Raw genomic sequence first — 57,671 nt, forward strand, 5'->3', positions numbered from 1 at the left:
CTTACATAGTTTAATGGGTTTGTATGTGCACCATTTATTCTTACTTCAAAGTGTAAGTGTGGTCCTGTTGAGTTTCCTGTTGAACCTATAAGTGCAATTGTCTGTCCTTTTGATACTGAACTTCCTACTGGTGCAACGAATCCTGAAAGGTGTGCGTAGTATGTTACGATACCATTTGCATGTTGTACCTTCATTAAGTTTCCGTAGCTTCCGCTATAGCCTGCAAAGATTACAGTTCCTGCTTCTGCTGCCACAGCTGGTGTTCCCATTGGACTTGGAATATCTATTCCTGTATGGAATCCTGAGTGGATTGAAATTGATCTATATCCATATCCACTGGAAATTCTTCTTGATCCTGGAACTGGCCATCCTAACATACCTGATCCTAAGTTTCCTGTGTAGGAGTTTTGGTATGTTGTTGCAGATTTTTGATATGCTGTTGAAGAAACTGAACTTCTGCTAGAGTATTGTGTTTTTTTAGCTCTTGCTTCGTTTGCTTTTCTTATAGCTTCTTCTCTTGCTCTTCTCTCTCTTTCAGCAATAGCTTGTTTTTCTTTTGAAATACTATTTTCTAATTCTTGTATTTCTCCTTCAAGTTTTGCTATCTCTTCAAGATTTTCTTCTTGTTGTCCTGACTTTTCAGTTATAAGAGCTAGCTTTTGTGCCTTTGATTCATAAAGCTCAGCATTTTTATCATTAAGTGATGCCTTTGTAACTTCAAGGGCAGTCTTTTTCCCATTTAGTTCATCTTTTTTAGCATCGATAAGTAATTTGTTGTCTTTAAGATCGTTGATTACGTCTTTGTCATATTGCGTTATGAACTTCATTGTTGAAGCCTTTGATAATAAGTCGTCCACATCTTTTGATGAGAAGATTATATCAAGGTAGCCAACTTGGCTGTTCATATACATAACTGAAACTCTTTCTTCGAACTCCTTTTGATTTTTTGAAATCTTATTTGCAAGTTCTTCTATTTCCTTTTCAGTTTTTTCTATATCATTTTCAAGTTCTGAAATTTGCGCTTCTAATTCTGCGATTTGTTTTTCCAGTTCTGCGATTTTCGCATCTAAATCAACAACTTCTTCTGTTAACTGATTCTTTTCAGATTCCAGTGAATTGATGTTGTTTCTTAAATCGTCAACTGATTGGATAGCTCTATTCTTTTTTGATTCCATCTCGTTGATTGACTGTGCAAATGACTTGCTTGAAAGTGCAAAACAAGATGATACTGTCATTGACACTGCAAGCGTTAAGGTCAATAACTTTTTACAATGTTTACTCTCCAATTTTTATCCTCCCTAAACCTTTAAATATCGTCTAATAGATATTAATGAACCTATTGTACCAATTCCTCCGCCTAAAGTCAAAAATATAACTAAAATATCTAGTTTCAAAAACTCCATCGGAATTAAATATCCTGCTAAAGTTCTCTGGACGGAATCGGAAAACCTACTAAATATATATCCATATCCAAAGTAGATTGCCACAAATGCAAGAATCGACCCTATTAGCCCAAAGACTAATCCTTCAACTATAAATGGTCCTGTAATTACTCTATTTGTAGCTCCAATATATTTTTTTATCTCTATTTCATTCTTTCTAGCATATACCGTTAACTTTATGGTGTTTGATATTATAAATATTGATATTATTACTAATGCTCCTACACCTACTGCTCCACCTATGTGAACGTACTTAGAAATCCTCATAACTCTGTCCACAGTGTCCTTGTAGTATTCCACCTTTACAATATCTTCCATGCCATTGGCTTCCTTTGCGAATGCATCTGCATCGTCAAGCTCTTTCAGTGAAACTACGAATGAAGGAGGCAGCGCCTTTTCAAGTCCTTCCAGTATGTAGCTGTCAGATTCGCCAATCGTCTTTTTATATTCTTCAAGTGCATCTTTACTTGATTTAAACTTCACATTTGTTATAAGTTTATTTTCTTCCAGGCTTTTTTGTATCTCTTCAATTTGAGCTTCTTCGGCTTCTGGTTTTAAATAAAGTATTACTTGATCTACTTTTCCCTTTAAATCTACTACGTATTGATTAAGTGTAAGTGCTGAGATAAGTATTGTTCCAAGTATGGAAAGCGCAAGCATAATAGAAACTATTGATGCAAAGCCCATGGCTCTGTGACTCCATAAACTCTTTATTCCTTCTTTTAGTGTGGCAAAAAATACTCTAATCTTCTTCATATTTACCACCTATCTCATCTCTTACTATTTTCCCATTTTTCAAATGTATAACTCTCTTTTTAAGTTTATCCACCATATCCTTTTCGTGGGTAATCATAATAACTGTAGTTCCCTTTTCGTTTATGGCTTCTAGTGCATTAACTATTTCCCAAGATGTTATGGGGTCAAGGTTTCCAGTCGGCTCATCTGCGATAAGAAGTTTTGGATCAACTATGAGCGCCCTTGCAATAGAAACTCTTTGTTGTTCTCCACCAGATAGTTCATGGGGATATGCTTTTTCTCTTCCACTTAGGTTTACAACTTCCAGTAGTTCTGGAATTTTTGTTTTAATATGCTTTCTAGAGTAACCAAGTATCTCCATGGCGTATTGTAAGTTGCCATATACCGTTTTGTTTTCTAGAAGTCTAAAGTCTTGAAAAACAACTCCTATTTGTTTTCTAAGCATTGGAATCCGTCTTGCTCTAATCTTTGTAACATCTTCACCGAACATAAATATATGTCCCTTGGTCGGATTCTCTTCTTTTAACATAAGCTTTAAAAGAGTAGACTTACCTGCACCACTTTCTCCGATTACAAAAACGAACTCTCCTTGATCTATTTGAAGATTTATATCGTCTAACGCGACAATATTTTTCTTATACACTTTACTAATATCTTTTAGCTTTATCAAAGCATCACCTCTTATCTCTTATCTATTATACCACAGGAAATCATATTAGTTACAAAATGGTTACAAAAAATTAGATTTTTTTAAAAAATTCTTACATTTTTTTAATAATTTGTTTATTTTACTATGTGTTAAGGGTATAATTATCATGAGGTGGTAGTATGGATAAAAAGGCCATAAGAAAAAAAATAATCGCCGAAAGAGATGATTTGGATTTCGGTGTTAAACAGTCAAAGGACGAAATAATCATAAATAGATTTTTGGATCAGGGCTTTATTGAAAAGTACGACAATATTTTTTGCTATGTAAGCTTTGGTTCTGAGATTGATAATGGTAAAATTCTTTCTACGATTTTAGACAGTGGCAAAAATTTATATGTTCCCTATGTGGATATAGATTCAAGGCAAATGTGCCTTTGTCAGATTCACGATATTGCCGAAGACCTTGAGAGAGGTCACTATGGTATATTGGAACCAAAAAAAATTTTACGAAAACCAGTAAATAGTGGTATTATAGATTGTGTCATTTCACCGGGGGTGGCTTTCACAAGAAAAATGGAGAGAATTGGATATGGTGGAGGGTACTATGACCGCTTTTATTCCAGTTTGAAAAAAATGCCATTTATTGTTGCGCTTGCCTATGATTTCCAAATTGTAGACAGCTTGCCAACAGAAAGTTTTGATATCCCAGTTGATATGATCATCACAGAAACGCAAATTATAAAATAAGCAGGAGGCAAAATGAGAAATTTAGGTGTTGTAGCAAGAGGTTTAAGAACTCCAATAATAAAAAGCGGAGACAATCTACATGATATTTTAGTAGAAACTCTAGACAAGGTTCACAAAGAAGATAATATTGAGTTCAGAGATATGGATGTTTTAGCAGTAACTGAATCCATCCTAGCAAGATCTCAAGGAAATTATGCTACTATTGAGCAGTTGAAAAAAGACCTTGATAGAAAATTTGAAAAAGAAATAGGAGTAGTATTCCCTATTACTAGTAGAAACAGATTCTCTACTATAATGAATGCTATTGCTCAAACTGATAAGAAGATTAAAGTGTTTTTCAATTTTCCTTCTGATGAAGTTGGTAATGCATTATTTGATAAATCTCTTTTAATCGGCAAGGACATAAACATCTACAATGATATCCTTAACGAAAAAGAGTATAGAGAATTAGTTGGAGAAGATAATCGTCACATCTTTACTGGAATAGACTATGTAAAACTATATAAGAGCTATAGAGAAAACGAAGATATTGAAGTTTACTTCACTAACAATCCTGAAGAGATTGCAAAACTTTCAGATGAATTGTTGATTTGTAATATTCATGACAGAGTGTACTATAAAGAAACTTTCAAGAAACTTGGAGTTAAAAATGTTTTAAGCTTAGATAATATTTTAGATAAACCAGTTGATGGAAGTGGTTACAACGAACTTTATGGAGTTTACGGTTCAAACCTTTCAACTGAAAGTTCAATTAAACTATTCCCAAGAGACTCTCAAGAGTTTGTTGAAAAGTTACAAAAGGACATTAACGAAAAATATGGAGTTAATATGCAAGTTATGATTTACGGTGACGGTGCATTTAAAGATCCTATTGGAAAGATTTGGGAACTTGCAGACCCAGTAGTATCTCCAGGATACACAAAGGGACTTGAAGGAACTCCTAACGAATTAAAAATAAAGTATATTGCAGATACAGATTTAAAAGATATGAAGGGACAAGAAGCACTTGATGCTATAAAGGATAAAATTTCCCATAAGGAATCTAACTTAGTTGGTTCTAACGCATCACTTGGTACTACACCAAGACAGTTGACTGACCTTTTAGGTTCCCTATCAGACCTTGTTTCAGGTTCTGGAGATAAAGGTACTCCTGTAGTTTTAATTCAAGGCTACTTCGACAACCTAGCTTCAAATTAAAAGCAAAAAAATTACTGCCAAAGAAATCTTTGGCAGTTTTTTATTTGCATAAAGAATACCCCATAAAGCATTCTTAATTTTTATCTTTTTTTATTGTCAATATTAAAAGTAGTGCAATAACACCTATTATGGCAATACTTCCTCCGGGCTTTAAGCTCAAATAAAATGAAGTTAAAAGTCCAAGTATCACATATAATACTCCAAGCACTACTGAAAGTAATACTGTGTTCTTAAATGAATTTGAAAGCTTTATGGCTCCTGCAACGGGAAGTATCATAAGGGATGAAAGTGTTAAAACCCCTACTATTCTTGAACCCATACCAATTGAAAGTGCCGTTAATATTGTTATCATAAAGTCAAGCCTTCTCACTGGAAGATCAGTAAGCTCTGCAATTTTTTCATCAAATATTATATACACGATTCCAGTGTAGTATTTAAAATAGAAAAATATTACACAAAATGTTATGACTCCAATTATTCCAAGTTCTATATTGCTAATGGCTGCAATTGAACCAAATAGAAATGAGTTTAAGTTTTTCGACCCTGGAGTGAAATCTGAAAGCACCGCCGCAAGGCCAACACCAAGACTTGTTACAATTGCAATTGCCATGTCGGCATTTTTCGGAAATTTCTTTCTTAAAAAATCTATGAAAAGCGACGCTATTAAGCATGATATTATGGACCCCACAACTGGATTTATACTAATAATCAGTCCAAGGGCAACTCCCGCCAATGCGCTATGTGACAGTGCGTCTCCAAGGTTTGAAGATTTTCTGCAAACCATAATCGTTCCTATAAGGGGAATTGAAAGGGCAATTAAAATTCCTGCTGCGAAGGACTTCATAATAAAATCGTATTTAAATATACTCACTATTCCTCCACCACCTTTTTATCTTTAACTCTTAATACCCTTGAAAAGTATGGCCTACAAAAATCCATTTCGTGTGTAACCACGATTATGGTTATTTTGTGCATCTTGTTTAAATGCTGCAATATGGAAAAAAGTATTTTTTTACTTTCCACATCAATACCCGCTGTTGGTTCGTCAAAAATTAAAATTTTTGGATTTGAAACAAGTTCTTTTGCTATTAAAATCCTCTGCTTTTCACCACCGGACATATTGTTAAAGTCATATTCCTTTTTATCTAGCATCTGCACCATTGAAAGTGCATTTTCAACTTTATTTTTAACCTTTTTGTTTGAAATTTTAAAAAATCCCATTTCATCATATAGATTTAAAGAGATTATCTCCATTGGCGTAATTGAAAATGAAAGATTTTTTTCAGCAAGTCTTTGCTCCAAGTATCCGACAGTGATTTTTTTGCCGTCTTTATCTTTTGCAAGCACAATCTCACCCCGTTTTGGTTTAAGTTGTCCCAGGATTAATTTTAGAAGAGTGGTCTTCCCCTCTCCATTGTCGCCGGTTATTCCAACGAATTCACCTTCGTTTATATGAAGGTTTATATTTGATAAAAGATCCCTCTTATATCCAAAAGAGAGATCTTTTAGTTCAATAATCTTATTCATTATTTAAAGGACTCCAAAATGTTTTTAAAGTTTTCTTCCATCATAGTTAAATAATTTTCGCCATTTTTTACTTGCTCATCTGTAATAAACTCAAGTGTATGAATTGGCATTGCCTTTCCACCAATTTCTTTTGCTATGGTTTGAGGCACTTTGCCAGAGTCTTCCCCTTCATAGAAAACTGTTTTTATCCCTTCGCTCTTGGCAGTGTCAACAATATTTGCAATTGTCTTTAAATCTGGTTCAGAGTCTGAAGTCAAGTTTTCAATTGGAATTTGAACAAGTCCATAGTCCCTTGCCATGTATCCAAAGGCTTCGTGAGGAACAATTATATGTTTTCCCTTATAGTTTTCAAAATCTCCAGCATATTTCTTATCTAGTTCATCTAATTTATTTTTTAATTCTTCAAAGTTTGCTTCATAGAATTCCTTGTTTTCTGGATCTATTTTAGAAACAGCTTCGCAGATGTTTTTTGAAACGATTTGGAAATTTCTAAGTGAAAGCCATACATGGGGATCAAATTCTCCATGATGATGGTGATGATGTCCGTGTCCTTCTTCGTGGTCATGGTCGTGATCATCTTCATGATCATGATCGTGGTCATCTTCGTGATCGTGATCATGGTCGTGATCTTCTTCGTCTGCTTTTATTAAATCAATTCCACCACTAAGGTCTACAATTTTATCATTGTCAACAACCTTTTTTGCATCTTCTATCCATGATTCAAGTTCAAGTCCATTAATAAGTACAAGGCTAGAATCTTTTAATTCCTGAATATCCTTTAGAGATGGTTCCCAGTCGTGAACTTCAACCCCTGCCGGTATAACAGATTTAACATCCATCTTGTCCTTTACAATTTCCTTTGTTGCAAATTCTATTGGATAAAAAGATGTATAAACAACTTTTTTCCCTTCTGCATTTGATGAACCTTCCTTAGTATTTTCAGTATTTCCTGGCTTAGCAGCACAGGAAGCAAGCATTAATACGCTTAAAAATATTGCTAATATCTTCTTCATATTTTCCTCCTAAAAATTAAATTTATGTACTTTTATATTTGATTCATCGAGGTAGTTAGAGGCAAATTCCTTAAATGTTTTCACATCTCCTGTCGTGAAAAATTCAAGACTTCCAGAAGTTCTATCTAGCTCTTCAGGAAAAATTTCAATTACTTCTCTAGCTTGTTCAAAGGAAGGATTAACAATTTTTTTATCCACACCAAAAACTTCAATTATCTCCTTCTTAACATATGGATAATGTGTGCATCCTAAAACTATTGTGTCATAGGAAAAATTTTCCACTTCCAGCTTATATGACCTTAATGCATCAAGAATTTTTTCTCTCTTTTCATCATAATCTTCTCGTGACTCTATAATTGGAACAAGCTTTGAGCAGCCAATTCCCATTACTTCTACTTCAGTATCTAAATCACTTACACATTTGTTGTATAGACCAGCTTCAACCGTACTCTTAGTTGCAAGGACCAAAACTTTTTTATTTTTCGTTTCTCTTATAACGCCCTTGGCTCCCATATATCCAATGCCTATAAGCGGAATGTCTGTAATTTTTTCAAGTTCATTTAGGGCCTGAGCGCATATGGTATTACAAGCTATAACTATAGCCTTTACACTTTTTTCCTCGAAGAACTTTACAACTTCCTTCGAAATTTCAATAAGCTCTTCTTTAGTCTTGTCGCCATAGGGAACTCGTTTATTGTCACCAAAGTAAATATAATTTCCATTTGGAGCAATCTTTAGCACTTCCTTTAGCACAGTAAGTCCTCCATAACCCGAGTCATATATTCCAATAGCTCTATCCTTCATAATCTCTCCTAATCGCCCTTGTATTAAAAACATATCTATATTTAACCCTTAACAGATTGTATGCGTTATTACATTCTTCATAAGAATCAAATATTCCAAAAACTGTCGACCCAGATCCAGACATCAACGAAACTTTTGCATCTAATTCGTACATGTCTTCTATGATGTCTTCGATTTCTGGACAAACTCCAACGGAAACTTTAGTCATGTCATTAAAGAAAAATTCTTTTTTTATTTCTCTCCTATTTAAAGCCTCAACAAGTCTATCCATCTTATTTTCCTTTGTCATTTCAACCTTGGAGTAGACATAAGGCGTTGAAACTTTACATCCATTGTTGATAATGAGTATTGGTATATCCTCTATTACTATCATATCATAGAAGTCAAATCCTCTACCTGTGGCTCTTAAAGTCCGATTTTCAAAAAAATATGGGACATCTGATCCGATATCCTTTGAAATTTCTTGAAGTTTTTCTTTGCTAAAATTAAGTTTCCAAATTTCATTTAAAGCTTCCATAACACAGGCACAGTTGGAGCTTCCTCCTCCCATTCCTGCAGCAATTGGCATATTCTTTAAAACTTTTACTCTTATACCTGGGGTTCCATCGTAAAAAACCCTTAATGCATCCCATCCCTTGTATATAAGGTTTGTTTCATCCTTTGGAAAGTCTTCTTCGTCGCAAACTATTTCGATTGCATTTGAATTTGTAGTCTCTATTTCTATTTCATCATACACGTCTACAAATTGCATTATTGTATCTATATTATGAAAACCGTCTTCTCTCTTATTCAAAACTTCCAAGGAGAGATTAATTTTTCCATATGATTTTCTCTTCATTGTTAACTCCGTATTACCATACTCGGCAAAAAAAAACGACCTTAAGTCGTTTTTGTATTAGCATAGTTGTAATTCCACTGTTGAAGTGAGCAAATCTGAATAAGTAAATGAAATTGTTCTTTCTTGCTCAAACTCATTGGTTATTTTAATAGTGAATAAACTGGGAAACACATTTTCAATAACTCCGGTTTTTGTAATAATCTTATTACGTCCCTTATCGGCTTTGATTACTACCTTCTTACCGATATTTTCCTCCACTTGATTCTTCAAGACTTCCAAGCTCATATACTTAGACAATAATATCCCTCCTAGGCATATCAAATAATAGCATTAAGTTTCCATAAAATTAAGTCAACTATACTACATAAGTATACTACACTTTTTCAGGAAAGTCAAATTTGCTAATTTTCTTCTTAACTTAATTCTACTTTAAGCCCCATTGAGAAGCCTTCAGCTACATAATCTACTTTTGCATTTTCGTAAACATTTTTTATTTCATCACGAATTAAAAAGTTAAAGCCTTGGCTTTCGATTACAAAATCCTTATCGGTCTTTTCACTTGGTGAAAGTGTGAACACATAGTCACAGCATGTGCTTGTGCCAATGTCGAATCTTAAATATTCCTTACCTGTGTTTTCAAGAATTTTATTTAAATATGTCACAGCGGAATCTGTTACATTTACATTCATCTTATCCCCTCCTATGTATGTTTGAATTTATAATATAATTGTATTATCATATGGTTAGGAGGTTATATCATGATAACTAAGGATATTCTCATTACCGATTTGATTAAGTCCTATCCTGATGCGGTTAACATCCTTATTGAAAATGGTATGCCATGTATAGGCTGCCATTCAAGTCTTAAGGAAACCCTGGAAGAGGCCGCGCTTGTTCACGGCTTGGATATTGACAAATTAATTAGGGAATTAAACGCTTAAATTCCCTATACATATAAAGAGAGGGGAGAATTATCTCCTCATCTCTATTCTAATTCTAATAATTGCTTTAATTTTGGTTCGTCAAATCCGACTACTTCTTCTTCTCCAACTACGATTACTGGAACGCCCATATGCCCCATTTTCATAAGTTCCATTCTAGCATCTGTATCTGTTGAAATATTTTTTTCATCAAATTCTATATTATTGCTCTTTAAAAAATCTTTTGCCGCAACACAGTAAGGACAAGTGTTGCTTGAATATACTACTACATTTTTCATTTCAATACACTCCTTTCAAATTAATTATACCCATGACATTTTTATTTAATCATTTCAGTGTATTTTTTTGTAATATTAATATAGTCTTCCAATGAAAGATTTTCCGCTCGAAGATTTCCAGACAGCTCTAAACTGGAAAGTATTTCTTTTAACTGAGCCTTCGATACATCTACAAAGCCTGTACTCAATGAGTTCATAATATTTTTTCTTCTTTTGGTGAATCCAGATCGAATAAATTTAAATAGATAGTCTTCGTCCACATCAAAGTCCCTGTCCACAAGTTCTAAATAAAGTATGGCAGAGTCAACGTTTGGACTAGGCATAAACACAGTTTTTGGAACCTTTATAAGTATTTCCGAGTTGCAATTGTATTTTAAATACAACGTCAATGAACCGTAGTCCTTGTTGTTAGGTGAAGCCACAACCCTTCTTGCCACCTCTTCTTGTACCATTACTGAAATGGTCGAGAAGTATTTTTTATTTTCAATAATCCTCTCAAGGATGGGAGTTGTAATATAGTATGGTAGGTTTGCCACTACTTTTAGTTTTTGTCCCTTTGCTTCTTCCAAAAAGATTTTTTCTAATTCGGTCTTTAAAAAGTCCCCGTTGATTATTTTTACATTGTCATAGTTTCGAAGTGTGTAGTCTAACACTTCCATAAGTCTATGGTCCTTTTCGATGGAGATAACTTTTTTTACATTTAGGGCAAGCTCCTCTGTTAACGTTCCAAATCCTGGACCGATTTCAAGGACTATGTCATCCTTTGTTATTCCAGACTTCTCTACAATATTTTTTACAATATTTCCATCAATCAAAAAGTTTTGACCAAGACTCTTAGAGAAGCTAAAGTTGAATTTTTTTAAAATTTCAGCTAAGTATGAACTTTGATACAATCTATTTTCCATGATATTTTAAAATCTTCTCCTCCAATTGTTCTCTCTCAATATTGTAATTATTAAGTCTTTTCAAAAACTGCTTTCCATTTGCATACCCTATGGAAAGTTCCTTACCTAAAAATACTCTAAGCTCTTTTGAGCCCGGCCCCACAATTCCATATTCAACTAAATCTTGAAATGAAAACTCAACTCGCGGGCTTTCGTAAACCGCCTTTGCGTTTTGTAGTGCCTCGATTATATCTTCCGGTTTTGCATTTTCTATTCCAATGTCGTCGTTCTTTATTGAAAGGTCCCTTGAAAGGTATGCGTTTTTAACTCCAGGAACCGCCTTGTTAATGGTCTTTCGTATTTTTTCTCCAGCATAGTCTGGGTCTGTCAACACTATAACTCCCTTTTCTTCTTGGGCCTTTCTTATTCTCTTAAAAAGATCTTTGGGAAAGTGATGGCCGTCAGTTGTTATAATTTCACAGTCAACTGCTTTTTTAACAGCAGCTACGTCATCCTTTCCCTCAACCACGATTACTTCTTTAATCATCAAATTCTACACCTTTAAGTGAAAATAGTTTCACCGTATTCTCTCTAGAATGTTCTATTATTTTATCGATTTGTATTTCTTTTAAATTTGCTAACATATCTGCCACATATCTTACATTAGTAGGGTCATTTCTCTTGCCCCTATTTGGAACAGGCGCAAGGTATGGCGAGTCGGTTTCGATTAAAAGCCTTTCAAGGGGAATCTGTTTTGCCATTTCCCTTACGTTAACAGCGTTTTTAAAAGTCACAGGCCCTGCAATTGAAATATAGAATCCAAGTTTCATAAACTTTTCAGCCATTTCAACGGATCCAGTGTAGCAGTGCATAACTCCTCTGACACGCCCTTCAAACTCTTTCAATATGTCATAGGTGTCACCCATGGCATCTCTTGTGTGAATAATTACAGGAAGGTCTAACTCGTAAGCTAGCTCCAATTGCTTTTTAAAAACCTCTTTTTGAATTTCTCTAGGGCTATTGTCATAGTAGTAGTCCAGGCCGATTTCTCCTATGGCAACTACCCTTTCATCCTTTGAAAGTTCCCTAAGCTCATCTAAGTCCTCTTCCTTGAACCCTTCTGCATCATGGGGATGAATGCCCACTGCCGCAAATATATTGTCATATCTGTTTGAAAGTTTCACAACTCTTCTACTTGTCTCCATGTCAGAACTTGGATTAATAATATAGCTAATTGCATTTTCCTTTAGAGATTTTATAAGCTCGTCTCTGTCTTCGTCAAATCTCTCTTCGTCCAAGTGGGCATGGCTGTCAATCATCTGCTTCATTATGATATCACAGCTCCATCATCTATATCTTTAAGTGTTGAAACTATTGTAAATTCTTCATCATTTGCCGCAGCAAGTATCATGCCTTTTGACTCAACACCTCTTAGTTTTACCGGCTTTAAGTTAGTGCAAACTACGACTTTTTTGCCGATTAAGTCACTTGGTTCGTACCATTTTTTGATTCCAGAAACGATTTGTCTTTCCTCATTACCAATTTTTACTTTTAATACAAGTAATTTATCTGCATCAGGATGGTTCTTTGCATCAATTATCTTTGCAACCTTTAATTCCACCTTGTCAAAATCATCAATGGTTATTTCAGGTTTGCCTTTTATAACTTCTTTTGCCATCTTTTCTTGTTTTCTCTTTTCAATAAGCTTTTGATTTTCTTCACTAAGTCTTAGAACTTCCTTTTGTACATCAAGTCTTGGGAATAGATTTTCAGTCTTTTTAACCTTTGTTCCCGCCTTTGTTAAGCCAAACTCTCTTGCATCTTCCCAATTAATTTCATCTTGACCAATTTGTTCTTTAATCTTTAGGGCAGTGTCTGTAATAAATGGATTGATTAGAATGTTTACTATTCTTAGTGACTCCATTAAGTTATATAGTACAGTTGAAAGTCTTTCATTGTCTTCATTTTTTCCAAGTACCCATGGCTCTGTTTCATCAATGTACTTGTTCGTTCTTCTAATAAGCTTCCAAATTGATTCTAAAGCAGAGCTAAATGCCATGTCGTCAATATGTTTTTCAACTTCGACAATTGTATGCTTTGCCACATCAATAAGCTCTTCGTCAATTGCTTCTGTTTTATTAGGAGCAGGTATTTCTCCACCAAAATACTTTTCAACCATGGTTACAGTTCTTGAAACAAGGTTTCCTAGGTCGTTGGTTAAGTCTGAATTTATTCTTTGTAAGAACTTTTCATTTGTGTAATTACCGTCGTTTCCAAACACAAACTCTCTTAATATAAAGTACTTAAGGGCGTCTTTGCCATAAAGGTCGATTATTGGTTCTGGATAAACTATATTTCCCTTTGACTTAGACATCTTGTCATCATCAAATAATATCCATCCATGGGCCATTATTGTCTTTGGTAATTCTAAGTCAAGTGCCATTAGTAGCGCTGGCCAAATGATGGCGTGAAATCTTACTATCTCCTTACCTACAAGGTGAACATCTGCAGGCCAATACTTATTAAATTTTTCTTCGTCCTGTCCATAGCCAATTCCTGTTAGGTAACATGATAGCGCGTCAATCCACACATAGATAACATGCTTGTCGTCAAATGGAACTGGAACTCCCCAATCAAAAGAAGTTCTTGTTACGGATAAATCTTCCAAGCCATCCTTCAAGAAATTATTTATCATTTCTTTTCTTCTTGAGTCCGGTTCTAAGAACTCAGGATGATCTTCGTATAATTTTATAATTCTATCTGTGTACTTTGAAAGTCTAAAGAAATAAGTTTCTTCTTCATGATATTCAACAGGTCTTCCACAGTCAGGACATTTTCCATCATCAAGTTGTGCCTCAGTCCAAAAGGCTTCGCATGGTACGCAGTAATTTCCCTTATAAACTGATTTATAAATCTCGCCCTTGTCATAAAGCTTTTGGAAAATCTCTTGAACATTTTTTTCATGTTCCTTGGAGCTTGATCTAACGAACGCATCGTAATCTATTCCAAGTTTCTCCCAAAGTTTTTTTGCAGATTCAACTATTGGGTCAATGTACTCAAGTGGAGTAACTCCAGACTCAGTTGCTTTTTCAAGTAACTTTTGTCCATGTTCGTCTGTGCCTGTTGTAAAGAATACATCATAGCCTTGCATCTTCTTAATCTTCTTTAAAGTATCTGCAATAATTGTAGTGTAAGTATGCCCAACATGAAGATTATCACTTGGATAATATATTGGGGTGGTTAAATAATATGGTTTTTTACTCATTTTCTCCTCCAAAAATAAACAATAAAAAAACTTCATCTACATAGAGACGAAGTTATTCGTGGTACCACTCTAATTCAACTGTTTCCAGTCCTCATTTTTTAAAACTCCCAGGCCATTTCCCCTTCTATCTCCTCCGTCTTTCACCAAGCGACGGCTCTCTAATCTTGAATCGAAGGTTTCTTCTGTTCAACGTTTTTATTCAATTGCTTTAATTTTACTATATGGTATTAGTTTTTTCAAGCAATTTACAAAAAGGAGAGTTTATTTTTCTTTTTCTATTATTTTATCAATTCCCGCAATGGATAAACTCTTTGCCATTATTAAGAACAACACCATTCCAAATGAGCCTTGAATTAAATCAGTTGGGATTGAAGCAATACCTACAAAGATGGTCTTTGCAAAGAACATATTTGTAAAATAGTATCCAAGCACCATAATAAGTTCTGCTACTATAACTGCAATTATGGTTGACTTATGTAGCCCCTTTGCTTTCTTTTGTGCATAGCCTACAAAAAATCCCATACAGCCCTTTATGATTAAAGAAAAGATTGCATAGTGGGAGTAACCTCCTATTATGTCTGCCAGTGCAGAGCCTAATCCACCTGCAAGTATTCCAACATATGGTCCAAAGAAAAATGAACTTAAATGTATAAATGCATCCCCTAAATTTAAATAGCCTCCAGACCTTGGTGATGGAACTCTAATAAACATTGTCCCAACGGTTACAAGCGCTATCATTAATGCTGTGTAAACTAATTTTTTTGTACTTTTTTTACTATTCATCATTACCACCCTTTTCGTTTATTTTTCTCTCTAAGTAAAATCTTACCAGCAACTTGTACCCTTTTGTAGTAGCAGAATTGACTTTTCTCATGGGGTCAGTTATATTAGCTCTTGGAGGGGCCATGAAATTATTTACAATACATTTTAACAACGACAGCTTTTTATATGAACAGCTCTATGAATACATAGTTGAAAAAATTTATGACAAGACATTAAAACCTGGAAGCAAGTTGCCGTCAAAGAAGAAACTTTCAAAGCATTTAAATATTTCTGAAAACACCGTGGATAAAGCATATGCACAGCTACTGGTGGAAGGTTATATCTATTCTGTGGAGAGAAGCGGTCACTTTGTGGAAAAACTACAACTTCCCATTAGGCCAGTAAAAACTTTAAGCTCGCCACAGGAGCAAGTAGCAAAAAAAGAATATTTATACGACTTTTCATACGCCGGCGTGGACAGTGAGATGTTTGACGTAAGTAGTTTTGAACAGGCCTTTAAAGAGGTTTCCAAAGACAAAACGGTCTTTACTGGTCGAAGCCTACCAGAAGGTTCATTAAATCTTAGGACTACCATTAGAGACTATCTTTTTTCTTCCAGAGGCTTCTCATGTTCAGTAGACCAAATGATAATCTCTTCTGGAACAGATTATTTATATCAACTGCTATTTAATCTTGTTAAAAAATCTTCCGTGTTTGGTCTTGAAAACCCAGGATACCAAAGAATTGCAAAGTATATTGGTCAAACAGATTTCAAATATATTCCCATTTCATTGGATGAAGACGGAGTTAATATAGATGAACTGATTGATAAAAAAATAAATCTCGTAACCATAACACCATCACATCAATTCCCCAGTGGTATAATCTACCCAATGAAAAAGCGACTGCAGTTATTGAAATGGGCAGATGAACATGACGGTTTTATTATTGAAGATGACTATGATTCGGAATTTCGATATCGTGGTAAGCCAATCCCAGCACTTAAGTCGGTGGATATTAACGAGAGAGTTATCTATATGGGATCTTTTTCAAAATCATTTTCTCCAGGACTTAGAATATCCTATATGATACTGCCGGAAGAACTGATTGAAGAATACGAAAAAATAAAACATATTTATCCATGTCCCGTTTCAAACTTCACCCAGGAGGCCTTTGCAAAGTGGATGACCAAGGGAGAGTTCTATAAACATTTAAATAAAACTAGAACCCACTACAAACAGAAGATGGAACTGATTATAAAATGTATCGAAAAAAGCGATATGAATTTAAAGGTGTATGGAATGGACTCAGGACTTCATATGATTTTAGAAATTAATGAAGACGTAGACAGGGATAAACTTAAAATGAATTTGAGTAAAAATAAAATAAAAATAGATATGCTTGACGACTACTACTATAATAAAAAATTGAAAAATCCCACAATGCTACTGGGTTTTTCAGTTATACTAATAGATGAAATTCAAATTGCCATGGAAATACTTTTAAATTCCATAAAAACCGCAACAAAAAAAGAGGTTGTGTCAGAATGATTGATTTTTCATAACTTAATTTTATCAAAAAAACGGCCTACGCATATGCGAGCCGTTTTTTATTTGTTCTATTTTGTAACAGAACCTTTTCTAATGTCTTAACTTTATTGAGCTCTTTCAAGGCTTGGGAAGGAGCTTTTTGTATTATTAACTATCCTTACTAAGAGTAGCATTACGGGAACTTCTGTAAGAACACCTACAGTTGATGCAAGAACAACAGGAGAATCTACACCAAATAGGGCTATGCCTACAGCAACTGAAAGTTCAAAAAAGTCAGATGCTGCAATTAAAGAAGCTGGCGCTGCTATCTCATGAGGTAGCTTGCTTACTTTACTTACAAAATATGTTAGAGAAAATGAAATCACATTTTGAAGTATTAGTGGAACTGCTATTAAAACTACATAAAGTGGGTGTTCTACTATCATATCTCCTTGGAAAGTAAATATAATAATGAGGGTAAGAAGAAGTCCTATGGTAGTTACTCCGTCAAACTTTTTTATAAAGTTATTTTCCAGGTAATCTTTTCCCTTATTTTTTATTATAAAGTACCTTGATAAAAACCCGCCCACTAAAGGAATAAGAACAAAAAGCACTAATGACATTATAAGAACATCCATGGGTAGAGTTATTCCCTTTAAACCTAAAAGGAGCTGTACAAGTGGTACAAACAGGAAGAGTATCAAGATGTCATTTATCGATATCTGTACAAGGGTCTGCGCTGGGTCTCCATTGGTAAGACTGCTCCACACAAAGACCATGGCTGTACATGGGGCTGTACCTAAGAGTACTGCACCTATAACAAAATCATTGGCAAGATTACCGGGTATTAACTGGCTAAATACATAATGGAAGAAAAGTGTAGCCAGACCAAACATTAAAAATGGTTTGATGGCCCAGCTTGCTATTGTAGAAATAATTATACCTTGGGGATGTTTTCCTACATTTTTTAGTGATTTAAAGTCTATTCTAACCATCATAGGGTATATCATAAGCCACATTAAAACTGTTAAGATTATGTTTTGACCCTTAAATTCCAATGACTGTAAGAAAGATTGGACAGATGGCATAAATTTAGCAATCAAAATACCTGCAGCCATACAGAGTAAAACCCATATACTTAAATATCTTTCAAAAAAACTAATTTTATCCTTTGGTTCTTTCAACAATTTCACCTCTTTCTCTATCTGCCTATTCTTATAATAGGTCTTTTAAATTGTCTTCTTTTAAATCCTCTGGAATCCACTCAACAAGGGCTGTGTTAGATTGAGATGTTTCATCTATTGTCTTGATCCACTCTTTTTCTTGCTCGGCCCTAGCTTTTAAAATCTCGTTTTGGCTGCCGCTTGCAAAGTAACTTGAGTTGATGATCCACCATTTATTAAAGATTCCTGCCCTATCTAGGTCTTCCTTAAGTCTTTTTGCTTCATAGTAAGGAGTTGCTTCTGCTAGGGCTATAATTAGAACTTCTGTATAATCCTTGTCCTTAAGCCTTGGTAGTAGCTTCTTTGCTGATTCAGGTACATCTCCTTGGTTTCTTGAAATTTCCCTATTATAGCTTTCAGTTGATTCTAAAAGAAGGATAGTATGACCAGTTGGGGCTGTGTCTATTACTACTATTTCATCTTCTGACTTGTCTACTATTTCAGCAAAAGCACGAAATACTGCAATTTCTTGGGTACATGGACTTCTTAAATCTTCTTCGATATAGTCAATGTCTTCCTCACTTGCCCCTTCTTCTTTTGCTTTTCCTAGGACTTCCTCCCTATAAGATTCAAGCTCCTTATCTTCATCTATATAGGAAATACTCAAATTTTCTCTTTCAGTTATTATATATTTTAGATGGTCGGCTGGGTCTGTTGTTGCGAGATGAACCTTTTTCCCTTTATCATTAAGTCCTAGGGCAATAGCAGCTGCTATAGTTGTTTTTCCTACCCCTCCCTTACCCATTGTAAGGATAACTTTTTTATCGTTCTTATATAGGTCGTCAACAACATCTTGTAGCCTAGATATCTTGCTAGTATCAATGGTAACTGAAGACTCCAATTTTTCTTCTATATCATCTGAGAAAAATTTTCTAAGATTTTCAATACTAGATGTATTGTATGATTTAAGTGGAATATAATAAGTTTCAAGCTCTTTTAGCCCTTCTGGCATTGCTTCCACGTCTTTTTTTTGCATATTGTGCATAGCTGTTGAAAGATCATCATCATAGGAATCTAGCATACCATTTATTATGTGAACTTGGTTGTCTATACCAATTTCGTGGAGTTCATTTGAGGTCCTTGTCGCTTCCTTTAGAGCTGTTTCTATAGGTCTAGAAACTAGTATAAGGCTAGTTAGGTCACTGTTAGCTAGGTTTTCAACAGCTTTTTTATAAATACCTCTTTCTTCATCTAGCCCTGATAGCTGTCCTAGGCAAGATGCTCCATACTTGTTATTATCTAAAAAGTTTGTCCACGCTGAAGGTAGTTCTAGCATTCTTAGTGTATGACCTGTTGGAGCAGTATCAAATATTATATGGTCATATTCTTCTGCAAGCTCTTCATCAGCTATAAAGCTTGTGAACTCCTTAAAAGCTGCCACTTCAGTTGTACATGTTCCAGAAAGCTGCTCTTCCATGGCTTTTATAACCTCATCCGGCAACTTGCCTCTTTGGGGCCCAACTACGCTTTCCTTATAGTCTTCTAGGGCTTTCTCTGGTTCAAAGTTAGCTAATTTTAAATTCTTTACCTTATCTATATCTCTTATTTTATTGTCTAAATCTGTATCAAAAATATCTTGTAAGTTTGAGGCCGGGTCTGTACTTACAAGGATAACTTTTTTACCTTGGTCTGCTAGGTTTGTAGCAAGACTTGAAGCTATAGAAGTTTTACCTACGCCACCCTTGCCTGTAAAGAAAAGATACTTATTTAGCTTAATATTTTCTGGGTTGAATCTTGTATACACATTAACCTCCTATCTTATCTATTTGTTTTCTTTATTCTTTTTCATTCTTCGAATTTCTAAACCAGACATTATATATTCTTTGGGTATATCTAAAAATTCAACAAATTCATCATTTGTAGGGTATTCTCTTGTTTTGACTACTTCATCGTCAACCATTGTTATAGGAAGTACATCTACCCCTTCTTCATTTAACAGCTTGCTTATTTTATCATTTTCAGCGTAAAGCTGTGGTTCGTCATTTAGGTTATGTCTTATTACTTCTATATTCTTTTTGCTTAACCTACTAATCGCTGTGGATACCCTTAATAAGTTCTTGTCTATTGATGGTCCACATAAACCTGTTGGGCAGCACATTGCTGGGTCATAAATTACCATTTGTTTCATTCTAACACTCCTTTAGCATTTACTTTTCCTTACATTTTTTACAAATACAGTCTTCTTTATCTTCAGTAATATAATCAAGGAAGTCTTTAACATCTCCTATTCTTTCAAGGTTTAGAGTATATCTCATCCAAGCCCCATCCCTTCTTCCGTTAACAAGGCCTGAGTCCGTTAAGTTTTTCATGTGATAGCTTAGGGTTGATTGAGAAATACTCAAACCATCCAAAATATCACAGGCACAAATCTCGCCACATGAGAGCATATCAATTATTTTTAGCCTGGTTTCATCAGACAAAACCTTGAATATAGGCGTGAACTCTGCGTATGATCTTTTCATAAGTCCCCCTTTCTTTATTTAATATATCGATACTCTTCAATGATATCGATGAATTTCGATTTCATATTCATTGTACACCTCATATCGATACTTGTCAATGTTTTTATGTTATTTATTTTCCAATAAAAAAATGTATCAACCCTTGCCCTTATATCAGGATTTAGGTTGATACACAGTTTTTTTCTTTATCATCTTACTTATTTTTTAATTCATTGAGGAGAATGAATTTTTATTTTGGATCAAATGCTGGAACTACTGCTCCTTTATACTTTTCATTTATAAAGTCAGCACATTCTTTTGAAGTTAATACCTTTACAAGTTTCTTAATCTTTTCGGAGTTTTCATCACCTTTTCTTACAACTATAATGTTTACGAAAGGTGAGTCGTTTCCTTCAATTGCAAGTGAATCTTTTACTGGATTAAGCCCTACTTGTAGTGCGTAGTTTGAGTTTATAACTCCAAGGTCAACGTCTTGGTATGTGTTTGCAATGTTTGCAGCTTCTACAACTGTGAACTTTAAGTTCTTTGGATTTTCTACAATATCTTTTTCAGTTGCTTTAATGTCGTTGCTGTCTTTTAATTTAATAAGACCTTGTTTTTCTAAAAGTTGTAATGCTCTTGCACCATTTGATACGTCATCTGGAATGATTACTTCTGCTCCATCTGGTACTTGATCTAAAGATGTATATTTAGTTGAATATATTCCCATTGGCTCTGTATGAATATCTCCAGCTGACACAAAGTCATATCCTAACTCATCTATTTGTTGTTGTAAATATTGTTTGTGTTGGTAGAAGTTTGCGTCAATTGTCTTTTCTTCAAGAGCTGTATTTGGCATAACATAGTCATCAAATGGAACAACTTCCACTGTTATTCCTTCTTTTTCAAAGTCATCTTTTAATGCTTCAAGAATCTCTGCATGTGGTACAGCTGTTGCACCAACTTTTACTACTTCATGTTCTCCTGCAGCTGCTCCTGTATCTGCAGCCGCTCCTGTTGATGCTTTGTTTGCATCTCCATTTTTACATCCTGTGAAAGCAACTAGTGAAAGCACTATTGCTCCTAATAAAATTTTCTTTTTCATATTTCTCTCCTTTATTTTTTGTCTATTTTTTTACTGATAAAACTACCTAAAAGCTGTACTATTTGAACAATAATTATAATTACAAATACTGCTACTAAAAGTACGTTATACATTCTTCTTTGATAGCCATATCTATATGCAAGTTGTCCCAGGCCTCCTCCACCTAGAATTCCAACCATTGCTGAATAACCAACTATATTTATAATAGTCATTGTAATTCCGGAAATTACCAAAGGCATTGATTCCGGTATAATTACCTTCTTCACAATCTGTCCATTTGTTGAGCCCATTGCTTCTGCCGCTTCTATTAACCCCTTGTCTATGGAGATAAAGTAGCCCTCCATTAGTCTTGCCACAAATGGTATTGTAGCTATTGATAGGGATAGTATTGAAGCTTGAGTTCCTGTTGATCTACCAAGTAATAGCCTTGCAAGTGGTATTACAAGAAGTATTAGTATTACAAATGGAATAGATCTAAAAATATTTATAATTGCATCGAGCACTTTGTATAGCTTTGGCATCTCTTTTATTCCGCCAGGTCTACTTATCATAAGTAGTATTCCCAGTGGTAGTCCTATGGCAATAGATATAAGTGCCGTTGCAAAAACCATGTACAATGTAGTGAAGGTTTCTGGTATAACTAATTCCAATATCTCTTTATAACTCATTACAACACCTCCACTTTCACATTGTTTTCTTCAAGGTAGTCAAGTACCTTTCCAACTTCTTCGTTGTCACCGAGAACTTCTATAATCATGTACCCCAAGGAGTCCCCGATAACTGAATTTATCTTTCCTTGAATCAAGTTTATTGGTATATCAAAACTCTTTATCAAGTTTGAAAGCACCGGCTTTTTAGAATTTTCTTCGTCATAGGACAGTCTTAAAAGTCTGCCATTAGTATCAAGTTTTTTCCATGCCAGTGACTCGTCTGGTTCAATCAAGTTTTCTATAAAGGATAATGTCCTCTTATTTTTCGGATTTGCGAAAAGACCCTTTACAGTATTCTCTTCAATTATCTTTCCATTTTCCATTACTGCAATCCTATCGCAAACATCTTTCGCCACTTCCATTTGATGTGTAATCATTATTATGGTTGTGTTTAGTTCTTTAACAATTTTTCTAAATAGTTCAAGAATTTGTTTTGTGTTTGCCGGGTCCAGGGCCGATGTGCCTTCGTCACTAAGTAGTACTTTTGGTCTTGTGGCAATTGCCCTCGCTATAGCAACCCTCTGCTTTTGCCCACCGGATATCTCTGAAGGGTAGGAGTTTTTCTTTTCTGTTAAATCCACAAACTCTAAAAGTTCATTTACCCTATTTTCTATTTCAGACTTCGGTATGTTCGCTATCTCTAGTGGATAGGCTACATTTTCAAAAACCGTCTTTTGATTAAAAAGGTTAAAAGACTGAAATATCATTGATATATCTTTACGCTCTTTTAATAGCTCCGCCTTTGTCATTGCTGTTATGTCTTTGTCATCTATAAAGATGGTTCCCGACGTTGGTTCTTCAAGTCTGTTTAAGCATCTTACAAGAGTAGACTTCCCTGCACCACTTAAACCTATAATTCCATAAATTTCTCCTCCTGATACTTTAAATGAAACATCATCTACTGCTCTAAACTTTTTATCATCTAGAGCAAATTCTTTAATAAGATTTTTTACTTCTATCATTTAGTCCTCCTTAAAGGTCTAGGAAATTAATGATTTGAGTATAGAAAAAAACACAGGTCTTGTCAAACAAAAACCCGTGTTTTGGCTATACCTATTATTTATAGCTAGATATTAGCAAGCTGTGACATAGTGTTTCCAATGTCTTCGTAAAACACAAAGTCAGCTCTGCTGTCGTAGTTCGTTTTCGTTTTATTGATTAAAACCAAAGTGTCTCCTCTGAAATAATCTATAAAACCTGCTGCAGGATAAACCATTAATGATGATCCACCTACAATTAAAATTTCTGCGTTTTCAATTAAATTTATGGCGTTATTTATATTTTCCAAGTCCAGTGGCTCACCATATAAAACCACATCCGGTCTTAAAACTCCACCGCAGTTTGGACACTTAATTGAAAAATCTCTCTTCTTCATGTCCTCAAAGTTTAAATACTTTCCACAATTGGTACAATAGTAGTCCCTGAGATTGCCATGAATTTCAATTACATTTTTACTTCCAGCAAGCTGATGAAGTGAGTCAATATTTTGTGTTACAATGCCCCTAAGCTTACCCATATCTTCAAGCTTTTTAAGCGCCAAGTGACATTTGTTTGGCTTTGCCTCTTCATAGATCAAATTATTTCTCACATAGTCCATAAATTCCCTTGGGTGTTCTTGAAAGAACTCGTGGCTAAGCATATACTCAGGACTATATCCCTTATTGTTCTTTTCATTATATAGTCCAGTGGCAGAACGAAAGTCTGGAATTCCCGATGCCGTAGATACTCCAGCGCCACCAAAAAAAACGATGTTGTTATACTTTTTAATTCTCTCTTTTAATTCATTAATATTATTTGAAGTCATAAATACCTCCTAATAGTACTTTACTTCTTCCAATTCCTTTCCATTAAAATAAAAAACTATCTCTTCGCACTTGCCCATGTATAGCTCAAGCATCTCATCCATGGAAGCAGACTTGTTTTCCATTTCAATAAATTCCTGTAAATCCATCCAAAATAGTTTCCCTTCGGGAGAATCTTCTATGAGCTCTCCATCAAAGCACTCGGTGTAGTAAAGGTGGGACAAAAGCCTTTGGTCTATACTCTTGTCATACCACTGAACGATTCCCTTGAGCTTGATGTCACTAATGTTAAGGTTAGTCTCTTCCTTAATTTCTCTAATTACCGAGTCATGAATTGACTCCACCGGCTCCACATGGCCACCGGGAAAGGTTAGCCCCTCCCAGCCTTCTTTAATAGGTTTGTCTAAAACCAAAACCTCTCTTGTCTTTGCATTGTAAATCATACACATATTAAGTATTACTATTTCCATAATTCACCAACTCAAAAAAAAGATGGCATTACCATCTTTTTATTTATTCTTCTTATATTCATTATATTCTACTTCAGTGTAGTATTTCAAATATCTATCGTTTAATAAAACGCCAAGGTTAAATAGTATTCCACCAACAATTGCATTTATAAAATAGATTTTTGGTAAGAAGTATAGTGCTAAAAATCCTAAAATCGTTCCAAATCTACTTACAGTCATAGCAGCCTTTGTCTTTTGCAATTTTTGAACGTAGAAGTTGTTCTTTAAAATAATGTATCTAAATGTGATGGATATAATAAAAATTAATATTCCAAAAATTGGAATAAACAAATTTTCTCTACTTACATAGTAATAGTAAATTCCTTGAAACATTATTATACTTGCAATTATTTGAAGAACTAAACTTAAGTTTCTAAGTAAATGTAAATTTTTATTTTTTAGTTGCCTTACAATTAATGCAAAGATAAATCCTATTAAAGTTATTACAACCCATCCAAATGAGATGTCATAAAGTGGAATGTTGTCACCGGCAAATTTTAATGCACCTTGAACAAATTTCGTATTCTTTAAAGTTTCAGGTAGCACACCAAACACGTCAAACATTGATGCAATGGCAGTGAACACCAAAGTTATTCTAAACACCATCATGTCATTATTAAATAATTTTGAACATAGCACCAAAATTATCATGGCAATGGAAAGTGGATATAAAAATATAAGCACTGGTAGTGAAAGTTTTATTATTTGACTTAATCCAACATTTGAAATAACAAATGAAACAAATGCTATGGCAATTGCAATTTTTTTGTAACTAAACTTTGGAAACATTTTGTTAAACACTTCTGAGCAGGCAGTTATTAGACCTACTGCGGTTTTTAAACATGCCACAGTTACAATGGTTGCAAGAAGAATATGTCCCATGTTCCCTAAAAAGTATATTGAAATTTCATATAGGGCAATTCCTCCGTTTTCTGCAGGCTGTAATACTCCTAAACTTGTTGCACCCATGTATACAAGTGAACCATAGATAACAGCCATAAGCACAACTGTAACTATACCTGACTTGATTGTGTACTTAACTATTTCTCCCGGCTCATTAACTCCAATTTGTCTAATTGAATTTATAACTATAACTGAAAATGCAAGGGCCGCCAAAACGTCCATAGTGTTATATCCTTCAAGAAATCCATTTGAAAATGGAGAGCTTTGATAGCTTTCCATAACTGGTTGCAAACTAGCATCTCCCATAGGCTTTATAAATGCAAAAATTAAAAGCACAGATAATACCACTAAGAAAATCGGATTTAAAACCTTTCCTACATAGGTCATAATCTTATTTGGATTTAAAGACAAAATAAGTGCGATTAAATAAAAAACAAATGTAAAGGCAAGTAAAAATATTGTAGTTTTATCTTCTGGAATATTACTGCTAATGCCCACTTCAAAAGAAGTTGTGCTAAGTCTTGGAATGGCAAAGAAAGGGCCTATGGTAAGATATAGTCCAATTGTAAATAAGTATCCATAAACCTTGCCTATCTTACTGGACATGTCTATTAAGTCTTCTGATTCGCTATAACCAACGGCAAGAACTCCTAAAAAAGGCATTCCAACTGCAGTTATTAAAAATCCAATCAATGCGGCTATGTAATTTTTTCCTGCCATTTGTCCCATTAGTACAGGAAATATTAAATTCCCCGCTCCAAAGAAAAGACCAAATAGCATGGAGCCTATTGCTAAATAACTTTTTAAAGATTTTTTCATTATTTCTCCCTTTTTCTCTTAAATTTTTCTAATTATACTATACTTTTTTTGTTTTTCCAATAGCAAAATAATTATAATTTCATTTACTTACAACAAAATTTCTAAGTTAAACTTCTACATTTTATTTTATCACATTAATGAGAATTATTTCGATAATATCTTTGAATATGATAAAATTATCTTATCAATATTAGAAAGGATAGAGCAATGAAAAAAAGATTTTTAAATCTACTTTTGTTATTAGTAGTAGCAATTACATTTGTAGGATGTAAAAACAACTCTAACGCTGACTCAACAACTTCAAGTGAGTATAGTTTAAAGGCTACCATAGAGCTAATTGAAGATGGAGAGAGTTTTAAAAAAGAAACCTTGAACTTTAATGAAGGGGAAAAACTTCTTGATGTTATGAAAAGAAATTTAGAAGTTGAAGAAAAAGATGGCTTTATTACATCAATTGACGGTCATATGCAAGACGAAGACTCAAAAAAGTATTGGTTATATACCGTTAACGGTGAAATGGCAGAAGTTGGAGCAAATCAGTTTGAACTTCGCGACAGAGATGAAGTTGTTTTCACATTGGAAGTATTGGATAATGAATAATAAGAGAATAGCCCTGTTGTCAATTTTAACGGGAGCCACTGTCCTTGGACGGATTGTAATGGCTCCCGTTCCAAATGTGCAGCCAGTAACTGTAATCTTAATTTTTTTATCTATTTACATGGGCCTTACAAACGCCTTAATAGTTAATTGCCTTGTAATGTTCATTTCAAATATGTATCTTGGTTTTGGTCCATGGACCTTTTATCAAATCCTATCTTACAGCATAATAATATTTCTTTCCTTTTTTCTTTCTAAAATAAAAAAATTTAAAGATTCAACGCTACTTCAAACTGTCTTTGCAGCTTTTAGTGGAATTTTTTATGGATTTATCATTTCAATATTTACTGCCGCCATGTTTTCCAAGACATCAAACTTTTTTGTGTACTATTTAAATGGATTATACTTTGACATAATGCATGGAGTTGGAAATGCAGTACTATACGTATTACTTATACCTCCACTTAAAATAGCTTTGGAAAAATATAAGAAACTTTGACTTTCTTTGACCTACCTGTTATAATAATTATAGGCAATAGAAATCTGCAAAGGAGATGATATTATGTTTAAAAAAATTTCACCAAGAAGATCAAGCCCACTACAAGGTCAATTTAAAGATCTATATGGTATGATGGATGATTTTTTCACTGAAAATATCAATTTATCAGCTAACACAAACTTTAAAGTAGATGTAAGAGAATTAGAAGATTCATATTTAGTAGAAGCAGAATTGCCTGGATTTAAAAAGGATGAAATAAAGATTTCATTTAAGAATGGAGAACTTACTATTGACGCTGAAAAGAAGGAAGAGTCAGAAGAGTCTTCCAAAGATAAAAACTATGTTCACAGAGAGATGAGATATAGTTCTATGTCAAGAACACTATACTTTGAAAATGTAGAAAAAGAAGGTCTAAAGGCAAAGTTAAATGACGGAATACTTGAAGTAAAAGTTCCAAAGACCAATTCAAAAAGTGAAGATGACTATATCAATATAGACTAAGAAATACCAAAAGGGATAGCCGAAGCTGTCCCTTTTAAAATGCATTCCAAAACATATAAAAACCTATTAGTAGTACTAAAAACCCTAAAATATTATTTAATACATTTCCCACCTTTGAATAGGTTTCACTATTTTTCAACTTTTTTACATATCCCACTGAAGTTCCAGAAAGGATTATTAAGAAACTATGTCCCAGGGAATACATAAGCATCAAAAATATTCCCCAGAGAATATTTCCTGTTCCCGAAAGGATTCCTAAAAGCGCAACTAGTACTGGAGTTGAGCATGGTGACGAAAAAAATCCTCCAACAATTCCCGCAAGAAATGCACCGATGCTTCCCCTCTTCTTGTCCTTCATCATAAGTTTTTTTGATGGGATAAAGTTATAGATGCCCCAGGTCTGTAGCGCCATTAAAATCATTAGCACTCCAAGGATGATATACCATGTTCTCGAAGTGTTTCCAATTAATTTTCCCGCTAACATTGCAACAACGGAAAGACTTACAAAGGTCAGCGCCATTCCAATTGCAAATAGCACCGAATATTTGAAAGCCCTCTTGGTGTCCCTCTCTTCAAGGCCTGAGACATAGGAAATTATAAGGGGAACCATGGAAAGGCTACAAGGTGTCAGGGAAGTTAAAATCCCCGCCACAATTGCAAGTACCGGCGCTATCCACACATTGTCCCCTATGACCTGTGCAATTTGACTAAGCCAATTTTGAATCATTACTCTTCAACTCCCATTTCCTTTACAATTTCAAGTAGCTGTTCTTCATTTAAGAAGCCTTGATGAATTGTAAACATAGGTTTTTTTGTTACCTTGTGATTGTACATTTGAAGTTGATACTTCTCCCTTAGTTCCTTACTAGGTTCAAAAGGAGTTCCATCGGCGTTATAAAATATTTGCGTTGGTATAACTTGAATTGGAGCTTCCTTTGCCGCATCTGGATTGTCGTCAATGTCCACATACTTTACAAATGCCTTCCCCACCATCTTCTCATGAAACTTTTTGTACTCTGGCTTCATCATCCTACATGGTGGGCATGTCTCTGAGCCATAGTCAATTACCGCAGGAAGACCTACCTTTGCATACTCTTCAAGCTTTGGAAGACCACTTTCTATGTCCAGTGAGAAGTCTCCATCTGCATCTGAATTCGCCATTTCAGTTGAACTAACATTTGTTTCATTAACAGAAGATGTCTTTAATTTCTCCTTATTCTTAACAAAGTACATTCCTGCAAGTGCAAGCACTATTAAAGCAGGAAGTACAATCTTCATTGTTTTATTGTTCTTCATATTTACCTCCTAAATTAATAATACCCTTGTTAGCATATGGAAAACATAGGAAATAAAAAGACCCCAAGTTAGACTTAGGGCATTCATATGGTTTGTATTTAAGAGGGTGGATTATATTTAAGGTGTCTCACAATCTTCATCCAAGCTCATTGCAGGAGGAGCTGTTAATCCTTCTCTTATATTTGCAAGGTTATGAAGTTGTGCTTTCCTTAATTCTTCTAAAGAATTATAAATGGTTTCTTCTGGTTCTTCTTCCGTTTCATCATCTGACTTAACCGGGGATATACCCTTAGGCTCGGATCCGTTTAAATAAGTTGTTGTCTTTGAGCTTAACTTTTCTGATGGTTTTAAACTTTCTTTGAGTGGCTTTATCATTTCCATTTCTTTATTTAATCTAAAGGATATTCCATCATTAAGACCATATAAATCTGTTACATAGAGTTTTCCATTATCATTTTCCACAGTAATGATTATGCTACGGTTCATACCTTGAGAACTCTTTTCAGGGTCTGTTGACTCCGCTTTGCTTCCACTGGTTTCCCAAATTTCATCAAAGGTAAGTTCAACTCTGTAAAGGTTTTTATATTTTTCCTTTAACTTCACATTATTAAACTTATGTTCAAAAAGTGTTATCTCAAGACCGTTATTTTTAAAATCTCTAACTGTTGAATGGTCTACTGCATTTCTAACTTCCATTTCAGTATTAAAAAGCTCGTTGCCTGGTTTTAAATACTTTTCTTCAATGTCTTTGTAGTCCATTGGTTTTAAAGTCTTATAGGTTTCATCTGCAAATTCCTTTGCAAAACTTAACACTTCAGACTCTATGGCTTTGTCCTTCTTTTCACTTTGCTTTGCATATGCCATATATCCAAGAGGAATTATTAAGCATATGGCCAACAAAATCGCCAATACTTTTTTCATTTTTAACCTTTCTACCACCCTCATCTTTAGTTTATATCACTAATAATTAAAATGATATAGCTTAAATCAATCTTAGGAATTTTGTAATGATTTTGTAATAATTAAAAAAGAGATACCTCTAGGATATCTCTCCTTGTTCGTCTATTGCATTTTTAAGTGTATGCCATGCAAGCACTGCACATTTTACCCTTGCAGGCATTGTCGAAATGTTTTTAAACACATAGCCCTCTTCAAGTTCTTCTTCTAACTTTTCGTCGTCTGTCTCTTCTCCTCTAATCATCTTAAGGAAAAGATCAAGCTTTTCATAGGCCTCTTCAACTTTAAGTCCTCTTATTTGGTCACACATGATTGAAGTGGAGGCTTGGCTTATGGCACAACCTATTCCAGTGTAAGCAATGTCCTTTACCACACCGTCTTCTATGTCGACTCTAAGGGTTATGTCATCACCACAGCTTGGGTTATGTCCCCTCTCCTCCATGGTGTAGGGATCTAACACCCTCTTATTGCTCTTGTCTTGGCTATGTTCAAGTATTACTTGTGAATAAAGTTCGTTAAGATCCAAATCCCATTACCCCCCTTACGGTTTTAAGTTTTTCTATAAAGTATTTTGCCTCTTCCAAATCGTTATAGAAATATGGACTAACTCTATTTGATGCAGGTATTCCCAAATATTTTCCCAGTGGTTGAGCACAGTGATGTCCTGACCTTATGGCGATGCCATATGAATCTAAAATTGTTGCAACATCGTGGGGATGTACATCGTCAATTGTAAATGTAATAACCCCTTGTCTCTTACTTGGGTCCTTGGTACCAACAATATTTATATGTGGAACTTTTTGCATCTCTTCAACTAGGTACTCCATCATTTCACCATTGTGTTCTTCTATATAATCAAAACCCACATTATTTAAATAATCTATGGCAGCCTTTAGTGAAACGGCTCCTTCAACATTTTGAGTTCCAGCTTCAAACTTGGTTGCTCCTGATGCAAATGTGGTTGTTTGCTCTTCCACATACTCAATCATGTCGCCACCAGATAAAAATGGTTCCATTTTATCAAGCATTTCTGATTTTGCGTATAGAACGCCAATTCCCATTGATGAAAGCATCTTGTGACCTGAAAAAGTATAGAAGTCACAGTCAAGTTTTGTAACGTCAACTGGAATATGTGGTACCGCTTGAGCTCCGTCAATTACTGTAACTGCTCCCACTTCTTTTGCAAGTTTCATCAACTTTTCAACTGGTGCAATGGTCCCAAGAACATTTGAAACATGATTGAATGCAACAACTTTTGTATTTTTATCAATCTTTTTAAAGTCCTCTTCCAAGTACTCTCCAGTTTCTTTGTCAATATAGATATATTCAAGTTTCGCTCCAGTCTTTTGACAAACCCTTTGCCATGGAACGATATTTGAATGATGTTCTGCAATTGTTATAACAATTTTGTCTCCCTCTTTAAGGAACTTTTCTCCATATGACCTAGCAACTAGGTTTAGTGCTTCTGAGCCATTTTTAGTGTACACAATTTCATCACTTGACTTTGCGCCAATAAACTTTACCACCGTTTCCTTTGATTCTTCATATTCTCTCGTAGAATCAATTGAAAGCACATGGGCTGCCCTATGAGGGTTACCGTTGTATTTTTTATTGTATGTTTCAACTGCATTTAAAACTTGAAGTGGCCTTTGGGAAGTTGCCGCATTGTCAAAGTAAACAATGGGCCTTCCTTTAACCTGTCTATTTAAAATCGGAAAATCTTTTTTGTATCTATTCATTAAATCATCTCCAACTTTGCATCTAATGAGGTGATAATAAAACTTCTAAGTTCTTCATCTTCAATTCTGTCGATAACGCTTGAGAATGAACCTTCTACAATCATCTTCTTCGCTTCCATTTCAGTAAAGCCCCTACTCATAATATAGAATAGTATTGTCTCGTCAACCTGTCCTGCTGATGCGGCGTGGTTTCCTGCAACGTCATCTTCTCCTGCAAGAAGTATTGGAATTGCAAATGATTTAACTTTGTCATTTAGAAGAATTACATTTTCTGCTTCGTCACCTTCAGCGCCCTTACATCCCTTAACAAAGTCTAAAGTACCTCTAAAGTATTTCTTTGCATTATCCTTTAGCGCACCTTTTACTTGGTAGTTTCCATTTGTGTTCTTACCAATGAATTTGATGTCATTATAAAGGTCTGTTAAAGAATTTCCTTCGCCGATGTAGATACAGTTAATTTCCGCATGGGACTCGTCTCCCTTTAGGTCTGAAACATAGTGATAAAGTGTTTCTTCTCCTTCAAGGTTTACAATAAGATAATTCAAATATGCATCTTCTAAAAGTTCTGTATATCTATGTTCAATATGTCTCTTTGTCTTTTGTCTTTGTACCTTAACAATATTTATTTTAGAGTCACGTTCTCCATGAACCCTTGTTAGTATATTTGTATATCCGTCTTCTTCTTCGCCTCTGAAATCAAGAGTTAAGTTAATTGTGCTGCCCTCTTTCGCATAAATGGAAAGGTCTGAAATAATATTTTTGTTATCTTTGTCCATTGCAAAATCCAAGTACACATCTATAACTTCATTTTCTTTTGCAACGATATATTTATTAAAGTTTGCCTCTTCCATAGCTTCCTTTAAAGACTCTTTGCTTGCACCTACAAAGGTTTGGGGAATTTTAATTTCATTTTCAATTGAATCGCTTAAAAATTCTTCTCCCTTTTTAATAGGATTTAATTTATATTCTTTTATATCTTTATTTAAGTCTTCAAGTGTTACAGAGTTTGCCTTTGTCCATCTAAAAGTTAAGACTGGAAGTTCGTTATAAATTGTCATATTTCCCTCCTAACCTATGGTTCCCTTTAATTCAAGGTTGATTAAATTGTTCATTTCAACAGAGTATTCAAGAGGCAATGCCTTTGATACTGGTTCAACGAAACCTCTAACAACCATGGCATTAGCTTCCTCTTCAGAAATTCCCCTACTCATTAAATAGAATATGGTTTCGTCAGGAATTCTACCAATCTTTGCCTCATGTCCTATATCCACATCGTCATTTTCAATTATAATTGCAGGAATGGTATCAGCTCTGGATTCATTGTCCAGCATTAGAGACTCACAGTTTGTAGTGGCCTTTGATCCATGTGCATTTTTTGCAATGTGAAGAAGCCCTCTATATATGGCGTTACCACCACCCTTTGAAATGGACTTAGTATTTGTATTTGAAGTTGTGTTTGGCGCTGCATGAACAACCTTAGTACCTGTGTCTAGGTCTTGCTTTCCTGAAGCAAATGTAACTCCAGTAAATTCACTATGAGCACGTTCTCCTCTCAATATACTCATTGGATATAGATAGGATACTCTGGAACCAAATGAACCACTAACCCATTCAATGGTACCGTCTTTGTCAACAACTGCTCTCTTAGTGTTTAGGTTGTACATGTTCTTTGACCAGTTTTCAATTGTTGAATATCTTAAATATGCACCTTCTTTAACATGAAGCTCTACAGCTCCTGCATGAAGGTTATTTACATTGTACTTAGGCGCAGAGCAACCTTCAATAAAGTGACACCATGCACCTTTTTCAACTATTATAAGCGTATGTTCAAACTGTCCTGTTCCAGGAGCATTTTGCCTAAAGTAGGATTGAATTGGAATATCCACATGCACCCCTTCAGGGACGTACACAAATGAACCCCCTGACCAAACAGCTCCATGAAGGGCGACGTATTTGTGATCAGTTGGTGGTATAAGCTTCATAAAGTATTCTTTTACGATTTCTGGATACTCTTTAACTGCAGTATCAAAATCTGTATAGATAACACCTTGGTCTGTTAAGCTCTTTTGAATGCTATGAAAAACAACTTCAGAGTCGTATTGAGCTCCAACACCTGCCAGCGATTTTTGGTCAGCTTCAACTAGACCTAGCTCATCAAAAGTATTTTTAATATCTTCAGGCACATCGTCCCAAGAATAACTTAAGTCTGAATCAGGTCTTACATAGGTTATAATATCGTCTACATTTAAATCGGAAATGTCTGCACCCCATGGTGGGTTTTCAAGTTTGTTATAGATTTCAAGTGATTTTAATCTAAACTCAAGCATCCACTGCGGTTCGTTCTTTTGAGCAGAAATTTCACGAATAATCTCTTCGTTAAGCCCAGCTCTAGTCTTATATCTATAATTAAATTCGTTCTTCCTGTCTAATAACTCCCTATTGAAATCGTCAATATGAGTCCTTTCCCTTTTTGTTTCAGACATTAAATCACGTCCTTCTTGTATGCATCGAATCCGTTTTTGTCTATGTCGTGGGCAATTGACATATCCCCTGACTTAACAAGTTCTCCATCTACGAATACATGAACAAAGTCTGGAGAAATCTTTTCTAATAGTCTAATTTGGTGAGTGATTATAATAATTGCATTGTCTTTGTTGTGGAAATCATTAATTCCTTGAGAAACAATTCTAATTGCATCAACGTCAAGGCCTGAATCTGTTTCGTCTAAGAAAGCAAGTGTTGGATTTAAAATCTTTAGTTGAAGAATTTCATTTTTCTTTCTTTCACCACCAGAAAATCCTACATTTAAATATCTTTGTGCATAGCTTGGATCTATTTCAAGCGTTTCCATTTCCTTTTTAAGTTCTTTGTTAAAAGCTAATATCTTTTGCTTTTCTCCTGTGATTTCAGTCTTTGCAGTCTTTAAAAAGTTTTCAACTGAAATTCCTGGAACTTCAATAGGCGCTTGAAACGACATAAAGATACCTTCCCTAGCTCTTTCATCTACTTCAAGTTCGTTAATTCTCTTTCCTTTATAATAAATATCTCCTTCAGTTATTTCGTATTTAGGATTACCCATAATGCAGTTTGCAAAAGTCGTCTTACCCGCACCATTAGGCCCCATGAAAACATGTATTTCTCCCGCATTTATTGTCAAATCAATTCCTTTAAGAATGTGATTGTCTTCTACTCTAGCATTTAAATTTTCTACTCTCAGTAGCTCTTTCATATAAACCTCCCTATCCTACTACTTTAGTAGGTTACTTAATCAAAGTTATGTGATAAAACTCTCAAATGCCATTATATTACATCTTGTAAAAATAAAAAAGGTAGAGAGTTATTTAAGTTATTTGATTGGTCAAAATATTTCTGATTTTTGAAATTAAATAAAGCGATCCCGTTATAACCACAGGTCCTTTACCTTCACTATCCTTTATGGCTCTTTCCACCGCTTCCTCTGGTTCTTTAAATCCATATACATTTGAAACTCCAAAACCTTTTAAGGTTTCAACGGCCTTTGCCACAGGAAGTTTTCTTCCCTCAAAAGGAACTTCTGTCAAATAAAAATCACAATTTAATTTTGCCAATTTGGAATATATCTTTTTATATTCCTTGTCCTTTAATATGCCGACAACTAAATTGAACTTTTCAGATATATTTTCTTCTATGAAGGAAACAAATCCATTTATTCCATCTTCATTGTGGGCACCATCCATTAAAATATCCATGTCTTTATATTTAATCCATTCGAGTCGTCCAGGAATAAACGCCTTTAAAAGACCACGCTTAATAGATTCACCTTTAATACTATACCCAAATTTTTCATTTAAAATCTTTATAGTTTCAATTGCCATAACAGAATTATAGATTTGATTTTCTCCCACCATGGATAAGGAAATATTATCAAAGTTACCATATGAATAACTTGAACCATTTTTGTTTATATTTACATTTTTTATGTTACTAAAATCAGGTTTAGTCACCTTTGCATTTAGCTTCGAAGCCTTCTCGTCAATAACTTGAACAACTTCTAATGGAATTGGGTATGCCAGTACTTCATCACCCTGTTGAATGATTCCAGCCTTTTGTTTAGCAATCTCTTCAATGGATTTACCGAGTACACCTAGGTGATCAAGTCCTATATGAGTTATAACGTCAATAAGTTTTCTGTCAAAAACATTGGTGCTGTCTAAAAGACCTCCAAGACCAACTTCAAAAAGCGCTATGTCAACATTAATAGAATTAAAATGTTCGATTGCTACAATGGTTGAAGCCTCAAAAAAAGAAAGAAAATTTTCCTCGTCAAATTTATCCTTCCAATTCCTTAAAATATTTAAAAGTCTTTCAGCATATTCTCTATAACTTATATAACCACTTGAAGTCTTTATGGATTCTGTATCAGATATGATTGAAGGGCTTGAAAAAAAACCTATATTTAGATTTTCCTCCTCTAAAATAGATTTTATAAAAGTCCCCGTAGAGCCCTTTCCGTTTGTCCCAGCAATGTGAATTACTTTTAAGTCGTCCTGTGGATTTTTTAAAAATTCTAAGTAACTTTTAATTCTATCCAAGGACAAATCCATTCCAGGTCTCGGCCAGTTCTCTTTTATATTAAAATAAATTTCTTCCCAATTTGAATCTTCTTTTGGTACAAAATTAAAAATATCTTCCATACTTCATCCTGCCTTACTCATATTCTTCATTATAACATATAAATAATACCCAAATTCAATAATTTCAACTTATTTTTGCAAATAAAAAAGGATAAGTTCTTTTTGTTTTTTAACTTATCCCTTTTAATAGAATTTTATTCCGACTCTAGACGAACTTTTTGGTTCTATCACCTATTATCAAATCCTTTCGTCTAATAATGGTCTTTATTTTTTTAACTCTCAGATAACTTTACTCACGTTATCTTCAATGAGATATCCCTGATATCCCTAATTATTTTTTATTTGTTATTCAATTGTACTGACCTCTTGGTCTTATAGATATTAATTTCTTAAACTTTATTTTTTAATATCCAAGGGTTTCTTTATTCTAAAATTCTATAATCAACCTTTTAATTTTTACTAGAATCGAATAAAATTCTTTAACAAGTCGACTCCACTTATGTTATTGAACTCTACCATCAATTTCGCCTATGATGTCTTCCTTGTTATTTTAATTATACCCGGTAAAATATTTTAAAACATTTTCCCGGGTATTTTTTAATAATTTTTTTACAATTGTTACATTTTTTTAATTTTGTTTAACTTTTTAAACTTATTTTATTCTCTCTGCAATTCTTTGTGCCTTTTTATATATTTCCTCTTCGCTAAATCCTATGTTGAACTTGCCATCTCTATATAAAATTTTTCCGTCTACCATGGTTAGCTTGACATTTTCTTTGCTTCCGCTGTATACAATGTTTTTTGTAATGTTATTTATAGGTCTCATATTTGGCCTATCAAGGTTAATTACAATTAGGTCAGCCTTCTTTCCCTCAGCAATAACATCGCAGTCAAAAAGTCCCATGGCATGGGCTGAGTTGACTGTTGCCATTTTTATAACATCATTTCCGTCTATTAGTGAAGCATCGAAGTTTCTCACCTTTGTTAGACCTGACACTAAAAACATCTCTCTAAACATATCTAGGGCGTTGTTACTTGCAGGCCCATCTGTACCAACTCCAACAGGAATTTCTTTTTCTTCGAACTTTTCTATTGGAGCAATTCCCGATGCAAGTTTTATATTTGAAGAAGGGTTTGTTATTACATATAGCCCCTTGTCTTTAAATATATCCATGTCTTCATCGTTTAAATATACACAGTGGTATCCGCCACCACCGTAGTTATATATGCCCAGTTCATCGAAAAGTTTTGTAGGTGTTATGCCATATCTTTCAATACAGTCTTCAACTTCTTTTTTGGTCTCAGAGTTATGCGTCCAAACTGGTGCTTTATATTTTTCAGCAAGTTTTCCAATTTCCTCTAGTAGCTCCTTTGAGCAGGTGTACTCTGCGTGAAAACCAAATTTATATGAAATTAATCCATTATACTTTTCGTCGTTGTATTCGATATAGGACTTTTCCATATCTTCAATGGAAGACACGAAGTTATTTAACGCTCCACATAGCACGGTTCTAAATCCAGTATCTACAGATGCTTTCACTATCATATTCTCTGGGAAGTACATGTCGAAGTTTGCAGTTATACCTGAAGTTAGATATTCCATAATGGCAAGAATTGAAAGCCAATAAACATCGTCCCCTTGAAGCTGTGCTTCCCTCGGAAAAATATGTTCAGTAAGCCAAGTTTGTAGTGGATAGTCATCTGCATTAGATCTTAAAAATGTCATTGCAGAGTGGGTGTGTGCATTTTTAAATCCTGGCATAAGAAGATTTCCCTTTAGGTCAATCTCTTCATCCCATTTTATATCGATGTCTTTTCTTTCACCAACGTAAATAATTTTATTGCCCTGTACCCAAACTTCTTTTTCTTCTACTTCATAGCCATTTGCCATGGTTAAAATTCTTCCATTGTAAAATCTAATATTCATTATCTCTTTCCTTTATCGTAAATTTCTCCAAGTGCTCTAGGTGCTCTATTGCTCTTACTAAAGAATACAAGTAAAAGTAATGTCAATAGGTATGGTAGTACCATAATCAAGTTAGAGTAACTACTTGGTAGTTTTAATAATTGTATAAATTGGAATCCTGCAGATTTTGCAAATCCAAATAGCAAACATGCCCCAAGTGTAGGTATAATAGTCCAGTTTCCAAATATTAAAGCTGCTATGGACAAGTATCCATACCCAACAAAAAGCGCTGATGAAAAGTTTGTAGAAATTGAATATGCAAAACATATTCCCGCAAGTCCTGAAAGGGCTCCTGAGAACATTACTGCAATAAATCTTGTCTTTGCAACGTCAATTCCTGCCGCATCTGCAGAGTTAGGATTTTCACCACAGGCTCTTAGGTGAAGGCCGTACTTGGTCTTGTAAAGTATATACCATGCAATTAAGGCAATCACTATGATGATAATTTCAAATGGATATATCTTTGAGAAAAATCCACCGATTATTGGTACCTGTGATAAATATGGAATTGTAATTCTATCTGATACATCTAGAACAAATTTATCTGAAGGGTTGTTGAACACAACTTTGTTTATCTGCTTTGTCAAAAATGTTGTTAGGGCCAGTGCAAGAATATTTATAACCACACCGGATATAACTTGGTCTGCTTTAAACTTTATACATAAAAGGGCGTGAAGCATTGAGTAGATCATCCCTACAACCATTGCCAAAAGTAGGGATAGATAGTACACAGACTTTCCATCCATTCCCCAAAAGCTCACTGCCATAACTGCAAACAAAGCTCCTCCAAATGCTCCAAAGCCTTGTAGACCTTCCAGTGCCAAGTTAGTAATTCCAGATTTTTCAGAGTAGATTCCTCCAATGGCCATTATTAAAAGTGGAAGTGCAAAGGACATTCCGTCAATTATTATCGTATTAAGCATTTTCTTCCTCCTTGTTTGCACTTTCTTTAATTACTGCTTTTTCTCTATTGTTAAGTTTATATTTGAAAAATGCTCCACAGGCGCTAAATAACAAAATAAGTCCTGTTATAACTGCAGATATTTCTCTATCCACTCCCGCTTGTGAACTCATGTAGTTTCCACCTTCACTAATCAAGTTAATAATAAATGATGCAAACACAATTCCCACAGGATTTGAGTTACCAAGTAGACAAACTGCAATGGCATCAAATCCCACAGCTGGAAGTACATTTGGTCTTATTGAACCATAGTATCCAAGGAAGTAGGTTACACCGGCAATTCCTGCAAGGCCACCGGATATAAACATAGTCTCTAAAGTCTTTTTACCAACGTCTATTCCCATGTACCTTGAAGCCTCTTTACCTGCCCCAACGGATTTTATTTCAAAGCCCATAACGGTTTTATCCATTATGAATTTAATTACAATCACTGTAATAATAGCCAAGATTATTGCCAGTGGTATATTTATTTTAAATCCACCAATGCGCATATTCATTAGTGTAAGTCTTGCATTTTGCGAAATGTTTTTAGACTGTCTACTAACAGGATCAACGTATTTCGTGTTTATAAAGAATGCAATTATATACTGGGCAATGTAGTTTATCATTATGGATGAAACTACTTCATTAATATTGAATTTGTATTTTAAAAATCCAATTAGCCCACCGACTATTGCTCCCATGATAAATCCAATTATTATAACAAGTGGCTTTGCAATTACTGCATTTAAATCTGAATAGCCTATTAACACGGTTGTTATAAATCCCGCCACAAGCATTTGTCCAGAAACACCAATGTTGAAAAGTCCACCCTTTAAGGCAACCATTACTGCAAGGGATGCAAATATCATTGGAGTAAATGCGTTTAAAAAGTCCGCAAAGTCTGTGACCATGGACTTACCACCTGCGTATCTCGCCTTTGGTGCAAGTCCCACACCTTGTAGTAGATTATAAAATGCAGAAAGAGGATTCTTGCCAAGTATTAGTAAAATTATTGCTGCAACCACAAGGGATAGTGCAATGGAAAATATAGGGATTAAAATATTTTGTCTTTTCATCAAATTCTTTTCACTCTTATTTTTCATTCCCTCACCCCCATCATGGCAGCTCCAACTTCTGTACTTGTAAGCTTCGAAGCTTCTTCGATTTTTAATATTTCACCATTGTAGATTACACCAATTGTATCTGCAAGGTTCATTACCTCTTCAAGTTCTAGTGAGATAAGAAGTATCGCTTTCCCCTTCTTTCTCTCTTCCAAAATATATCTGTGAATATTTGTTACGGCACCTATATCAAGGCCCCTGGTAGGTTGTACATAGATTTGAAGTGGAGAGTCCTGTTCAATTTCACGACCGATTATGGCCTTTTGTTGGTTACCACCACTCATGGAACGAACGATGGTATCTCCCCTTTGTCCCGATCTAATATCGTATTTGTCTATTATTTCGTCACCATATGACTTTATCTTTGAGAAATTTAAAACTCCTGATTTTGAAAAGCCTTCCTTATAATAATTTTTAGAAGAAATATTATCTTCAAGATTAAAGTCCATTATAAGTCCAACTGAGTGTCTGTCTTCAGGAATGTATGATATTCCACCATCATTTCTTTCTCTAATGGACCAGTCAGTAATATCTTTTCCTAAAAGTTTTATAGAGCCGGAGTCAGCCTTCATCATGCCTGCAATTGCATCGGCAAGTTCCACCTGTCCATTTCCTGACACGCCGGCTATTGCCATTATCTCGCCCTCTCTAATGTTGAAGCTAACGTCCTTTACAACCTTAATCTTGTCTTTATTAATAACATTTAAATTCTCAACTTCAAGAACATTCTTTCCAAAATTTGCTTCTTCTTTTTCAAGGGTAAGCTCAATGTCTTTTCCAACCATCATAGATGAAAGTTCTTTTTTAGTCACGTCTTTTGTATCAACAACATCAATTAACTTTCCTCTACGAAGGATTGCACATCTATCTGCAACTTTTTTTATTTCATCTAATTTATGTGTAATAAGAAGTATGGTCTTGCCCGCTTCTTTTAAATTCAAAATAATTTCAAGAAGGTATTCAATTTCTTGAGGAGTTAAAACAGCGGTTGGCTCGTCAAATATAAGGATTTCAGACTCTCTGTAGAGCATTTTTAAAATTTCAACCCTTTGTTGTATGGACACATTAAGATCTTCTATAACTGACTTTGGGTCCACTTCAAGTCCATATCTAGTTGAAAACTCTTCAACCTTTTTATTAGCTTCTTCCATGTTCACATATGGAAATAACCCCAAAAATTTCTTTTGTGGTTCAATTCCCATAATTATATTTTCTGCTACAGTGTAGTTTGGAACTAGTTTAAAATGTTGATGAACCATTCCAATGTTTAAATCTGTAGCAACATTTGGTGATGTAATTCTAACTTCTTTTCCATCTATTAAAATACGACCTTCATCCGGTTCGTACATTCCAAAAAGCATACTCATAAGTGTGGACTTACCCGCACCATTTTCTCCAAGCAGTGCAAATATCTCGCCCTTTTTTACCTTTATAGTAACATTGTCATTTGCAACAACCCCAGGAAATCTCTTGGTAATATTTTGCATCTCTACAATATACTCCGCCATTGTACCCTCCTCTTTAATATGTAGAGGTTACCCGAAGGTAACCTTAATTTTATAGTCCTTTAAATTGTTCAGGAGTTTCTTCGCTGAAGTTTGATGGAGGTACTATATTACCATTTTTAACTTCGCCATATACTTCTTCTAACTTCTTAAGAGTTTCTTCAGATAGTTGATTTCTTCCTTCTTCTTTTACATATCCTGTTGAGTCAGTATCTGCATGAAGAAGTGCATTTTCACCTTTGAAACTTCCATCAGCTATTGCATTTAATTGTTTTTCAACGTTCATATGCATAACTTTTAATACAGAAGTAAGTATTACATTGCCTGAACCTGTCTTACCATCGTCAAATTGGTCAACGTCACAGCCTATAACCTTAACGTTTTCGGCTTCTTTTGCAGCGGTAAATACACCATTACCTGATCCACCAGCAGCAACTAACATAACGTCAACTCCCTCTTTGATAAGAGCTTCTCCTACAACTTTACCTTTAGCTTCGTCATTGAAGTTACCTACGTAGTTACCACCAACGTTTTTACCTGTAACATCTTCACCAGCGTAAGATGGAAGTTCAACTAATTCTGCCTTTGCTCCCATGTTTTTAACAGCATAGTTTACACCAGCTTCAAAACCATATTGGTAGTTAACATTTGATGGGAATGCAATACCATTTACTACAGCAACTTTTCCTGTTGTAGTTTCAAGAGCTGCAGCGATACCTGCAAAGAATCCTGATTCTTGTTCAGCAAATTGCATTGCATATACATTGTCAACAACCTTTTCTTCTCCGCCAACTGTTGGATAAGAGTCAACTAAGATAAACTTAGTATCCGGGTTTTCTTCTGCGATGTCCCCGATTCCTGCAAATTGGAAACCACAGCAAACTATTACATCATAGTCTGCAACGATATCTGCAACTTGTTTAACTCCCGCTGCAGGGTCCCCTGTTGGTTCCTTGATTGGAGTAACCTTTGCATTTGGATGATTTTTAATAAATGCTAAAACCCCATTGTAGTTATCTTCGTTGAAACTTCCGTCATCAACACCTGATGGACTTGAAACAATTGCAATGTTAAGTCCTTCGTCATTTGCTGCTGCAGCGTTTGATGCGCCAGTTGATCCTGTTTCAGGAGCTGGTTTACATGCAGTTAAGCAAAATGATAGTACAAGTAGTAGCGATAGAATCGCTATGTTTCTTTTCTTCATCTTTATCCCCCTACTATAAATTTTTTAGACTCTCCTCATATGGAGGTCTACATATCCCTTTTTCAGTAATGATTGCAGTTATTAAGCTGTGATCGGTTACATCAAAAGCTGGATTATATGCTTTAACACCCTTTGGTGCCATCGCCTTTTCATACCACTTAGTGCTGATTTCTTCTTCAGGTCTAAGCTCGATTTCAATGTCCTCTCCTGTCTTGCAATTTAAATCAAGAGTGGATGTAGGTCCTAGTACATAAAATGGAATGTTGTAGTATTTTGCTAGAATTGCAACTCCACTGGTTCCAATCTTATTTGCCACGTCGCCATTAGAAGCAATCCTGTCACAACCTACAAGAACCGCTTGAACCTTGCCTGACTTCATGACAATACTTGCCATGTTATCACATATAAGTGTGGTGTCCAGGCCTGCCTTTTGTAACTCGTATGCAGTTAGTCTTGCACCTTGTAGTAGAGGCCTTGTTTCATCTGCAAATACATGGAAGTTCATTCCCTCTTCCTTACCAAGTATCATAGGTCCCAGTGCCGTTCCATAAAGCGACGTTGCCATTGGTCCTGCATTACAGTGGGTCAACAGTCCCATTCCATCTTTAAGAAGTGATAGACCATATTTTGAAATGGCCTTACACATTTCTATGTCTTCATCTTGAATTTTTATAGCTTCTTCTCTTAAAAGTTTTCTTAATTCATCGACTGAATCGCCCTTATACTCTTCAACCAATTTGTTCATCCTATTAAGTGCCCAAGAAAGATTTACAGCAGTCGGTCTTGAAGAATTTAAATACTCAGAGTCTTTGAAAAACTTTTCTTTAAATGCATTTAAGTCTTTGTCATAGCCCTTGGATAAAATATACATAGCATATCCGCCACATATTCCAATGGCAGGTGCCCCTCTGACTTTCAAATGAAATATTGCATCATAAATATCTTCAACATCATTTAATTCAATATAAACCTCTTCTCCTGGAAGCTTTGTTTGGTCCAGAATAATAAGTTTGTCTTCATCATTCAAGTAAATATTATTAGGTTTCATTAATCCTCCCATAATTTAAATCCGACTTTAAAGCTTTTAGATGAAAAAGCTTTTTCATAGTCCTTCAATTCAAAAAATTCAACATCGGGAAATTCCACATATCCTTTTTTTAATAGGTTTAGTGCCGGGTTAAAAGGACCACATCTAGACCCTTTGATTCCTATCTCCCTAACTACAATTTCAGAAAGGTCGATTTCTACATTTTCAGTGTAAGTGGACTTTACGATTATTCGTCCTCTATTTTCAACAAGCTTTAATGCAGTTTCTATTCCTGAAGGACTTCCCGTTGCATCAATAACTATTTCAAACGTGTCATCTGTATCCATTATAACATTAGCAAAACTTTTGAAGTTATCTAATTTGTCCTGGTGTTTACCAAGCACTGTAAGGTCCGCTCCAGTTAGTGCTATAACCTGACCAATCATAAAAGATAATCTTCCATCTCCCACCAAAAGTACTCTTGATGTTGGTTTTATATCTTCCCTCTCACATATTTCAACAGCCGCCGCCAGTGGTTCTGTGAAAAGTGCCTTCTTTGGATCAAGATTGTCTTCTACAACGTGAAGCAAGTCGTTCTTCCAAGTTATAAACTGTGTAAACACTCCGTCATGACCGCTAATACCAAGGACCTTTCTGTCAACGCAGTGGGTCTCTTCACCTCTTAGACAGTACTTGCAGTGGCCACAGCCCTGGTTTATTTCACCTACAACAATTTTGCCTATAAGTTTTTCATCATTTGACTCCACCACTTCGCCGACAAATTCATGTCCTAGTACGCCTTTGAAGTCTGGCCTATAGCCCTTCATTATCTCTCTGTCTGTGTTACAAATTCCAGCGTATAAAATTTTTATAAGGGCTTCATCCTCTGCCCTTACTGGCTTTTTATAGTCTTCTAAATATTCTAAAGACTTTCCATTAAAATATAGCGCTTTCATTATAGTATCTCGTTTATCTTTCCAAGTGTAACTTTTACAATTTCTTTGAATTTAGGTGCCACAAGTTTTGCATTTTCATTTACCTCTTCGTGGGTAAGTGGGTCTTCGCTCATGCCTGCAGCTAAGTTACTTATAAATGATATTCCACAAACTCTCATGCCCATGTGATTTGCAACCATGGCTTCAACTGTAGTGGACATACCAACTGCGTCCGCACCAACAACCTTTGCAAGTTTTATCTCAGCTGGAGTTTCAAAGTTAGGTCCGGTAGTTTGAAGATAAACTCCCTCTTTCATTTCGTGACCAACTTCCCTTGCAGCATCCCTAATCACATCTATTAGTTCAGGGTCGTAAACATGGGACATATCTGGAAATCTTGTTCCCCATCTATCATCATTTTCTCCAATAAGTGGTGATGGAACTAAACAGCTAATATGATCTTTAATTATCATAAGGTCAGCTGGAACATAGTCATCATTACAGCCTCCCGCCGCATTGGTTAGGAATAAAACCTTTGCACCCATCTCTTTCATAAGTCTAACGGGAAGAACAACATCCTCCATCTTGTAGCCTTCATAATAGTGAACTCTTCCTTGCATAATAACTGTTGGAAGTCCATTTACATGGGCAAACACAAATCTTCCCTTATGTCCTTCTACTGTTGACTTTGGAAAGTCTTCAATGTCTGCGTAGTCAATAGTTCCTTCTATTTCTAAGTCACTGGCAAAGTCTCCAAGTCCCGAGCCCAATATTAGTGCAAGCTTTGGCTCAAACGGAATTTTGTCCTTTAAACTTTCGTAACAATTTTGTACTCTTTCATATGCTTTTGTCATGCTTTACCTCCATCCTTTATTCCATTATATAACAAGAGTTTGTAAAATAAAATTATTAATTACTATCTACTTGTACTTAAACTTATACCCAATTAAAGCACTTTCCCTCTTTATAATAGAATTGCTTTATTATTTTTTAATTACATATTATAATTAAATGAGATTTGACAAAGGAGAACAGATTGATATTTAACAAGTACAGAAAAAATATTAATTTGATTCTTTCAATACTTTCCATAGCAACTGTTGTGTTTATTTTTCTAGCAGCTCCCTTTGGATTGCAGAGAAATTTCCAAAAAGAATACATCAGTAAAGATATTTATGTAAAGAAAAAGGGTTTAAGACGAGAAACTTTTTCAACAAATTATTTGAAAGAATCAGATAATCTTTTAAACAATAAAATACTAATACCATCAAAGAAAAATAATTATTGGACATATAATGGCGACATGAATGAGTTTAAAGATAAAAACAGATCGGATCAGCGTTACCTATATTCTTTTTTCATGCTAAACGATTTAGTAAATGCATATACTCAAAGGGAAAATGTAGAATATTTGAAAAAGGGATTTGCGTACTTAAAAGATTTTTATGAGCAATGCCCCTACGACTTTGAGCCAGTTAACAATATGCCATGGCATGACGAAACAACAGCCCAAAGGCAAATCAACACCGTTAGATTTTATAAGGTAGCAAAAAACTTTTTAAATGACGATGAACTTAAACTCATGCGTGACAACTTGGAGTTTACTGCAAATAAATTAAATACTGAAATGTATTCTGGTTTTAATAATCATGGAATGTTTCAAGACCTGTCCCTATACTTCTACGGAAAGGCATTTGCAAGGCCGAACTTTGTTTCAGCCTCAACAAAAAGACTTCAAGAGTATTTCTTAAAATCCTTCTCCAGTGAAGGGGTACATTTGGAAAACTCTCCAGAGTACCATTTTGAAATGCTCTATATATTGAAAGACTTTTTTAACTCTGTGCAAAGCATAGATTTTGGTAAGTATAATCAACTGGTGGATATTTATAAAAAAAGCGTTCGCTATTCAAAGGCAATTATCTTACCAAATGGATTTTTGCCAAATATTGGAGACACTGCATCTATAAAAGTTGACCTACATGATTTTTATACTGATGAGGAATTAAAAGACAGTAACGATAGTAGAAACATTTTTTTAGATTCAGGGTTTGATATTTATAAAAAAGGCGAAAACTGCCTTGCCTTTATTGGCCCCGCATACCTGTCCTATCATCATCATGACCATGATTTATCATTTTGGCTTTATAAAAATGGAAATATTTTTACGGAAGTTGGAAAGTACGGCTATGACTGGGACAACCCAGAGAGTAAGTATGTTAGGACCTACCCTGCTCATAATAGCGTTGTAATTGACGGAGAAGAAGAAATCTCTCCGACTGTGTTAGACGGTGAAATGCTAAACCTAGGAGACAATAAAATGGCAGCCATTTCAAGAAGGTCACAAAAGGCTGAAGTGTATAGAGAAATTGATTTTGATGATGAATTGAAAAAAATAAATGTTAAGACATCTATCTTCCCAAAGGATGACAAGGAAAAAACTTACGAACTGTACTTTCATTTGGCCCCGGAAATTAAAGTTGTGTCTTCAAAGGACAAAAACTCTATGGAACTTTTTAGGGCAGAGGAAAAAATTGGAACCGTTCATTGTAAAGAGAAGATGGAATTAAAAAAAGATAAATACTATTCAAGGTCCTATGACAAGGGACAAAAGACACAGGTTATTTATATCAAAACTTCTGGATTAGAAAAACATATAGATTTTGAAATCAATTTAAAATAGTCAAGCACTCCTAGGAGTCTTGACTTATTTTATTTCACTATTGTCTCTTAACACTTTATAAAAGGTTCTGTGGTTTGCAATCCTCCTTGGCAAGAGTTTTTGAACCTGTTTGTCGTTAATGCCGTCCATCATCTCTTTATATTCTGTAGTATTCATATTTGCAAAAAGTTCCACATAGGACTTTTCTTTAAATGCCCTGCCCTTAAACCTATTTAACTCTAAAAATATATCAAAGTCCATACCCGCCTTTTGGCTCTTGAATATTTTAAACAGCCTTTCCTTTTCTTTTTCATCTATTTTGCAATATGAATTTACCATATGGTCTGGAAGAAAACTGCTAACTTCATATAGATAGATATTAAAATCCAAGTGTAAGTCTTCCAAAGCCTTCCTAAATACATAATTACACCATCGATGTTCATAGTGGGAGTCGTAGGGAGTTACTATAAATACATTTTTATAATCTTTGCTCTTTAAGTAATCTTCCAATTCACCGGCGGTTTGTGAAGTATATTTATTTACATTGTTGTTTTCTGCGTCAAATATTTTTAAAGACCTTAGTCCAAGTTCTTTCGCCAAGGTATTTGCTTCCGCCCTTCTTTCAGCCTTTATATCAACTCCCTTAATTGGTTTTGATCCTGAAGAGTCCGTAAGGTAAATTAGGTCTACCTTATCATTATGTTTTTTGTTTCCTAATAAAAGTCCTCCCATTCCAATGGTTTCGTCATCAACATGGGGAGATATAACTAGGGTTTCTCCCAAAGGTAAATTTATTTCTTTTAAGTTTTTGAAACTTTTACTTCCATACATCCTCTTAATATTAAAAATATTAAACCATTTTATAGGGTAGTATAAAATTTCTGCAACAGTATCTTTCCACATTTATTTTAATTCCTCCAAGGCCTTTTTAAAGCCAATCAATTTTTTGATTTTCCTACCCCTATCTGAAGTGAAGTAGTCTAAAATATATATATTTGTAAATGAATTTGCATATCCAAACTTCCAAGCATATCCTCCAACGCCAAAGTTAAACTTTTTAAATTCATTTTGTTTAAACAATTCTTCAAATATAAAATAGAAGAGGGCGTTGTTAAGCCTATACTCTCTGTATTCTGGAGAGTATCCCGTGTTCCATGACACCAGTTCTTCCCCATTTACATAGCAATTTCTATATGCAATAACTTTTCCTTTTTCAATATCACGGATGATAAAGTTTTTAACAGCCTTCGACCCAAGCTGTACATTTTTTATAAACTCTTCCCTCTTTTCATCTTCATATAAAGAATATCTTTCGTCCCTTCCTTGGGATTTTAAAAAAATCTTTTCCTCAATATGAATATTTTTTATCTCTTCATAAAGTTCTTCGCTCATGTTATCAATAACTTGAAACTCGATATTCTTTTCCCTTAAAATCTTGTTTTTATACTTCCTAGTATTGGAAGGAAAAGTTTTATTATATTCATCAAAGTTCTCGTAATCTTCAAGGTTTAAAGTGGGAACCATATTCTGCTGACTGAAATGTTCATTTAGTTTATGATTTTTTAAAATGTATTTACTTAAATAACTTTCAGGCAAAATATTATCAAGGACAACTCGGTCTATTGGAAGCTTCTCAATGTAGTTAAAGAGAGTTTTTATTGACGTGTCGTAGTTTACAACGCAGTCATCCAAAAGAATGTTTTTAAAATCTCCCTCTAGACCAAATTGTAGTTCACGCCATTTTGAAAGAGCTGCCTTCCTTTCCGTTATTTCAAAAGGAGCAAGAAGTATGGGGTTGTTGTTTTCATACATTAAAAGGTAAAGAAGATTTTTATCTTCATTTGCCCTTACATACTCTCTTAAAAATATGGGAGATGAAAAAACTACTTTTTCTTTAGTGTTTTCCCAAATTTTTTCAACGTCAGAAATATATTTTTCAAAATCTTCTAAATTTTTAATCTCTTTTATTTCCATCTTCTTTCCTTTCCTATGTTCTTCAAGGCCTCTCTATTTGTAATGGCAAGAAATATCGCTGTTAAAAGTGAAATCGCCATGCCGTATATAAATCCAGAAGGAATATATTTTAACTCCACATGGTTTTGTCCACTAACTCCATGTATCTTTAAAAAGCTTCCATAAAATTCATCGGTTTTGACAGGTTCTCCATTAACATAGGCCTTCCATCCTTCGTTATATGGAATTGACGTAAGTATTTCGCCACTGTCACTGTCTATGTCAAAACTTACCTTTTCCTTATTAATATTTACATTCTTTGCACCATTTTCCATTACATTTTCAAAGCCTTTAATAAAGTTATCCTCTTCAAGCTTAAACACTCTAAAGAAAAAGTCCTCACTGTCTCCTTCTCCAAATTCAACATTTATTTTAAAGATGTCTCCCTTGTTAAAGTGAAGTCCTCCAACAATATTCTTGTTTCGAATATCAAAAGAGGTTCTCTCACCATAGTGGTCCACAACAAATTTATCATCTTCCACATGATCAGAGTCAAAGTAATAGTAGCCATCGTCAGTGGCTTCATATTCTAAGGTTAATGTTGCAGTGTCTTCCTTTGTATTAAAAAACACCTTATCTTCCATGGAGTTTCTAATCTTTAGTCCCTTTCCAGATTCAGAAATTCTTTGAACTTCAGTGAAAATATCCTTATCCGTTCCTGTAATCATTTTGAAAAGCTCTTCTTGATTTTCTATATTATCATATTTGAACTCGTCTTTAGATATATCCCCCTTAGGTTCGAAGGCCAGCGGAAGACAGTACTCATTTTCTAAAAGTCTAACGCCTCTCCAGCTGGAAATCTCTTTAAATCCAAATACATCCACTGGATTGTTCCTCTCATATAGGTATCCAATATTTAAAAATCCATTTATAACCGGTGTGGTGTAGTTGTAATAAACTCTATTTCCAATTGGGCTTGTGCTATGTCCCATCTTTTCTAAAAACGTGGACACCCTCTTGTCCAGTGTGGAAGAAAATAGTGACAAGCCGTTATAACCGTATAGGGCTGGGTCATTAAAAGTAAAACGGTCCATGGACTCCTGTCTCTTAAACTCTTTTTTGTCCGTCTCCCCTTGCAGTACTTTTATTTCTTCTTTGCCCTTAATAAATTCATAATAATCTGTGCATCCTCCAGAATAAAGTCCAAAGCCACCGTTAACTATAAGTTCAACTGTAAGAATTAGACAAAAAATCTTTTTGCCATAGTCTTCCCCTTTGATTATAAATAATGTACAGATGATATATACAAACATCAAGAGTAAGTTTGCGACTGTTATCTCCCAGTCCCTCTCCTGTCCAACATAGTAAATGATAAATAGTGACAGGAAGGAAAATGGAAAAATAATTTTTAAATTTGTAGTTTCTAAATTTTCATAGGTCTTATAGCAAACTATGCCTACTATAAAGGAAAGTATAAATGTAAATCTTGACGGAAGCATATTTGAATATCTAAAGCCATGCCAAATATAGTCAAGCACATTGACATTGGTACTGAGGTATAAAAAGAGAATGAAAAATACGCTAATTAACTTTTCTCTCTTGGAAATGCCCTTTACAAAGATATACACAAAAATAAAAAATATTATTAATAATCCACTGTAGATATTTGGTAGGCCATCCCTAACTGTGGACTGGTTAAATGCCAGTGCATTTGCCATTAAGTCCCTAAAGTCATTTACAAGTTTTATTTTATCGCTAAATGCGGCTGGGGTCTTGTACACTCTGCTAAGCCCAATTGCAGTGGGCAAAAGTAAAACGGCAGAACAAAGGGCCGCAGCAATGGAATAATAAAGAGTTTTAAATCCTTTTTTCAAAAAGTCCATAAGGTTGAGTCTATAGACAAAGCTATAGCCAAAGTAAAATAAAATAATTCCTATAACTACAAATATGGACATATAGTAGTTAAATATAAAGCATCCTAGCAAGGTGAAAAAATAAAATTTGTAGGAGTTTGAACAAACCACATTTTTTATTCCAAGAATTGCCAGCGGAAATAGAATTATTACATCCAGCCACATTATATTCCAGTAGTAACCACATATAAATCCACTTAGTGAGTAGATTAGTGAAAAAGCCACCAGTGCGTAGTCCTTTTTGTTGTAAATTGAATAGAGGAAGATGCTAAAACTAAGTCCTGCCAATCCAATTTTAAATGCAATTAAAAACTCGAAAAATACAATTACAAAATCTTCTGGAATTGCAATTAAAAATATATTAAATGGGGACATTAAATAATAAGCCAATATTCCGATAAAGTCGGAACCTAGTCCCATAGAAAAGGTGTAGAAGAACCCTCCACCATTAATCAGTTTGTCCCTTAACACTTGGAAGAACTGAAAGTATTGATGGTATGCATCCACAATTAAAATTTGATTTTTCCCAATTGGATAGTATCCATTTGCAATATATGTAATTACAAAGGTCAAAAATGGAATCAAAAATGCCAATGTAAAAAAATAATATTTCTTTTGTTTTAGTCTTTCGTATCTTTCTTTCATAGTTCCCCCTCTACAGTATTATACTTTAAAATAAAAAAGGTTTCATTAAATTAAGAGGTGAGAGGTTGGAAGTGAGAAGTGGAAAGTGAGAGGTGAGAAGTTGGATGCGGGAAAATTTTGTAGTTGAAGAATCAAAAAAGAAGCTGAAATTCCAACCAGCTTCTCTAAGATTAATTTTTATTAGCCTATTTTTTTATACGCTCCAATCCTTTGTCTAAACTTATGGGCTCCTATAAACACTAAAATCACAAAGGCTGCAAAAGTTATGGTGGACTGAACCAGTGGTGCCATATTGTATGTTTTTCCCAAGTAGAAATCTAAAAACTTTTCGTCTCCTATGTGGTACATTGGTAAGAATAACCTTCCAATTGTGTTTAAAGCCTTTGGCAGTGAATCCTTTCCCACTCCCATTAGTCCCGAAGTTACCATGGCGAAAAAGTAAAAGCTCATTGTAAAGGCGTATGTTGTTCCAAACTTTCTTGTGCCATATGCCACCCCATGGGCAAGTAACATAAATAGTATTGCCAAAATATAAAACATTATTAACGACCCAATTAATCCAGTTGATGAAGGTTTCTTTATATCAAGCACAGATACAGCAACTATTGTATAGATTAACAAGTCTAAGCTCACATAGATTAAATTTGAAACTAACTTTGCAAAGAAAAGTTTCTTAGGGCTATTACCAAACAGTTCCAATCGAAGTGGTATATCTTTTTCCAGTGACTCCGCATACATTGCGGCATATCCAATATGCATTGCAGAAAAAGGGATTACTATGCAAAATCCTAAAAACAAACCCGTCTGTACATCTGGTAGTATTTCCTTTGGCACGTCATTTAGTCCATTCTTTCCTATAATTATTAATAAAAATAGTGGTAGGAAGAGTCCAAATATTAAAAACAGTACATTTTTCATCATACTTTTTAGTTCCATTATAACTAGGTATTTAAAGTTGTTCCTCTTCATTACTTCCTCCTCAATGCATTTATATACATTACTTCCATATCATTAGATGCTCTTTCAAAGTCGATATCTTTTTGAACCAAAATCCTCTCCAGTTTGAGTTCCTCTTCATCATTATCCATGGATATTGCAACTTTTCCCTCTGGCGCCTCAATCTTTTTATAGTCCTTCATAAGCTCTTCATCATAATCCAAAGCACTAAATGAAATTATTCTATTTCCACAATACTTTTTAAACAGTGCAGTTTTTGAATCATAATCCACAACTTTCCCATCTTCTAAAATCAGTACATCATCCACAAGCCTTTCCAGTTCGTCATAGTAATGAGACACCAATATCAAAGTGTCGTCCCTATCCCTGTACCACTTTTCCAAAAGCTCCATAAGGGAACTTCTCGTTTGAAAGTCAAGGCCAGAGGTTACTTCGTCAAAAATCGTAAGCGGACTCTCCTGCGCAAGGACTAAAATCACAGTAAGCCTTTGCTTTTGCCCTCCAGAAAGATCTTTATAGGTCTTTTTAAGTGCGGATTCAAACTTAAAAAATTTTATTAATTCCATAATCTTTTCGCAATTTTCAAGCTTACATCCAATAATTGCTTCCATAACCGTTCTTACAGCAATTGTTTCAGGGTAGTTATTGTACTGCATATGAACTGCAATTTCATTTGTTGGAATATCCTTTACAATGCTTCCACTGTATGGCACAAGCTCCATTATGGCGTTGATTAAAGTGGTCTTACCCGCTCCATTAGAGCCTAATATGCCAAGCTTTTTGTTCTTATCAATAATTATTTCATCTTCAATGGTAAGTGCTGTAAAGTCACCATATTTAACCTTAAGATTATTAATCTTAATCATCTCTTCCCCTCCTTAACACTGTTAAAACTCCTTTGTTTTTATTTCTCACTTCAATCTCAAGTCCAATTAAGTTTGAGTAGTACTTTGCAATGTACAGACCAAGTCCCTTACTCTTACTCTCTGTAGAAGATACAAAGGGTTCCATTATAGATTTTTCAATCTCCCTAGGTATGGTCGCCTCTTCATTGTAAATACTTATATCTTCACCAAGCTCTATGTCAATAAAGCCGTTTTCACTTGTATAGTTAATGGCATTTTCCAAAATATTATCTATTACTTTGATAAAAATTTCTGAGTCGGTGTTTAAAAAGCCATCACCCTTTAAATTAATTTTTAAATTCTTTTCATCAGTTTTTAGTTTATACTTTGAAATCTCTTTTTCAAATGTATCCCTTAAATTAATATCTCCAAAAGAAAGCTCTTCCATTTCCTTTGTAGTTAAAAGAATTTCTGAAACCATAGAGCTCATCTCTAACAGTTCAGTTTTTAAAACCCTTAGATACTTATCCCTGTCTTCATACTTCCCTAGATTATTAATCATGCCATCACATAGTAGGATTGACGCAGCAATAGGTGTCTTTAGTTCATGGGTTGCAGATCTTGTGAAGACTTCCTTCCTCTCCCCTTCAACACGAAGCTTTTCAATATTTTTTCTTAACGCCTTGTCCATTTCAACTATATTTCTACTAAGGGTTGCTATTTCATCTTCTCCATGAAAGTTAATGGAATTATAATTTGGAGTTGACCTCTTTGAAACTTCGCTAAACCTTTGTATCTTTACAATTGGCTCCACAATCCTTCTTGAATAGAGACTTGAAACAACTATTACAAGTAACATTAAAACTAAAATTATCATTGGAATGCTGGATAACACCACCGGAAGTAGGTCTTCAATTCGCGGTGCTATGAAAGAGTCAAGGGAAACCTTGTAAAAACCATCTTCATTTGTAATTAAAATGCAGTTGATGTAGTCAGCCACATTTTCTTCCCTATAGCTAAGACTTAGCATCACAGTGTTTTTATTTAGCTTTTTATAATCAGTATATGAATTTTCATCACGCCTTTTAAAAGCTTCACTAAATTTTAAATCACTTTTAATTCCATCAATTTTAAAATTGTCTTGAATATATTTTCCAATTTTACTAGCTTCCCTATCTATTTCATAAGCTTCAAAATTTCCTGCTCCCTTGTTCTTTTTTGCACTTTTCATAGTATCTTCAATTTTTTTAAGACTTTGCTGTATTTCAGAACCACTTATATTAATTACTCCCCTTAATCCAATTGAGTTTAATTTTAACTCATTGAAATCACTATCAACTTCAATAAAAACTTGATTTCCAAGTTTACTAATCTTTCTTAAATCCTTAGCACCATGAACCATTTCAAAATGAGATTTTTTTATCTCCTCGCTAATGCTTTCAATGTTTTGATTTACATATAGATTTGGTAATAGAAATGCCAAATAGGAAACTATTATTATTAAAATTGTCACAGCCAGGAAGATGCTGTAGATTAAATTTTTCTTACCTAATTTCATTTTCACTAAATTTATATCCTATGCCAATAACGGTTTTGATATAATCCTTTCCCAGTTTTTTTCTAATATTTTTTATATGTGCGTCAATTATTCTGTCATTTCCAATATAGTCCTCATTAAATGCGCCCATAATTAACTGTTCCCTACTTAAAACTTTATCCTTATTTTCGTAAAGCATTTGAAGAATTAAAAACTCACTTAAGGTAAATGGAATTTCCTCTCCATCAACAAAGACCCTATAGGATTCGCCATCCATAATAAACTCATGATTAACTAAAACCTGAGGCTTAATACGACGAAGTAGTGTTTCAATTCTCTTTATTAAAATAATTGGCGACACGGGCTTTACCAAATACTCATCAGCAAAGTTATTAAAAGCCGACACCTGAGTTCCTATATCATCAAGGGCAGTGAGCATTATTACTCCGATATTTTTTGTCTTAGGATTCGTCCTGATAAAAGATAGAACATCAATTCCACTTATGCCCGGAACCATAATATCTAAAACTGCCACGTCAATGTATTCACTGTTTAATATATCAACAGCTTTATTTCCGTCCTCCGCTTCAAAAGTTGTCGCTCCAGAAACTTTTAAATACTCAACCAGTACTTCTCTTATATTTTTTTCATCTTCCAATAATAATATATTTGCCATATCTATCTCCTTAGGATTATAATATCAGCTTCGTGTGAATTTTGTATGAAGTTTTTATGATTTTTCAAATTAATTGCAAAAATAAAAAAAGATGAAGCCATCAGCCTCATCATTTTATTTTATTTCTTTTTTTCTTCCGCAAATCCACTTTGTCTATTTGAAATCTTAAGCCCTCTACCATATACAAAGTAAATCACTATGGAGTTTAGCAACATAAGTAGTACTGAATAAACTAAATTTACCGCTTTTGAGTCCATAGTTGCAACAGAAGATGCATTTTGAGTAATTATTATACCAATTGTTTCGCTTCCCGGTGGATATAGGAATGCAGACATATTGTACTCTGCTAAATTTGTATTAAAATTTAATGCACATAATGCAAGTGCCGTTGGTAACATCGCCGGTAGTACCACTTTTAAAAATGTTCGTAGTGAACTTGCCCCCAAGTTTTGAGAAGCTTCTTCTAAACTGGTATTAAAGTTATAGTATGCACTCTTTAGATACCTTAGAGTCGAAGGAATAATTGCCACTGTATATGCAATCACCAGTATCCACTGCGACCCAATAACTGATTGGTTAAAGATTAATAGTCTTGGTCTGTCGTAAATCATCATATAACCTAGAGCTATTAGAATTGATGGAACTAGCCAAGGTACGTAGTAGAAGTATTCTAAACTCTTTATTAGTTTATTGCTCTTCGCCTTCATAACTAGTCTCACAAGTATAAGCATTAGTAGTACTGAAGCAACCGCCGCGATTCCCGAGAATAAAAATGATCTAAGTAGTGGGTCCAAGTTACTTGATTTAGTTAGAACATTTTTATAGTTTTCTAATGTAAAGTGTTTAAAATCTATAACATTTCTTGAAAGCGCCTTTGTGTCTAGGAACGATGAAATAAGAATCATAATACATGGTAACGCTTGAATAATAAATAATATTACTGCTATTACATATACAAAAACTTTTGCCACAGGATTGTGGATTTTTTGTTTTCGGAGTCTCTTTTTACTATTTGACACAGACATATAGTTCCCCTTAGATTCATTCCATGTCATAAATGCTAACAATAGTATTTGAAACGAAGCCAGTACCAGTGACAACACCGCTGCAATATCCCTTGATCTTGGTCTTTTTGCAAAGGTTAATATCAGTGGCGAAATTGTTTGAAAGTTCTTTCCACCAACCATCAACGGTGCTGCAAAAGAAATTAATCCAGTTTGAAATGTAATAACTATTAGAGTTATTAATGTAGGTTTTACTATTGGCATAACAACTTTGGATAGTATTTGAAATTGATTACTTCCCAAGTTCTTTGCTGAATCTATCAGCTCATTGTCTATACTATTTATTGCATTTCTAAAGAAAATCATATATTGATGAGTACAACCAAAGGTCATAACAAAGAAAACTGCAAATGCACCAGTAAACCAACCCGGGTTC

Annotated in this window: 59 protein-coding genes (1 of these 59 running past the window's edge); 8 read left to right on the forward strand and 51 right to left on the reverse strand. The window is 34.5% G+C overall.

Annotated features, from left to right (window positions below):
• The 3 genes from WKS98_RS05005 to ftsE form a co-directional block, all read right to left on the reverse strand.
• Positions 1 to 1,286: murein hydrolase activator EnvC family protein (locus tag WKS98_RS05005; protein WP_498917442.1), on the reverse strand; the 1,286-nt coding region annotated here is incomplete at its 3' end.
• Between the two features lie 12 nt (positions 1,287 to 1,298).
• On the reverse strand, positions 1,299 to 2,198 hold the full coding sequence (gene ftsX, locus WKS98_RS05010) for a permease-like cell division protein FtsX (RefSeq protein ID WP_498917443.1): 900 nt from the start codon (positions 2,196 to 2,198) through the stop codon (positions 1,299 to 1,301).
• Positions 2,185 to 2,868: a cell division ATP-binding protein FtsE gene (gene ftsE / locus WKS98_RS05015; protein ID WP_498917445.1), complete on the reverse strand. Its 684-nt coding sequence runs from the start codon at positions 2,866 to 2,868 to the stop codon at positions 2,185 to 2,187. Before ftsE ends, ftsX begins: the two co-directional genes overlap by 14 nt.
• A 158-nt stretch (positions 2,869 to 3,026) precedes the next feature.
• On the opposite strand from ftsE, the gene WKS98_RS05020 reads away from it, so the two are divergent.
• Both WKS98_RS05020 and WKS98_RS05025 read left to right on the forward strand, forming a co-directional pair.
• Positions 3,027 to 3,593: a 5-formyltetrahydrofolate cyclo-ligase gene (locus tag WKS98_RS05020; RefSeq protein WP_498917447.1), complete on the forward strand. Its 567-nt coding sequence runs from the start codon at positions 3,027 to 3,029 to the stop codon at positions 3,591 to 3,593.
• 12 nt (positions 3,594 to 3,605) lie between these two features.
• Complete coding sequence (locus tag WKS98_RS05025; protein ID WP_498917449.1) at positions 3,606 to 4,790, forward strand: coenzyme F420-0:L-glutamate ligase; 1,185 nt, start codon at positions 3,606 to 3,608, stop codon at positions 4,788 to 4,790.
• Between the two features lie 73 nt (positions 4,791 to 4,863).
• On the opposite strand, the gene WKS98_RS05030 is transcribed toward WKS98_RS05025, so the two are convergent.
• The 7 genes from WKS98_RS05030 to WKS98_RS05060 form a co-directional block, all read right to left on the reverse strand.
• Positions 4,864 to 5,661 carry a metal ABC transporter permease gene (locus tag WKS98_RS05030; protein ID WP_498917451.1) on the reverse strand — a complete coding sequence of 266 codons (798 nt, stop codon included), beginning with the start codon at positions 5,659 to 5,661 and terminating at the stop codon, positions 4,864 to 4,866.
• Positions 5,661 to 6,317, reverse strand: coding sequence for a metal ABC transporter ATP-binding protein (locus WKS98_RS05035; protein ID WP_498917453.1), 657 nt, complete (start codon positions 6,315 to 6,317; stop codon positions 5,661 to 5,663). Before WKS98_RS05035 ends, WKS98_RS05030 begins: the two co-directional genes overlap by 1 nt.
• Positions 6,317 to 7,330, reverse strand: coding sequence for a metal ABC transporter substrate-binding protein (locus WKS98_RS05040; RefSeq protein WP_498917454.1), 1,014 nt, complete (start codon positions 7,328 to 7,330; stop codon positions 6,317 to 6,319). Before WKS98_RS05040 ends, WKS98_RS05035 begins: the two co-directional genes overlap by 1 nt.
• Positions 7,331 to 7,339: 9 nt before the next feature.
• The gene (gene murI, locus WKS98_RS05045) at positions 7,340 to 8,134 is read right to left on the reverse strand and encodes a glutamate racemase (protein ID WP_498917456.1); all 795 of its coding nucleotides are present in this window, start codon (positions 8,132 to 8,134) and stop codon (positions 7,340 to 7,342) included.
• Entirely contained in the window at positions 8,124 to 8,972 is an 849-nt protein-coding gene (gene ispE, locus WKS98_RS05050; protein WP_498917458.1) for a 4-(cytidine 5'-diphospho)-2-C-methyl-D-erythritol kinase, read from the reverse strand. Before ispE ends, murI begins: the two co-directional genes overlap by 11 nt.
• A 57-nt stretch (positions 8,973 to 9,029) precedes the next feature.
• Positions 9,030 to 9,257 carry a Veg family protein gene (locus WKS98_RS05055; protein WP_237037625.1) on the reverse strand — a complete coding sequence of 76 codons (228 nt, stop codon included), beginning with the start codon at positions 9,255 to 9,257 and terminating at the stop codon, positions 9,030 to 9,032.
• Between the two features lie 128 nt (positions 9,258 to 9,385).
• Positions 9,386 to 9,661, reverse strand: coding sequence for an iron-sulfur cluster biosynthesis family protein (locus WKS98_RS05060; protein WP_237036693.1), 276 nt, complete (start codon positions 9,659 to 9,661; stop codon positions 9,386 to 9,388).
• Between the two features lie 69 nt (positions 9,662 to 9,730).
• On the opposite strand from WKS98_RS05060, the gene WKS98_RS05065 reads away from it, so the two are divergent.
• Entirely contained in the window at positions 9,731 to 9,913 is a 183-nt protein-coding gene (locus tag WKS98_RS05065; RefSeq protein WP_498917460.1) for a DUF1858 domain-containing protein, read from the forward strand.
• A 44-nt stretch (positions 9,914 to 9,957) separates the two neighbouring features.
• Here WKS98_RS05065 and WKS98_RS05070 read toward each other — a convergent pair whose 3' ends face one another.
• From WKS98_RS05070 to WKS98_RS05095, 6 genes are all read right to left on the reverse strand, one after another.
• A complete protein-coding gene (locus WKS98_RS05070; protein WP_498917461.1) occupies positions 9,958 to 10,191 on the reverse strand; it encodes a glutaredoxin family protein in 234 nt (77 codons plus the stop codon).
• A 41-nt stretch (positions 10,192 to 10,232) separates the two neighbouring features.
• Entirely contained in the window at positions 10,233 to 11,096 is an 864-nt protein-coding gene (gene rsmA / locus WKS98_RS05075; RefSeq protein WP_498917463.1) for a 16S rRNA (adenine(1518)-N(6)/adenine(1519)-N(6))-dimethyltransferase RsmA, read from the reverse strand.
• A complete protein-coding gene (rnmV, locus tag WKS98_RS05080; protein WP_498917465.1) occupies positions 11,086 to 11,622 on the reverse strand; it encodes a ribonuclease M5 in 537 nt (178 codons plus the stop codon). Before rnmV ends, rsmA begins: the two co-directional genes overlap by 11 nt.
• The gene (locus WKS98_RS05085) at positions 11,615 to 12,403 is read right to left on the reverse strand and encodes a TatD family hydrolase (RefSeq protein WP_498917467.1); all 789 of its coding nucleotides are present in this window, start codon (positions 12,401 to 12,403) and stop codon (positions 11,615 to 11,617) included. The genes rnmV and WKS98_RS05085 overlap by 8 nt, the downstream gene beginning before the upstream one ends.
• Positions 12,403 to 14,340: a methionine--tRNA ligase gene (metG, locus tag WKS98_RS05090; RefSeq protein ID WP_498917469.1), complete on the reverse strand. Its 1,938-nt coding sequence runs from the start codon at positions 14,338 to 14,340 to the stop codon at positions 12,403 to 12,405. The genes WKS98_RS05085 and metG overlap by 1 nt, the downstream gene beginning before the upstream one ends.
• Before the next feature lie 261 nt (positions 14,341 to 14,601).
• Positions 14,602 to 15,123 carry an ECF transporter S component gene (locus WKS98_RS05095; RefSeq protein WP_498917471.1) on the reverse strand — a complete coding sequence of 174 codons (522 nt, stop codon included), beginning with the start codon at positions 15,121 to 15,123 and terminating at the stop codon, positions 14,602 to 14,604.
• A gap of 122 nt (positions 15,124 to 15,245) precedes the next feature.
• Between WKS98_RS05095 and pdxR the strand changes: the two genes are divergently transcribed.
• Positions 15,246 to 16,652, forward strand: a complete 1,407-nt coding sequence (pdxR, locus tag WKS98_RS05100; RefSeq protein WP_498917473.1) for a MocR-like pyridoxine biosynthesis transcription factor PdxR — start codon at positions 15,246 to 15,248, stop codon at positions 16,650 to 16,652.
• Positions 16,653 to 16,756: 104 nt separating this feature from the next.
• On the opposite strand, the gene arsB is transcribed toward pdxR, so the two are convergent.
• The 10 genes from arsB to brnQ form a co-directional block, all read right to left on the reverse strand.
• Complete coding sequence (gene arsB / locus WKS98_RS05105) at positions 16,757 to 17,824, reverse strand: ACR3 family arsenite efflux transporter (protein WP_498917475.1); 1,068 nt, start codon at positions 17,822 to 17,824, stop codon at positions 16,757 to 16,759.
• Between the two features lie 22 nt (positions 17,825 to 17,846).
• On the reverse strand, positions 17,847 to 19,598 hold the full coding sequence (arsA, locus tag WKS98_RS05110) for an arsenical pump-driving ATPase (RefSeq protein WP_498917477.1): 1,752 nt from the start codon (positions 19,596 to 19,598) through the stop codon (positions 17,847 to 17,849).
• 18 nt (positions 19,599 to 19,616) lie between these two features.
• On the reverse strand, positions 19,617 to 19,982 hold the full coding sequence (gene arsD, locus WKS98_RS05115; RefSeq protein ID WP_498917478.1) for an arsenite efflux transporter metallochaperone ArsD: 366 nt from the start codon (positions 19,980 to 19,982) through the stop codon (positions 19,617 to 19,619).
• A 19-nt stretch (positions 19,983 to 20,001) separates the two neighbouring features.
• Positions 20,002 to 20,316, reverse strand: coding sequence for an ArsR/SmtB family transcription factor (locus tag WKS98_RS05120; RefSeq protein ID WP_498917479.1), 315 nt, complete (start codon positions 20,314 to 20,316; stop codon positions 20,002 to 20,004).
• A gap of 229 nt (positions 20,317 to 20,545) precedes the next feature.
• Complete coding sequence (locus WKS98_RS05125) at positions 20,546 to 21,400, reverse strand: MetQ/NlpA family ABC transporter substrate-binding protein (RefSeq protein WP_498917481.1); 855 nt, start codon at positions 21,398 to 21,400, stop codon at positions 20,546 to 20,548.
• 11 nt (positions 21,401 to 21,411) lie between these two features.
• The gene (locus tag WKS98_RS05130) at positions 21,412 to 22,068 is read right to left on the reverse strand and encodes a methionine ABC transporter permease (RefSeq protein ID WP_498917483.1); all 657 of its coding nucleotides are present in this window, start codon (positions 22,066 to 22,068) and stop codon (positions 21,412 to 21,414) included.
• Positions 22,068 to 23,072 (reverse strand): methionine ABC transporter ATP-binding protein, encoded by a 1,005-nt coding sequence (locus WKS98_RS05135; RefSeq protein WP_498917485.1) that lies wholly within the window; start codon positions 23,070 to 23,072, stop codon positions 22,068 to 22,070. Before WKS98_RS05135 ends, WKS98_RS05130 begins: the two co-directional genes overlap by 1 nt.
• A 104-nt stretch (positions 23,073 to 23,176) precedes the next feature.
• Positions 23,177 to 23,914 carry an NAD-dependent protein deacylase gene (locus tag WKS98_RS05140; protein WP_498917486.1) on the reverse strand — a complete coding sequence of 246 codons (738 nt, stop codon included), beginning with the start codon at positions 23,912 to 23,914 and terminating at the stop codon, positions 23,177 to 23,179.
• A gap of 9 nt (positions 23,915 to 23,923) precedes the next feature.
• The gene (locus WKS98_RS05145; protein WP_498917488.1) at positions 23,924 to 24,382 is read right to left on the reverse strand and encodes an 8-oxo-dGTP diphosphatase; all 459 of its coding nucleotides are present in this window, start codon (positions 24,380 to 24,382) and stop codon (positions 23,924 to 23,926) included.
• Positions 24,383 to 24,421: 39 nt separating this feature from the next.
• A complete protein-coding gene (gene brnQ / locus WKS98_RS05150) occupies positions 24,422 to 26,143 on the reverse strand; it encodes a branched-chain amino acid transport system II carrier protein (protein WP_498917489.1) in 1,722 nt (573 codons plus the stop codon).
• A gap of 207 nt (positions 26,144 to 26,350) precedes the next feature.
• Here brnQ and WKS98_RS05155 point away from each other — a divergent pair, with 207 nt between their 5' ends.
• The 3 genes from WKS98_RS05155 to WKS98_RS05165 all read left to right on the forward strand — a co-directional run bounded on the left by WKS98_RS05155 (position 26,351) and on the right by WKS98_RS05165 (position 27,740).
• A complete protein-coding gene (locus tag WKS98_RS05155) occupies positions 26,351 to 26,743 on the forward strand; it encodes a DUF4430 domain-containing protein (protein ID WP_498917491.1) in 393 nt (130 codons plus the stop codon).
• A complete protein-coding gene (locus WKS98_RS05160) occupies positions 26,736 to 27,239 on the forward strand; it encodes a hypothetical protein (RefSeq protein ID WP_498917492.1) in 504 nt (167 codons plus the stop codon). Before WKS98_RS05155 ends, WKS98_RS05160 begins: the two co-directional genes overlap by 8 nt.
• Before the next feature lie 63 nt (positions 27,240 to 27,302).
• The gene (locus tag WKS98_RS05165; RefSeq protein WP_498917493.1) at positions 27,303 to 27,740 is read left to right on the forward strand and encodes an Hsp20/alpha crystallin family protein; all 438 of its coding nucleotides are present in this window, start codon (positions 27,303 to 27,305) and stop codon (positions 27,738 to 27,740) included.
• Positions 27,741 to 27,774: 34 nt separating this feature from the next.
• On the opposite strand, the gene WKS98_RS05170 is transcribed toward WKS98_RS05165, so the two are convergent.
• The 17 genes from WKS98_RS05170 to WKS98_RS05250 all read right to left on the reverse strand — a co-directional run bounded on the left by WKS98_RS05170 (position 27,775) and on the right by WKS98_RS05250 (position 45,900).
• Positions 27,775 to 28,467 carry a cytochrome c biogenesis CcdA family protein gene (locus WKS98_RS05170; RefSeq protein WP_498917494.1) on the reverse strand — a complete coding sequence of 231 codons (693 nt, stop codon included), beginning with the start codon at positions 28,465 to 28,467 and terminating at the stop codon, positions 27,775 to 27,777.
• On the reverse strand, positions 28,467 to 29,036 hold the full coding sequence (locus WKS98_RS05175) for a thioredoxin family protein (protein WP_498917496.1): 570 nt from the start codon (positions 29,034 to 29,036) through the stop codon (positions 28,467 to 28,469). The genes WKS98_RS05170 and WKS98_RS05175 overlap by 1 nt, the downstream gene beginning before the upstream one ends.
• 117 nt (positions 29,037 to 29,153) lie before the next feature.
• Positions 29,154 to 29,957 (reverse strand): hypothetical protein, encoded by an 804-nt coding sequence (locus WKS98_RS05180; protein ID WP_498917497.1) that lies wholly within the window; start codon positions 29,955 to 29,957, stop codon positions 29,154 to 29,156.
• Between the two features lie 118 nt (positions 29,958 to 30,075).
• Positions 30,076 to 30,519, reverse strand: coding sequence for a Fe-S cluster assembly sulfur transfer protein SufU (gene sufU / locus WKS98_RS05185; protein ID WP_055078348.1), 444 nt, complete (start codon positions 30,517 to 30,519; stop codon positions 30,076 to 30,078).
• Positions 30,509 to 31,732 carry a SufS family cysteine desulfurase gene (locus tag WKS98_RS05190; protein WP_498917499.1) on the reverse strand — a complete coding sequence of 408 codons (1,224 nt, stop codon included), beginning with the start codon at positions 31,730 to 31,732 and terminating at the stop codon, positions 30,509 to 30,511. Before WKS98_RS05190 ends, sufU begins: the two co-directional genes overlap by 11 nt.
• The gene (locus WKS98_RS05195) at positions 31,732 to 32,790 is read right to left on the reverse strand and encodes a SufD family Fe-S cluster assembly protein (protein WP_498917501.1); all 1,059 of its coding nucleotides are present in this window, start codon (positions 32,788 to 32,790) and stop codon (positions 31,732 to 31,734) included. Before WKS98_RS05195 ends, WKS98_RS05190 begins: the two co-directional genes overlap by 1 nt.
• Positions 32,791 to 32,799: 9 nt before the next feature.
• Positions 32,800 to 34,215, reverse strand: coding sequence for a Fe-S cluster assembly protein SufB (sufB, locus tag WKS98_RS05200; RefSeq protein ID WP_498917502.1), 1,416 nt, complete (start codon positions 34,213 to 34,215; stop codon positions 32,800 to 32,802).
• Complete coding sequence (gene sufC, locus WKS98_RS05205) at positions 34,215 to 34,961, reverse strand: Fe-S cluster assembly ATPase SufC (RefSeq protein ID WP_498917504.1); 747 nt, start codon at positions 34,959 to 34,961, stop codon at positions 34,215 to 34,217. The genes sufB and sufC overlap by 1 nt, the downstream gene beginning before the upstream one ends.
• A 112-nt stretch (positions 34,962 to 35,073) precedes the next feature.
• Complete coding sequence (locus WKS98_RS05210; protein ID WP_498917506.1) at positions 35,074 to 36,405, reverse strand: bifunctional folylpolyglutamate synthase/dihydrofolate synthase; 1,332 nt, start codon at positions 36,403 to 36,405, stop codon at positions 35,074 to 35,076.
• Positions 36,406 to 36,997: 592 nt separating this feature from the next.
• Positions 36,998 to 38,272: an amidohydrolase gene (locus WKS98_RS05215; protein ID WP_498917508.1), complete on the reverse strand. Its 1,275-nt coding sequence runs from the start codon at positions 38,270 to 38,272 to the stop codon at positions 36,998 to 37,000.
• Positions 38,272 to 39,234, reverse strand: a complete 963-nt coding sequence (locus WKS98_RS05220) for an ABC transporter permease (protein WP_498917510.1) — start codon at positions 39,232 to 39,234, stop codon at positions 38,272 to 38,274. Before WKS98_RS05220 ends, WKS98_RS05215 begins: the two co-directional genes overlap by 1 nt.
• Positions 39,227 to 40,357 carry an ABC transporter permease gene (locus tag WKS98_RS05225; protein ID WP_498917512.1) on the reverse strand — a complete coding sequence of 377 codons (1,131 nt, stop codon included), beginning with the start codon at positions 40,355 to 40,357 and terminating at the stop codon, positions 39,227 to 39,229. Before WKS98_RS05225 ends, WKS98_RS05220 begins: the two co-directional genes overlap by 8 nt.
• On the reverse strand, positions 40,354 to 41,883 hold the full coding sequence (locus WKS98_RS05230; protein ID WP_498917514.1) for an ABC transporter ATP-binding protein: 1,530 nt from the start codon (positions 41,881 to 41,883) through the stop codon (positions 40,354 to 40,356). Before WKS98_RS05230 ends, WKS98_RS05225 begins: the two co-directional genes overlap by 4 nt.
• 49 nt (positions 41,884 to 41,932) lie before the next feature.
• On the reverse strand, positions 41,933 to 43,084 hold the full coding sequence (locus WKS98_RS05235) for a BMP family lipoprotein (protein ID WP_498917515.1): 1,152 nt from the start codon (positions 43,082 to 43,084) through the stop codon (positions 41,933 to 41,935).
• Positions 43,085 to 43,097: 13 nt separating this feature from the next.
• The gene (gene mtnA, locus WKS98_RS05240) at positions 43,098 to 44,132 is read right to left on the reverse strand and encodes an S-methyl-5-thioribose-1-phosphate isomerase (protein WP_498917517.1); all 1,035 of its coding nucleotides are present in this window, start codon (positions 44,130 to 44,132) and stop codon (positions 43,098 to 43,100) included.
• Positions 44,132 to 45,067 carry an alcohol dehydrogenase catalytic domain-containing protein gene (locus WKS98_RS05245; RefSeq protein WP_498917519.1) on the reverse strand — a complete coding sequence of 312 codons (936 nt, stop codon included), beginning with the start codon at positions 45,065 to 45,067 and terminating at the stop codon, positions 44,132 to 44,134. Before WKS98_RS05245 ends, mtnA begins: the two co-directional genes overlap by 1 nt.
• Entirely contained in the window at positions 45,067 to 45,900 is an 834-nt protein-coding gene (locus tag WKS98_RS05250; protein WP_498917521.1) for a purine-nucleoside phosphorylase, read from the reverse strand. The genes WKS98_RS05245 and WKS98_RS05250 overlap by 1 nt, the downstream gene beginning before the upstream one ends.
• Positions 45,901 to 46,082: 182 nt before the next feature.
• Here WKS98_RS05250 and WKS98_RS05255 point away from each other — a divergent pair, with 182 nt between their 5' ends.
• Positions 46,083 to 47,726: a heparinase II/III domain-containing protein gene (locus WKS98_RS05255; RefSeq protein ID WP_498917523.1), complete on the forward strand. Its 1,644-nt coding sequence runs from the start codon at positions 46,083 to 46,085 to the stop codon at positions 47,724 to 47,726.
• 24 nt (positions 47,727 to 47,750) lie between these two features.
• Here WKS98_RS05255 and WKS98_RS05260 read toward each other — a convergent pair whose 3' ends face one another.
• The 8 genes from WKS98_RS05260 to WKS98_RS05295 all read right to left on the reverse strand — a co-directional run.
• The gene (locus WKS98_RS05260; protein WP_498917525.1) at positions 47,751 to 48,608 is read right to left on the reverse strand and encodes a PIG-L deacetylase family protein; all 858 of its coding nucleotides are present in this window, start codon (positions 48,606 to 48,608) and stop codon (positions 47,751 to 47,753) included.
• Positions 48,609 to 49,679 carry a GNAT family N-acetyltransferase gene (locus tag WKS98_RS05265; protein ID WP_498917527.1) on the reverse strand — a complete coding sequence of 357 codons (1,071 nt, stop codon included), beginning with the start codon at positions 49,677 to 49,679 and terminating at the stop codon, positions 48,609 to 48,611.
• Positions 49,670 to 52,216 carry a YfhO family protein gene (locus WKS98_RS05270; protein WP_498917529.1) on the reverse strand — a complete coding sequence of 849 codons (2,547 nt, stop codon included), beginning with the start codon at positions 52,214 to 52,216 and terminating at the stop codon, positions 49,670 to 49,672. The genes WKS98_RS05265 and WKS98_RS05270 overlap by 10 nt, the downstream gene beginning before the upstream one ends.
• 180 nt (positions 52,217 to 52,396) lie before the next feature.
• A complete protein-coding gene (locus WKS98_RS05275) occupies positions 52,397 to 53,185 on the reverse strand; it encodes an ABC transporter permease (protein ID WP_498917530.1) in 789 nt (262 codons plus the stop codon).
• Complete coding sequence (locus WKS98_RS05280) at positions 53,185 to 54,039, reverse strand: ATP-binding cassette domain-containing protein (RefSeq protein ID WP_498917532.1); 855 nt, start codon at positions 54,037 to 54,039, stop codon at positions 53,185 to 53,187. Before WKS98_RS05280 ends, WKS98_RS05275 begins: the two co-directional genes overlap by 1 nt.
• The gene (locus tag WKS98_RS05285) at positions 54,032 to 55,576 is read right to left on the reverse strand and encodes a sensor histidine kinase (protein ID WP_498917534.1); all 1,545 of its coding nucleotides are present in this window, start codon (positions 55,574 to 55,576) and stop codon (positions 54,032 to 54,034) included. Before WKS98_RS05285 ends, WKS98_RS05280 begins: the two co-directional genes overlap by 8 nt.
• Positions 55,563 to 56,231 (reverse strand): response regulator transcription factor, encoded by a 669-nt coding sequence (locus WKS98_RS05290; protein WP_498917536.1) that lies wholly within the window; start codon positions 56,229 to 56,231, stop codon positions 55,563 to 55,565. Before WKS98_RS05290 ends, WKS98_RS05285 begins: the two co-directional genes overlap by 14 nt.
• A 119-nt stretch (positions 56,232 to 56,350) precedes the next feature.
• Positions 56,351 to 57,671 carry the 3' portion of an ABC transporter permease gene (locus tag WKS98_RS05295; protein WP_498917538.1) on the reverse strand. 437 nt of this gene lie beyond the right edge of the window, so only the last 1,321 of its 1,758 coding nucleotides appear in the window; its start codon lies off the right edge, out of view; its stop codon occupies positions 56,351 to 56,353.

This window comes from Lagierella sp. ICN-221743, assembly GCF_037890055.1.
In the GTDB taxonomy this organism is placed as follows: domain Bacteria; phylum Bacillota; class Clostridia; order Tissierellales; family Peptoniphilaceae; genus Mediannikoviicoccus.

What these genes read in the sequence shown, in the direction of transcription:
- ftsX (WP_498917443.1), bottom strand. Translation starts at nt 2,198, where the DNA reads ATGAAGAAGATTAGAGTATTTTTTGCCACACTAAAAGAAGGAATAAAG.
- WKS98_RS05180 (WP_498917497.1), bottom strand. Translation starts at nt 29,957, where the DNA reads ATGAAAAAAGTATTGGCGATTTTGTTGGCCATATGCTTAATAATTCCT.
- WKS98_RS05055 (WP_237037625.1), bottom strand. Translation starts at nt 9,257, where the DNA reads ATGAGCTTGGAAGTCTTGAAGAATCAAGTGGAGGAAAATATCGGTAAG.
- WKS98_RS05175 (WP_498917496.1), bottom strand. Translation starts at nt 29,036, where the DNA reads ATGAAGAACAATAAAACAATGAAGATTGTACTTCCTGCTTTAATAGTG.
- WKS98_RS05215 (WP_498917508.1), bottom strand. Translation starts at nt 38,272, where the DNA reads ATGAATATTAGATTTTACAATGGAAGAATTTTAACCATGGCAAATGGC.
- WKS98_RS05145 (WP_498917488.1), bottom strand. Translation starts at nt 24,382, where the DNA reads ATGGAAATAGTAATACTTAATATGTGTATGATTTACAATGCAAAGACA.
- WKS98_RS05035 (WP_498917453.1), bottom strand. Translation starts at nt 6,317, where the DNA reads ATGAATAAGATTATTGAACTAAAAGATCTCTCTTTTGGATATAAGAGG.
- WKS98_RS05020 (WP_498917447.1), top strand. Translation starts at nt 3,027, where the DNA reads ATGGATAAAAAGGCCATAAGAAAAAAAATAATCGCCGAAAGAGATGAT.
- WKS98_RS05265 (WP_498917527.1), bottom strand. Translation starts at nt 49,679, where the DNA reads ATGGAAATAAAAGAGATTAAAAATTTAGAAGATTTTGAAAAATATATT.
- ispE (WP_498917458.1), bottom strand. Translation starts at nt 8,972, where the DNA reads ATGAAGAGAAAATCATATGGAAAAATTAATCTCTCCTTGGAAGTTTTG.
- WKS98_RS05220 (WP_498917510.1), bottom strand. Translation starts at nt 39,234, where the DNA reads ATGCTTAATACGATAATAATTGACGGAATGTCCTTTGCACTTCCACTT.
- sufC (WP_498917504.1), bottom strand. Translation starts at nt 34,961, where the DNA reads ATGAAAGAGCTACTGAGAGTAGAAAATTTAAATGCTAGAGTAGAAGAC.
- WKS98_RS05120 (WP_498917479.1), bottom strand. Translation starts at nt 20,316, where the DNA reads ATGAAAAGATCATACGCAGAGTTCACGCCTATATTCAAGGTTTTGTCT.
- WKS98_RS05235 (WP_498917515.1), bottom strand. Translation starts at nt 43,084, where the DNA reads ATGAAGAAAAGAAACATAGCGATTCTATCGCTACTACTTGTACTATCA.
- rsmA (WP_498917463.1), bottom strand. Translation starts at nt 11,096, where the DNA reads ATGGAAAATAGATTGTATCAAAGTTCATACTTAGCTGAAATTTTAAAA.
- WKS98_RS05290 (WP_498917536.1), bottom strand. Translation starts at nt 56,231, where the DNA reads ATGGCAAATATATTATTATTGGAAGATGAAAAAAATATAAGAGAAGTA.
- WKS98_RS05230 (WP_498917514.1), bottom strand. Translation starts at nt 41,883, where the DNA reads ATGGCGGAGTATATTGTAGAGATGCAAAATATTACCAAGAGATTTCCT.
- WKS98_RS05060 (WP_237036693.1), bottom strand. Translation starts at nt 9,661, where the DNA reads ATGAATGTAAATGTAACAGATTCCGCTGTGACATATTTAAATAAAATT.
- WKS98_RS05275 (WP_498917530.1), bottom strand. Translation starts at nt 53,185, where the DNA reads ATGAAGAGGAACAACTTTAAATACCTAGTTATAATGGAACTAAAAAGT.
- WKS98_RS05095 (WP_498917471.1), bottom strand. Translation starts at nt 15,123, where the DNA reads ATGAATAGTAAAAAAAGTACAAAAAAATTAGTTTACACAGCATTAATG.
- brnQ (WP_498917489.1), bottom strand. Translation starts at nt 26,143, where the DNA reads ATGAAAAAATCTTTAAAAAGTTATTTAGCAATAGGCTCCATGCTATTT.
- WKS98_RS05165 (WP_498917493.1), top strand. Translation starts at nt 27,303, where the DNA reads ATGTTTAAAAAAATTTCACCAAGAAGATCAAGCCCACTACAAGGTCAA.
- WKS98_RS05040 (WP_498917454.1), bottom strand. Translation starts at nt 7,330, where the DNA reads ATGAAGAAGATATTAGCAATATTTTTAAGCGTATTAATGCTTGCTTCC.
- WKS98_RS05270 (WP_498917529.1), bottom strand. Translation starts at nt 52,216, where the DNA reads ATGAAAGAAAGATACGAAAGACTAAAACAAAAGAAATATTATTTTTTT.
- WKS98_RS05140 (WP_498917486.1), bottom strand. Translation starts at nt 23,914, where the DNA reads ATGACTTCAAATAATATTAATGAATTAAAAGAGAGAATTAAAAAGTAT.
- WKS98_RS05125 (WP_498917481.1), bottom strand. Translation starts at nt 21,400, where the DNA reads ATGAAAAAGAAAATTTTATTAGGAGCAATAGTGCTTTCACTAGTTGCT.
- arsD (WP_498917478.1), bottom strand. Translation starts at nt 19,982, where the DNA reads ATGAAACAAATGGTAATTTATGACCCAGCAATGTGCTGCCCAACAGGT.
- rnmV (WP_498917465.1), bottom strand. Translation starts at nt 11,622, where the DNA reads ATGATTAAAGAAGTAATCGTGGTTGAGGGAAAGGATGACGTAGCTGCT.
- WKS98_RS05190 (WP_498917499.1), bottom strand. Translation starts at nt 31,732, where the DNA reads ATGAATAGATACAAAAAAGATTTTCCGATTTTAAATAGACAGGTTAAA.
- WKS98_RS05285 (WP_498917534.1), bottom strand. Translation starts at nt 55,576, where the DNA reads ATGAAATTAGGTAAGAAAAATTTAATCTACAGCATCTTCCTGGCTGTG.
- WKS98_RS05260 (WP_498917525.1), bottom strand. Translation starts at nt 48,608, where the DNA reads ATGTGGAAAGATACTGTTGCAGAAATTTTATACTACCCTATAAAATGG.
- WKS98_RS05210 (WP_498917506.1), bottom strand. Translation starts at nt 36,405, where the DNA reads ATGGAAGATATTTTTAATTTTGTACCAAAAGAAGATTCAAATTGGGAA.
- murI (WP_498917456.1), bottom strand. Translation starts at nt 8,134, where the DNA reads ATGAAGGATAGAGCTATTGGAATATATGACTCGGGTTATGGAGGACTT.
- sufB (WP_498917502.1), bottom strand. Translation starts at nt 34,215, where the DNA reads ATGTCTGAAACAAAAAGGGAAAGGACTCATATTGACGATTTCAATAGG.
- WKS98_RS05085 (WP_498917467.1), bottom strand. Translation starts at nt 12,403, where the DNA reads ATGAAGCAGATGATTGACAGCCATGCCCACTTGGACGAAGAGAGATTT.
- WKS98_RS05130 (WP_498917483.1), bottom strand. Translation starts at nt 22,068, where the DNA reads ATGAGTTATAAAGAGATATTGGAATTAGTTATACCAGAAACCTTCACT.
- WKS98_RS05280 (WP_498917532.1), bottom strand. Translation starts at nt 54,039, where the DNA reads ATGATTAAGATTAATAATCTTAAGGTTAAATATGGTGACTTTACAGCA.
- WKS98_RS05135 (WP_498917485.1), bottom strand. Translation starts at nt 23,072, where the DNA reads ATGATAGAAGTAAAAAATCTTATTAAAGAATTTGCTCTAGATGATAAA.
- metG (WP_498917469.1), bottom strand. Translation starts at nt 14,340, where the DNA reads ATGAGTAAAAAACCATATTATTTAACCACCCCAATATATTATCCAAGT.
- WKS98_RS05245 (WP_498917519.1), bottom strand. Translation starts at nt 45,067, where the DNA reads ATGAAAGCGCTATATTTTAATGGAAAGTCTTTAGAATATTTAGAAGAC.
- WKS98_RS05170 (WP_498917494.1), bottom strand. Translation starts at nt 28,467, where the DNA reads ATGATTCAAAATTGGCTTAGTCAAATTGCACAGGTCATAGGGGACAAT.
- WKS98_RS05065 (WP_498917460.1), top strand. Translation starts at nt 9,731, where the DNA reads ATGATAACTAAGGATATTCTCATTACCGATTTGATTAAGTCCTATCCT.
- WKS98_RS05025 (WP_498917449.1), top strand. Translation starts at nt 3,606, where the DNA reads ATGAGAAATTTAGGTGTTGTAGCAAGAGGTTTAAGAACTCCAATAATA.
- mtnA (WP_498917517.1), bottom strand. Translation starts at nt 44,132, where the DNA reads ATGAAACCTAATAATATTTACTTGAATGATGAAGACAAACTTATTATT.
- WKS98_RS05195 (WP_498917501.1), bottom strand. Translation starts at nt 32,790, where the DNA reads ATGACAATTTATAACGAACTTCCAGTCTTAACTTTTAGATGGACAAAG.
- WKS98_RS05160 (WP_498917492.1), top strand. Translation starts at nt 26,736, where the DNA reads ATGAATAATAAGAGAATAGCCCTGTTGTCAATTTTAACGGGAGCCACT.
- WKS98_RS05225 (WP_498917512.1), bottom strand. Translation starts at nt 40,357, where the DNA reads ATGAAAAATAAGAGTGAAAAGAATTTGATGAAAAGACAAAATATTTTA.
- WKS98_RS05070 (WP_498917461.1), bottom strand. Translation starts at nt 10,191, where the DNA reads ATGAAAAATGTAGTAGTATATTCAAGCAACACTTGTCCTTACTGTGTT.
- pdxR (WP_498917473.1), top strand. Translation starts at nt 15,246, where the DNA reads ATGAAATTATTTACAATACATTTTAACAACGACAGCTTTTTATATGAA.
- WKS98_RS05250 (WP_498917521.1), bottom strand. Translation starts at nt 45,900, where the DNA reads ATGACAAAAGCATATGAAAGAGTACAAAATTGTTACGAAAGTTTAAAG.
- WKS98_RS05155 (WP_498917491.1), top strand. Translation starts at nt 26,351, where the DNA reads ATGAAAAAAAGATTTTTAAATCTACTTTTGTTATTAGTAGTAGCAATT.